The following is a 57,671-nucleotide window of genomic DNA, read 5'->3' on the forward strand; positions in this document are numbered from 1 at the left end:
GAGGATTGGGTAGAAAAAAGACAACAAATACTGTCCGATTTTTTTTGTCATCCAATCTCTCCTAAACACTTCACCGATGATCGTCTTGCCCGAATTTTAGACTACTTCTCCAATTCAGAGAGATGGAATGAGTTTGAGTGTCAATTGAATGCTACAATTATTCGTGTCTATGGTGTCTTTTCAGATCTCGTCCGAATTGACATGACCACAGCCAATTCTGATGGAATTGTCACAGAATCAGGGTTACTACAATTTGGTCACTCAAAAGATGATCCAACCACTCCACAAATAAAAATCGCCCTATCCGTCCTTGATCCCCTTGGACTGCCCCTCACTGTCAGCATTCTTCCAGGGAATACTGCTGATGACCCTCTCTATATCCCTGTGATGGACTCAGTTATTAAAAACACGAATAATCAGCGACTTCTCTTTGTAGGGGACTGCAAAATGTGTGCACTTGGAACCAGACTTCATGCATTCCTGCACCAAATGGATTATTTATGCCCGTTGTCTGAAGTTGCTCACCCTACAAGTGAAATAATAGAGGCAGTTCACTCATTTGAGTCTTCAAATGGAATTATGACTCCAATTAAAAGAGAATATTATACCGGAGATGAAGCAATAATTGCTGAAGCTTTTGAAAAAAAGGTGATGCGTTCAGCACATAAAGATGGGATGCACCATTCCTGGGAAGAACGGATCATTTATGCAAAATCTTTTGCTCATGCAGAAAAACAGAAAGCAAAATTAGATTCAAATTTGGAAAAATCGTTGGATGAGATTTTTTCTATGAATGAACGAGGAAGAGGGAAACCAGTATACCGAAGTCGTTCTGAAGCTGAAGATAAAATTCAATCCGTTCTTAAGAGTAACTCCATTTTAGGGGTGATTTCATATGAAATCCGGGAGGAATTAACGAAGAAAACGATCCGTGCCTATGGTAACAGACCTAAAAGAACTGAGAAGAAAATATCCGTCAAAGTCTCTGCAAATGTAAATCAAGAAGCGTATGATGCTGCAATCGAGATTTTGGGATGGAGAGCATACATCACAAACAGGTCAGAAGATCTTCTTTCAATTGAGGCGGTTGTTCTCGCATACCGTGATCAGTATGTTGTTGAGCATGCATTCCATCGGTTGAAGGGAAAATGCCTATCGTTAACTCCTATTCACATTCAAAAAGATGAACGAATCGATGGATTGGTCAAATTATTGACTATCCCGTTAAGGATATTGGTAGTTATCGATAAAACTCTGCAAGATTCGATTGCACAGAGAGGAGAAAACCTGAGTGGTTTATTCCGGTATAATCCAAAAAAAGAACTCGTTAAACCAAAGGCGGAAAGAATTATTGAATACTTTAAAGGGGTTTTTGTCTCCAAAGTTGCAATGGGAAATCAATATTTTACGAGCATTATAGGATTGGAGGAAAAACATATGGAAATTTTAGGTCTTTTGAATCTTTCAGTAGATATTTTTACTGCTTTTGGAGTAATTCAAGATACTTAGGTCAAATATGTGCGAACGGGGAGTGAGTTTTCATAGACAAATCATTACAACCCATATTCTTACAGTAAATTATTAGAAGAGAAACCATCCTGACTCCAATAAAAAATGTCTGGAGAGGGACAAAAACAGTAATCACCAAACTGGCTTTCAGTTGGCCCTGACACTTATCGACCCATACCTTAAACATCAAATAATACAGAATCTGGAAATATATGACCCGGATACAGCATTGGAGATAACTCACTTTCGTCCGGTTCTTTTAATCCGGAAGAGCCAGACAGATCTCATAATCTCCCGGCATTTTATTTTGAAACTCCATAGGTGAGAAAATAGCATGAATTTCACCTTTTTTCCCTCTCTTAAAATCCTCACCATCTGTGACCCATAGATCAATTGTACCAAAGATTGTCATGCCCGGATCATATACTAGGCCATAACTTCTAGAGGGGGATGAATATTCATTAAAATAGACCCACAACAAAAAGATAATTCCTTACAATTTGCCAAATAATCGCCAATATATCCCTTATTCGAAGATAAGGATCTCTCAAAAATTAAACCTCGATTTTGGGATTATTTTCAGAAAATAAAGGAAGTAACATAAAGAGAGCAACCCGGACTATACCGGGAAAAGGTTCTATCATTCATCAGGATAAATAACACTGTATAATGAGGTTCTTCAACACTGCCGGACCGGTGAACTGCCAGGACCATTACTGCCTCCCACCACTCTCCCGGTTTAATCTGCCGGAAATTCTCACTCTTATCAGTCAGAAAAAATATTTTGTCCTTCACGCTCCCCGGCAGAGCGGTAAGACCTCATGCCTCCTGGCACTACGTGACTATCTTAATTCACAAAACCAGCATTATGGACTATACATCAACGTTGAAATGGGACAGGCTGCACGTGAAGATGTCTCTTCAGCTATACGGGCCATCATTTCCGGAATGCAAAGAAGAACAGAGATTACTTTTCCAGGGATTGTGTCTGTTGACGATATAAAGCAGATCACTCTGCAAAATACTCCTTTTGACGCGATAGGAGTATTTTTCTCATTATTATCCGAACGACTGGATAAACCATTTGTTCTGATGATCGATGAGATAGATTCCCTTGTCGGGGATACCTTGATTTCTGTTCTCAGGCAGATCCGGGCAGGATATGATACCCGTCCTGATCACTTTCCTTCATCTGTCATCCTCTGCGGTGTCCGGGATATCCGTGACTACCGGATTCATTCGGAAAAAAATAAATCGATAATCACCGGGGGGAGTGCTTTCAATATCAAAGCTGAATCTCTCCGGCTGGGTAATTTTACAGAAGAAGAAACCAGAAAACTCTGCCTTGAACATACAAAAGAAACTGCACAGATATTTCAGGAGGATGCACTGAAATCCATCTGGTCCCTGACAATGGGACAACCCTGGCTGGTCAATGCCCTTGCATATGAGATTTGTTTTAAAATAGAAGAAGGGAAGAATCGTGAAAACCCGGTCACCGAAGATCTTGTCATGGAGGCAAAAGAACGACTTGTCCAGAGGAGAGAGACACACCTTGACCAACTGGTGGATAAATTAAAAGAAGAACGTGTCCGGAGAGTCATCGAACCGATGCTAATCGGTGAAGGCAGCCCTGAAACGATACCGGAGGATGACATCTGGTACGTTGAAGACCTTGGCCTCATCACCACAAGGGGACAACTTCGAATTGCAAATCCCATCTACCAAGAGATAATCCCGAGAATTCTTACTTACTCAACTCAGTTGACGATAACAAAAAAACCTGCATGGTATATTAACCGTGCAGGAAAACTTGAAATGAACCTGCTTCTCACGTCTTTTCAGCAGTTTTTCAGGGAACATAGTGAGATCTGGCTGGACAGGTTTGCGTACAGGGAAGCAGGCCCCCAGCTTCTCCTTCAGGCATTCCTCCAGCGAATCATTAATGGAGGCGGACAGATAACCAGGGAATATGGACTCGGTATGGGCCGAACTGATCTTTTTATCCTATGGTGTCTTCCGGATGGTATGGTTCAGCGGTTTGTCATCGAATGTAAGGTCATGTGGGGATCTAGGGAGACTACAATCAACAAAGGACTTGCCCAGGTTACCCGGTATGCTGACCGATGCGGAGCTGACGATGTATACCTGCTTATATTTGACCGGGAAAAAAAGAGAACATGGGATGAGAAGATCTTTACCGAGACAGTAGAACATGAGGGGATGCAGGTAACTGTGTTTGGCATGTGAACCTGCGGGATTTTTGGGAAATTTGATGCCTTTAATATCTATTTTGTATTTCAGTTTAGGATGCCGTTTCAAAAAAAAGTTCAATCATATTACCCGATATTCGGATGAATACGACGAGATCCTGGAGATCCCGTTATACCTCACCTGGAATCTGAAGACTTACCTTTGAGAATTGTTACACCAACTGTTTTAACTTAAAACAAAAAAAGTTATTTTGCTTCAATAAAGACTTGTATTGCACTACCAGATATTGAGGCATAATGAAGTTAATTTTTATCGGCTCTGGAACCGGAGAAAATCCCTGGTTGGAAGAAACAGGAAAACTCTGTCATCGTCCGGACTTTTCCGTGGAAATATTTCAGGCAACATCAGAAGATCTGGACTTACAGGAAGGATTATTTCAGTCTCTCTTATTCCATTGTGATGATTGTTCATTACTCATCCTGAACAGTCATGCCGGAACTACCTACTTCAAAAAATTTGATCGCCTGCTAAAAATAATCCGGGAAAAATCCATCAATACCTTTATTGAATGTACCATTCCGGAAGAGATGCAGGATTTCAGACCATTATTTAAGGGATCTAATGAGGATTACCAGTATATCCATTCATCTCTGGTATATGGGGGAAGAGAAAATACCCAGGCTCTCATTCTTCAGGTTATGAAAATGACAGGAGGGCATGATATTCAAATACCTCCCCTGGTTCGTCCGCCCACAGAAGGATGTTATCACCCAGAACTCCCGGAAGATACCACCTTTAAAACACATATTAACCGGTTGAACCCGGATAAACCAACCATAGGGATTATTTTTCATCAGTCAACATTTATCCGGAATAACCTTCTTGTCATTGATGCCCTCATTCATGCTATCGAATCAAAGGGAATGAACAGTCTTGCAATTTTTCTTAACACCGCTCCTGACCCCTTTTCCGGTTCACTGGGAATAAAAAAAATCGTTGAATCATACCTCATAAAAGAGCGAAAACCCATAATTGACTGTCTTATCATAAATATGGGTTTTTCACAGATATCTCTCTCTGATCCAAATGACGGGAGCAGGAAAGAATTCCCCCGGAATTTTTTCCAGGATCTCCATGTTCCCCTGATCCAGGCTCATACCATGTTTCGTTCATTCGATGCATGGAATAAAGATATTCAAGGCCTTTCTACCATGGAAATCTCCTCAAATATCGTCTGGCCTGAATTTGACGGACAAATAATTTCTATACCTCTTGGATCATCTGAAAAAGACGAGAAAGGAACGACGATAGCAATTCCAATACCGGGAAGACCTGAACGTGTCGCAGATATGGCACAACAAATCTCGCGGCTTCGGAGGACTCCGGTTTCAGAACGGAGAGTTGCAATCCTCATTTACCAGTATACCGGAGAAACCGACACCCTTGGCCATGCAACAGGTCTTGATGTTCCGGCAAGTGTAATTGAGATGCTCCGGTATCTCCAAACTGCCGGTTATCATGTGGATCATATCCCGGAAGATGGTAATGCACTCATCAAAAAGATGATTGACGGTCTTACCAATGACATCCGGTACCTTTCCAAACAACAGGTAAAGGAGCGATCTGCAGGCCTGATAACGAAAGAAGAGTATAACCAATGGTTTTCCCAAATACCTCAAAAGAATCAGGGAAAAATATCAGTCGACTGGGGAGCTCCACCCGGAGAACTTTTTGAGAATGATGGCAATTTATGCATACCCGGAATTATCAATGGGAACATCTTCATCGGAATACAACCGCCACGGGGTTATTTTGAGCAGGCAGAATCCCTGATTCATTCACACGATCTTGTCATGCCGCATCATTACCTGGCATATTACCGGTGGATCAAACATTCTTTCGGGGCACATGCTGTTGTTCATGTCGGAACTCACGGGACTTTGGAATGGCTTCCGGGAAAAGGAACTGCGATGTCAGAAGAATGTTATCCGGACCTCATCTTCGAAGACATGCCCCATTTGTACCCGTACATTATCAATGATCCCGGAGAGGCAGTTCAGGCAAAACGAAGGAGCTGGTCAGTAATCCTCGATCATCTCATCCCGGTTATGATGCGGGCAGAAGGATATGGGGAACTATCTGATCTCGACAGTATTCTCCAGGAATATTTCAGGGCTAAAACAGTAGGAGAAAATTCAAAGACCATAGCATTGCTGAAAGAAATCCACACCATCATCATTGGTAAGAATTTCACGAGTGATCTCGGCCTCCCGGATACGCTGACACCGGAAGATATTGCACCTCATGCAGAGCGGATTTATGATTATATCTGTGAATTGCGGGATACCATAATCCGTGACGGTTTACATGTATTTGGAGCTCCTCCACCGGAAAAACGATTTGAAGAGATGATATATGCCCTAACAAGACTTTCCAACGGGAATGTACCATCCCTTCGGGCAGCAATTGCACAGGAATATTCACTGGTTCTCCAGGAATTATTAGACAAACCTTCGGAATATGATCCGGCAAATAACATGACAAATGGTATGCTATTGGATATGGTTGACAGTACATGCCAGAACCTTATCCGCAGGATGGCAGAAACAGGTTATTCTTATGATCAGACACAAGAGATCATTTCAAAAGAATTTCCTGACCTCTCTTCTGAAATATTACCGTCTCTGGAATTTATCTGTAAATCCGTGGCCCCCGGATTATTAGGAACTACTGATGAACTTCATTATTTTGGTCTTGGACTTGATGGTGATTATGTCCTTCCCGGTCCTTCCGGAGACCCTACCAGGGGAAATGCACATCTTCTCCCAACCGGGAAAAACCTTTATTCCATAGATCCGGCAACAATTCCTACCCCTTCAGCCTGGAAAACCGGAAAAGACCTTGCAAACCAGATGATTGAAAGATATATTTCAGAGAAGGGAAAATACCCTGAACGGGTGGGAATTGTCGTCTGGGCAACTGATACCATGAGAACCGGCGGAGATGATATCGCGTACATCCTCCATCTTATCGGTCTTCGTCCGATCTGGTCTGACCGGGGAGGAGCAGTTACCGGCCTTGAGGTGATTCCTCTTTCTGAACTTGGACGGCCCAGGATTGATGTAACTCTTCGAATAACCGGACTATTCAGGGATGCATTCCCAAACCTCGTGGATATGCTAGATAGAGGAATTGAACTTGTCGCAACCCTTGATGAGGCTGAAGATAACAATTATCTTGCGTCTCACCTGAAACAGGATCTGCTCCAGAGAATTATCGAGGGAATACCAGAAGAAACTGCCCGCGAGATATCTCTAATCCGTATTTTTGGTGATCCACCGGGAAATTATGGGGCTGGTGTCAGTGATGTTGTTCATGCATCTGCCTGGAAAGAACAAAAAGACCTGGCAGATACCTATACCACTTGGGGAGCACATGCATATGGCAGGAAATTTAAAGGAGAGACTTTTTCCGGTCTTTTCAAAGAACAGTTTTCAAAACTTGATGCTACGGTAAAAAACCTCCCTTCCCGTGAATACGATGTCCTTGATACAGACGATGAATATATGTTCCTTGGTGGCATGAACGCCTGTGTAAAGTCGTATGGAAACAAGAATCCTGTATCTGTTACCGGTGATGCATCTGATCCAGATAATGTAAAAACACGTAGATTAGAAGAGGAAATCAGATTTACTGTCCGGAGCAGGGTTCTCAATCCTGCCTGGTTTGAAGGGTTGAAACCTCATGGATTCAGAGGAGCACAGGAGATAGTGACCTCGGTTGAGTACATGTTTGGATGGGATGCAACTTCAGATGTGGTAGATGACTGGGAATACCAGTCGGTTGCAGAGCATTTTCTGTTTAACGAAGAAAACCGAAAATGGATAGAAGATAATAATCCTTATGCAATTCATAGCATTTCCGGACGGTTACTCGAGGCTAATCAACGAGGGATGTGGGAGACAGACACTAAGACAATACAAAAATTGCAACAGTTGTTCCTGAAAGCTGAAGAATATTATGAAGGAACCGGGTAAAAAGCCATGAAATTTCCTATTGTTTTTACAATCAATTTGAAATGTTCTTGTGAATAATCCATATCTATACACGAAAAAGAATCAAAGGATGTTTTTTATGAGGAGAACTACAAATTACTGATTCATCATTGACATCACTGAATGATTTACTAAAAACCAGAATTATTGACCAGGTATTCTATCATAAATTGGAAGATTATTATTTTCATTAAAACCTAAAAAAATAATGAGAAACCATCGATAAACAGGTTTTCTGCACTACTTAAGAACATGCCCATCACCGATGGGAGATAGGTATAACTATATTATTACCCACATGTATGAATTATAACATGGCAATTATTAAAGCAAAAATTATCGATTCTCGGCATCTTGAACTTTCAGAGGATATCCTATCTTCATCCGATGAAGTTTACCTGAAAATAGTTGAAAAAAAGACTATTAATTCAATTAGAGGGGGATGGGGTTTAGATGTTGATAGTGCAGAATTTGTTGAGAATTTAAGAAAATCAACGCCAATTGAACCATTATGAATTTTTTTCTCGATACAAGTATTTGTATTGATGTTTTACGTACTTGCGGACCTGATAGTTCATTTGACCTGTTTAAAACATTTGAAGATGTGAATAATGGCTTTATCTCCACAATTACTGTTGCAGAACTTTTTGCGGGTGCTTTTCTATCAAATAGAAGAAATGCAATTGAGAAGACTGAAGATCTCCTTTCCTTTTTAGAGATTATCGATCTAAATTCCAATATAGCCCGGGAGGGAGGGAGAATTTATGCAAATTTATCAGAAATAGGATTAAAAATAGAATTTAACGATTGTCTAATCGCTGCAACAGCCATCCGGACAGGATTTCATGCAATTGTTACCCGAAATTGTAATCATTTTAAGCGAATCAAGGGTTTATCTGTCACTGTTCCTGAAGATGTAGTTACTCACTAAAAGAAATTACCAGTTTAGAAATCCTGCAAAAAAGATTATTTAAGGAAATTATGTGATACCGCTGTTCTCTTCAACCGGTTCATGAAAAGATCAGTGATCACCTCATATTCTCCTAATCCTTTTGTTTCAACTGTGACAGAGCATCCGATGGACTCTAATTGTTTCTGCCACGACTGATTGTTAGCATCCCCCGAGAGTTCTATCCATGCATGAATTCCCGGAACAATGGTCAGAGGTACTAGTTTAACTTTCTTCGCTCCAATATGTGATAAACGCTTTTTAACCTTTTCAAAATCCGGATATCCGTTTACCGTTCCGATGATCATCTGGCCGCCCGGACAGATATCATCAAGAATCATCTGCAATTGACAAAGAGCAGGTTCTGCTCCACCTTCTGCGGTAGGGGACACCAGGACAACCGCTTCATCTTTCGCTTTTGGAGCGAAGATTGACTCGATTGCTTTTGCAGTATCAACATAATCCTCCGGGTTCATGAGCAATGATGAACTGATGAGGATACCGTCAAAACCGACTGCACCATGTGCTCCGGCCAGGTCATTCAGGGTTGTGATAATGGGATATAACTCATGGTATCGTGCTCCGGAGGTGATGAAAAGCGGCTGCACTACAACTTGTGAGTGACCTTTATCCAGAAGTGAGGTTATTGCTGCCAGCGGTCCCTGAATAAATTCATTCTGTTCCCGGAGGACAAGTCTGACAGGTTCGGATGTGAATGAATACGCAACTTCTGCCTTTGGATATAAATTCTGGATCTTCTTTACACAGGAGTCAATTACTGCTCTGCCTTCCGCTTGCGTTGTACCGATGGAGACAAGTAATACTGCTCCATGACTTTCAATTTTTTTCCCATGACCTTTCATTTTGATCATCCATAATAATTATAAGCATATATTTGTACAAATTTTTGTACTTATAAAGCTTATTATTTTATGCATTTACCCTATAATAAAAAATTACGGAGAATATAACCATTAATTGTTTAAAATGTCATAATTTAGACCATAAAAAATAATATTACATTATCAAGGTCGTAATTATTTTTTAGATAACAAAAAAATACCATATAATACTATCATTGATACCTCCAAAAGATTCAAAAATCCTTAACAAAGGTACTCCATACCAACCATAAAGAAACCCGTCATCCCGTTTTCCCGGATTGTTACCATAGGGAGCTCCGATCTCCTAATCACCACTTTTTTAGAGAAAATATCAACTCGATTTAGCCCTCGGACAATGCCTACATTGTGTTTGTACCAGGGGTCACTATTCCCAGATCATACCTTAATCCATACCATTCAATGATCTCATTTGATTTGTAATACAGGCCCTTTGACAAATCGCAAATTTTTAAGATTTTCCAATTAATTGCCTAAATTAAACCCTAATTTGAGGAACTACATTTCTGAATGATCCACCTTATAATTTGGACCTTATTTCTAAAAATAGGCCTTAATTCCAGATTATTTTTTTAAAAATTATCCCGGCATATAAGGTACATTATCAAACGAGATCTCCAGTAGTATCATTAAACTACCTATTCAAAAAATGAATGAAAATAACCGCTCAACAGTTATGGAGAACCAGAATATCAATTTCACACAAATGTTTCCACCATCCAGAAAAAAAAAGAATTATCTTTCCCCAGGTGAATCAATCCATCTTCGTTTTTAGATTTTTCGAACATCCATACGTCGTGCCCATGGTGTAGAAATCCGAAACCATGGATGTTCAGTAGCCCTCTGCACTACAGTGCCAAAACACTCAAAACTCATGAAAGTATGAATATTTTCTATATAACAACAATCCAGAATATGGTCTAGTAGGTGTGAAAATGAATAACACACGATGGTTTAACCCTGATCTTTTTTACCGACCTCCCATTTCTCAATATTCCGTGACTCCGGATTGAAAACAATCCCAATCTCATAAATTTTTTTGGAATCACCGGCATATTTCTCTGCATATTTCCGGTCACGGATCTGTGCAAGCGGGCTTTTATCTCCGGATGAATCAATTCCCACAACCTTGAACTCAAAGATCCAGATACCGCTCCTTGTTTTTAAGGTCAGGTCTATTCTTCCTTTATTCGTAGTATCTTCCGGAATAACCTCGTACCCAAGACTTGCAAAATATGTGTAAACCACACTTGCATAATACCCTTCAAATCCGGATATCTGGTTTTTCCGATAATTATCTGAGGGAATGGATGCGAAAAAAGAATGAAATAGATCGCGTAATCTATCTGTATCGCCTGATTCCAGAATATTTCTGATTGTTGGAGCCGGAACCTGTTCATTATTATCCTGGATAAGAGTAAGGATCTGTCGGTTAAATGATTCTCGTACTTCCCGGTTTGGAAATCCAAGAGTATACCATGTCCCTTCATATGGATTACTGACAAAGGATCTGATAGTCAGGTATCCTGCCTGGAAAAGGAGTGTTTCAGTCCGGATTTGTTCCGGATCAAATGATCCCAGGAGATCATCACCGGCGATAAGCCCGTCATATTCTGCCGGAAGCCGGGGTTTTGACTGCCAGAGTTTAATAAGGAACGTGGGCGGCCCGGTTTCAAACCAATAGGGTCTGTATGTTTTTTTAGAGAAGAGCAGCAGAATATCAAAAGGATTGTAAACCGATTCGCCAGTCCAGGAATACCCATTGTACCATTCCCTTACTTCATTCGGGTGAAAATCTTTCAGATATCCGGCAAAAACTGTTTCAAGATCTGTCTGGGTGTAGCCGCATAAATCTGAATATCGTGCATCAATGGTGATGTCCATCAAGGTTATTCAGACCGGAGAAGATACCGGTCTTTGCAAACTTGGAGACTCCGGTGAGGAGAACAAATTTCAGATATTCATCAAGAGGTTTTATAGCTCCATAAAAATCTTTCAGATGATCTCGTAATTCTGATACCAGAATTGGATCTTCCAGATTGTCAAGGATAGGTTTGTCATATTCATCCACAAGAATGACAACCTGACTGGAAGTTTTATTAAATATTTGTGGAACCAGCGATAATAACCGGTCCCCAATTGAACCAGAAGACTTTTCCAGACCATATGTTTTCTCCCATGAATCCAACAATTTTCCAATTCTCTCTGTAATATCTGATACTGATCGAAGAGAACCACCGGCAAAATCTATTCGTAAAACCGGATATTGTTTCGCAAAATCCCACCCGGATTCCGGTGAATCCAGGTACAGTCCGGAAAAAAGTTCTATTCTGCCGGAAAATGCACAGTCTATTGTATCTATCAGAAGGCTTTTACCAAACCGTCTTGGCCGGGATAAAAAATAGTATTTGCCATCATTAACAAGTTCAGCAATGAAAGGTGTTTTATCAACGTATGCATATCCTCCAGTAATTATCTCGGAAAACGACTGGATTCCAATGGGAAGTTTTTTTAGATGCATCATTGTCATGATAATAAATGATCAGGAAAGTATATTCTGTAATATTTTTTTTGAGAAGCAAAGGGATGTTGGTTATATAATAAGATACCTGTTTTGATAATGTTATCTTTAATATTTTTCTTCCAGGCCTTCTCAATCATGAAACAACAGACTTTTCATATCATTATTCCAGAACATTGATTCAGATATTCAGACTGAAAATCAGGTTTTTCAGTTGTGTGTACGCAGAATGATAAACAATAGGTAAATCAGGAATAACTATGAAAGAAATTATCAACATATCTGGATATTCCGTTGATCTCTCACGGTACAACGATTCCTGGGAAGATGTCAGAACATTTGTTCAGAATATGGGTTGTTCAGGTGTTGAACTCCTTATGGGTGGGGAACATGACGATACGATTCCCCGTTTTCTCATATCTTCAGTCCATCTCCCCGGATGGCTTGGCTGGGTCCGGCTCTGGCGGGAACCAGAAACAGTTCCAGTCGGTTGCGATCCATTAAAAAAGTCATATTACTTTGGTGCTGCTACTCCGGGCGACCTGGTCCGGACTTTTTGTGACAATCTTACAAAGGCTGCAAGACTTGGCGCAGCATATGCGGTGTTTCACATCACCCATATTGAACTGGATGAATTTTTTACCCGGAATCACCGGTATACCCGATGGGAAGTTCTCTCATCAGCTGCTTCATTTCTCAATACCGCCTGTAAAAGTTTCCACGGAGGTGAACCTCCGGTACCAATCGGATTTGAGAATCTCTGGTGGCCGGGTCTGACCTTTTTATCACAGGAAGAAGTGGATTATTTTGTTGACAGACTTGAATTTGATAACTGGATCTTTGTCCTTGATACCGGACATCTCATGAATGCCCTGGATGTAAACAATGAGGTAGAAGGAATTCAGAAGGTTCTGTCAGCCCTTAACCGATTGTCGGATAAAACCCTGGAACGAATCCAATCAGTTCATCTCCAGTGCAGCATATCAGGCCAGTATCAAAAAGAGCACTTTTTCTGCAGGCCGCCACAGGGGTTTACCGATCTTGATTACGGTGACCAGATATCTCTCCTGATGCCAATGATATCAGAACTTGATCAACACCTGCCTTTTAAAAATCCGGAATGTATACAGATTCTTGAAAAAATCAGGCCTGATTATGTAGTGCATGAATTTACCAGCAGGTCACGCGAAGAATTAGAAAAAAAAATCATGACACAAAGAAAAGCCTTGAAAAAAATTTAATGAAGATTACATCTCTCTGATTTTCGGAGCAATCTCTTCAAGCAGATCCCAGAGACGAGGACCGGCCCGGTCAGCTTTATCACTGTCAACCCGGATTATCTTGTCTGATGCAATTGCAGAAAGAGCAGATAATCGCGGTTCAGTCTTGAAGTATTCCAGAATATCGGCATCATCGCTCCCCATTCCACTCCCGGAATTTATCATAAGGATGTCCGGATTTATGTGAACAAATTCCTCGATGTTCACGATAGCATGCCCTTCCTTATCAGCAAATGCATTTTCGCCACCGGCAATCCGGATGAGTTCATCCTGAAACGTTCCTTTCCCACTAACATAAATGGGATCATTCCAGATAACGTGAGCTACAACCGGTTTTTTCGTCAGTGCTTCTCCTTCTTTTTGAACGGTTTCTTCTCTGGCTTTCAGATCAGAAATGATTTCGGTTGCTTTATCCTCGGTTCCGGTGAGATATCCGAGTTTTTCAAACGTAGTATAAATCTGATCCAGATCTTCTGCTTCTACATAGTAGACCGGAATCCCAAGGGTCGATAACCGGTCAACGACTTCCAGATTATTTCCCGGAGATGCAACGATAAAATCAGGTTTTAGTGCGATGACTTTTTCAATGCTTACTGTTGAAAAACCCCCGACCTTACTTTTTTCAAGTGCTTCCTCCGGGTACGTGCAATAATCAGTCACGCCTACTATCCGGTCAGAAAGACCAAGTGCAAACAGAACTTCTGTGTTTGAAGGGGAAAGTGAGACAATTCGTTCCGGGTTTGCATCAAGAGTAACCTGATTTTGCAGATCATCATCTATTGTCCGCGGCCATGATGCATCACTCACTCCCTCACCAGCACAGGTTGCCGGCATTAAAGAGAGAGAAAGAGCAATAATCAGACAAAATGCAATGAGGAATCCTTTTCCGGATTTCATTTTATCATTCCATTTACGAGATTTCTGGTTCTTCATAATACTATCACTTATCTTGTTTTAGATAAAAAATACTTAAGGAATATCAGTTCTGGTATTATGAATACTATTCGGAATTCACTCATTCTCTTAAGTCTTGGATGTGCTGTTGTTATCGCAGTTCTTCTCTCCGTAGTAACCGGACCAGTGGAAATTTCGGTTATTGATATAATTACGGGAGCAATAAGTAATGGAACTGAGGCACAGATCATCTTTGATATCCGGCTTCCCCGGGCAATCGCAGCCGCACTTGTCGGTGCCGGACTTGCCTGTGCCGGTGCTGCCATGCAAACGCTCTTTCGGAATGATCTGGCTGATCCCTATACTCTCGGGACATCTGCCGGGGGTGCTGTCGGAGTATCTCTGGCAATTATTTCCGGTGCTCTCCTGCTCGTCCCGTTCGGAGCATTCTTCGGGGCTATAGGTTCTGCATTCCTGGTGTATATTCTTGCAGCAGATAGAAAACGACTTAGCACTGGAAATCTTCTGCTCACCGGAATTGCCGTCTCCATGTTTTTCTCTTCTGTTGTCTCGGTATGTCTGGTCTTTTCCGGAAATAATATGCACCAGATCATGTTTTGGCTTATGGGTGGTCTTTGGAATGCTTCATGGGCTGACATTCCCCTTCTTCTCATAACTCTTATCCCGGCAGGAATCCTGATCTTGTTCTCCAGGGATCTAAATATCATGTCATGTGGTGAAGCAGAGACCAGGACTCTTGGAATTGACCCGGAAAAGACAAAACTTCTGCTTCTCGCGGTATCAGCAGGCATCACCGGCCTTGTGGTTTCAGTATCAGGATCTATTGGTTTTATCGGCCTTGTTTCTCCCCATATTATGCGAATAATCACCGGCCCTGATCACCGGATACTCATTCCTGCATCCCTCGGTTGTGGTGCCATTCTCCTTGTTTGTGCAGATACGGTCTCCCGCACCTGGCTTGGCGATCTTCCGGTAGGCATTGTAACCGCATTTTTCGGTGCACCCTTCTTCCTCATGCTGATTCGAAGGAGGTCAGACCTGTGAATTCTGAAATCCTTACTGTCAATAATCTTCACGCTGGTTATGATGAACATGACGTCCTTAAAGCCATCTCTCTTGCTATCCATGAAAGAAGTTTTGTAGGAATCATCGGACCAAATGGTTCAGGAAAAAGCACGTTTATGCAGGTCATTGCCCGCTCCCTCCCTCAACGGGACGGAGAGATTCTTCTTTTAGGTGAATCTCTTACCTCGTATTCATTTCGTGAATTCGGGCAACAGGTCGGATATGTACCACAGGAATGTGAAATAAAGTTCAAGTATCCGGTATATGAAGTGGTCATGATGGGGAGGAATCCACATATTGACCGGTTTTGCTCCCCTTCTGCAGAAGATCATGAAATCGTCAGAAAAGCACTCGAGCAGACCGGGACAATGGATTTTGCTGACCGGCCGATTACTGCTCTTTCAGGTGGTGAACGCCAAAGGGTCATGATTGCACGGGTGCTTGCCCAGGATCCTGCTCTGCTTCTGCTGGATGAACCGTTTGCCCACATAGACATCCATCATCAGTACGAATTAATCCGGATTATCCGGGAGACTTCCCGGGGAAAAAGAGCAGTTATTGGTGTGTTTCATGACATTAACCTTGCTGCAGCATATTGTGATGAACTTGTCATTATGAGTGATGGGAAGATACGTGCATGCGGAAAGCCGGATAAAGTGCTGACAACCGGACTAATTCAGGAGATATTCAGGATAAAACCGGTGATTGATGTCAATCCTACAACAGGAACACCCTTCGTCTATGTTGAAGACGAATGGAACCTGCCGGCTGCAAAAAATGTCAATGTTCATCTGATATCCGGAGGGGGAGCAGGATCGCACCTGATCTCTCTTCTGGTCCATGCTGGTTACTCACTCAAATGCGGAGTATTGTCTGAAAATGATTCTGATTGCCGGATGGCCAGGAAGTACGATGTTCCAACTCTCATTGAACCTCCCTTTTCACTTCTGTCTCCGGAGAAAGAAGAAAAACTTAAAGAACAGGTACTGGATGCTGATTTTGTCATAGTCACAGCAATGCCGATAGGATGGGGAAATTACCCGAATATCCGGGTACTTGAGAATATTAATCCGGAAAAAATAATTTTTATTATCCCTCCTGGAGAGGTTTTGGCTGATTTCACAAGCGGAGTTGCAACGGGTACCATAAAGAGGCTTATTACCGCAGGGGCACACCAGGTTTACGGACCTGCTGAACTATTAGAGATATTACAATCAGGAACCAACCAGAATAGTTCTGATTTTATAAAGTAACAGAGTTTTTCTTTATGAATACGACACATGAAATGACTATTCAAAAAGCAGCAGAACTCCTTGGGTTTTCTGATAAAGCGAGTATGCTCGAGATAAGGAAGAGATATCATGAATTAATAAGGGTTTGGCACCCTGATGTATCCCAACATAGTCCGGATGAGTCACATGAGATGATGATTCGCATTAAAGAAGCATATGAAATCCTTATCGAGTACTGTATGAATTATCCGGTTACATTCAAGGACGAAATGAGTAAAAGCGGGCAGAAATCAAAGTCGATGGAGTACTGGCAGGAACATTTTGGTGATGACCCGATATGGGGATAACCATCCATCCAGAACCGACTTTTTCGGATCACTCATCTTTGTGAAATACCAGGATACAAAACCCCATTCTGCAATCTGCTGATTTCAGAACAAATCCATTCCGCTTTATCATGGATACCACTTCTTCCTGCGTATAAAACCGGGCATGAGAGAGAAATGTGCCCTTGTCCGGACGGGTAAGATAGGTCTGTGCTATAGTCCCTCCTTTTTCTATAAAGGCGACAACCAGTGTCCCATCATGCATCAAAACCCGGTGCACTTCCCGGAATGTTTCATCCGGACCTTCAAGAAAACAGAGAACGGTAATCATTACAACCGTCCGGAATGTCCTGGATTTTACCGGAATTGATTCACCGATCCCCTGAATAATCTCAATTCCTCTCTTTTTTGCCATCAGGCCTAAAGGTAAGGATGGTTCAACGCCATGCTTAATAGAAAGCGGCCCTGCAAACCTTCCGCTTCCGACCCCGATTTCAAGGACAGGAGTTGGAACCGTCCCAATGGCTATTTTTACCCGTTTTAATTCCCCCAGGTAAACATCAGGGTGATCAACAAACCACTGATCATATCTCTCTGCATACTGTTCAAAAACTTTGATAGGCATATAATCAGGAAGAATTGCCATATAATCTGGTTTTTACACGCTCCATTAGTGCTTCTTCACGCCGGCTTAATGTTTTATAGTCTGGTTTTCCATTCTGATAGTAATAGAGGAGTGAATACAGAAAATCAGAGGTAAAATCCATAACTTCTTTTTTAAACCGGACTTCAAAACCCGATTCATTGACAAATCCTTTGATAGAGAAGCAATCCTTTTTTTCAAATTTATAAAAGCCCTCTCCCAGTCCGGGAAGCATCTCAAGGGTCCCAAAATACTTTAAAAAATCCAAGAATTCTGGGGTCACCTCTGAATCAAGGACAAACTCCTTCATAAACGAACCATCAGCACAATATTTATGGCGATTAGATCTTATGATTCGCATGACGTGCTATCTCCTTAATTGCATCTGTAGCGATCCGGCATTCTTCATCGGTGGTAAACCATGAAAGGCTTATTCGTACACATCCCGCTCCATTATCAATTGCCTGATGCACGAACGGAGCACAGTGAAGACCGGTCCGAACCAGGATATTATCTTTTCTGGCAAGAATAAACCCGACATCATCATTATCAAGTCCGGAGACATTTAATGCAATGATAGGAAGAGCCGGCTTTTGATTATAGATGGTTATCGCAGGTTCGGCAGATAATTCATCTATCATAGAACGGGTCTGCCGGTCTGCTTTCTCTTCCATTTTCTTCATGCCGATTGAGCGAATAAAGTTTACACCAGCGATAAGCGAAACAATCCCAGGGTAATTATGTGTCCCGATCTCATACCGCTCCGGAAGGTCTTCTGGCTGATCCAGATTTCCGGAGTCTGATCCAGTCCCTCCCATTCTGACCGGAATGACCTGCTCAGGATCTCTGATATAAAAACCGCCGATTCCAGGCATGCCCAGGAGTGCTTTGTGTCCGGTAAAAACAAAGGCATCCGGATTGATGGATGATAGATCTACCGGGATATGCCCGGCGGTCTGGGAACCATCGATGATAGAAAAGATCCCTTTATCATGGAGATATTCACAGACAGCCCGGACATCCTGGACAGACCCGAGAACATTACTCCCATGATTCATCACAACAAGCCGGGTCTTTGACGTTACAGCCTCCTTTATTTTTTCCGGATTGATAATACTGTCATGAAATGGGATGTAATCCACTGAAATTTTATCCTGCTTTGTCAGATAATGAAATGGCCGGAGAACCGAATTATGTTCAAGAGTCGTTGACAGGACATGAACTTTTTCATCTTGTGATGCAACAAACCCATGTATGAGGGTGTTTAATGCATCGGTTGCATTTGCGGAGAAGATAAGATGTTCAGGAGAGTCTTCTCCGAGAAAATTACACATAACTTCCCGCCCTTCTGAAAGGTAATCCCTCTGTTCATTCCCAAACCCCCGGCCTCCTCCGGAAAAAGGAAAGGATAACGATTCCTGGACTGCCTGGATGACTTCCGGTGGTTTTGGCCAGCTTGTCGCAGCATTATTCAGATATATCAGTGGTTTTTCCAGTTTCACAGTACTATCATCTTTATGAAGTGATAGCAAAAATGTTTTTCAGATAACAGATCTGTTCGATAATAACGAATAGATAATGATAAAAATAGATAATATGATTGTACTCAAGACCGAATTAGTTTTTTAATAAAGAAAACAGAGATTTCTTATTCTGATTATTCCATCAGATTATTCCCTTATGGAAATGGCTGATAAAATTTGATGGTTACGAAAATCATTCAAATTAGTTTTTTTTCTTCATCGAGATTTTTTTTTGACATATAAGAGATCTGATCTTATTTATTACGGTTAACCGTAATTATTATATCATTACGGATAGCCTTAGTATATGGAACATGGATCCGACTTCACGAATAAGGCTCTCGCTGGGTTTTGTCTCGACTGCTATCAGTATGATCTTCGGGATGGACCGGGGGAGAAAAACACCGCTCAGCCCTGGATCTATTGAGGTACTCTATTCATCATATTTTTCAAAGGTCCGGATGGGAGACATTGCAGGAATGCTGAAAATCACTCCAAGTTCAGCTACAGATCTTGTAAATTATCTTGAACGTGAAGGATTCATGAGAAGAATTCAGGATGAGAATAACCGGAGAAGTATCCTGGTCGTTCCAACCGAAAAGGGAGAGGAATGGATCCTGGATACTGAAGAAAAAATGTACGGATTTATTGAATCCGGATTATCCAGGCTGAAACCAGATGAACAACTGCTTTTTGCTGATCTGTGTGCACGGTTTTCCGGAGTGCATGATAATTTCAGTTTTCTTGCTAGTGTCAAATCATTCAAAGAAGACCGGGGATCTGTCCGTGTTCCATTGATCACCCGGAAAAATGGCAGACTCCTCCGGCTTGAAGAAGTAGTAGATGCACGGTATAGTGAAAAACACGTAGTGGAGAAAAAGGAAGATAACATGATATTTGAAACACGGGTTCCCGAGACATGTGATGGGATTCAGGATGAAGTAACTGTCGAGCAGTATGATGAAATGCAGCGGGGTCTTCGAGACGAAGGACACATGCCAATTGAAGAACTGGTAAAATTCTCACAGTCTGGTGATAATGCTCTGGAGGTCGGCCCCGGACCAGGATATCTTGGACTTGAATGGCTGAAACATACCAAGGATACAAATCTGACCGGGCTTGAAATCAGTCCGGCAATGATCAGAATGGCAGAAAAAAATGCGAAAGATTATCATCTGTCTGACCGGGCGACATACAGGGAAGGGAATGCTCTGGCAATGCCGTTTTCTGATGGAACCTTTGATCTTGCATTCTCCAACGGTTCACTCCATGAATGGGAGGATCCAAAAAAGGTGTTTTCAGAGATTCTCCGGGTATTAAAACCAGGTGGAAGAGTCAGTGTCAGTGACCTTAAACGGGATCTTTCTACGGAAATTTACCGGTTCATGCTTGAAACCTGTGAAGGGTCTGAAATAAGGAAAGGGTTTGAGACGTCAGTTCATGCAGCATATGTTCAGGAAGAATTGGAAAAAATGCTCGGAGATGTCGGATTTAGCTGGTTACAGGTGATAACTCATCCGTATGGGCTTGTGGTTATTGGAAAGAAATAATTTTTTATCCCTGAATAAGAACTTCAGGTTTGGCTATAAGATTCCGGTCATAATATAATTCCAGGTAAAATGTATTACCCTGGTATTTTTCTTTCATCAGATCAAATTCAGGGTTTATTTTAGAGATGTTTGCATCCCCAAAAATTCCATGAGTTTCTCCAACTTTCATTGAAGTAATACCATGAGCCCACGTTTTTTGATATGTCCCGTTATTGGTGATATTGGCCTTATTTATTTCCGAAAATGAATTTTCTGCATTAGAACCAAAAGTCCGGGAAGGTTTTAATATTACAGATAAATCTGAAACAGGTAGTGGATCACCCGATACATGAGTTATTAGAAGACTGGCATTCGTGGGATCATCATGATGTTGATGAAGAGTTGCCTGCAAAGTTACTGATGGAGGTTTTACTTCTGTATCCACCAAGCCTCCGGCAAAGCTATTCACAATTGCTGCAATAATTAATGTCAAAGTCAACATGAGGAGAACACCAATAACCGGCGATACTCCGGAATCCTTATTCATGAATTATCTCCCAGAATCAGTTCCTGGCTGTATATTGTTGCTTGTGAAGGAACATGAACAATTTTTATCGTCAGGATAGTATCTTTATCTATATTATCAGGACTAGTCCCAAAAAAAACCTGATCGCCAGCTGAAGTATTGATAAACATGTTTGTACCCCCAAAAAGAGTGTAATTTCCAAAATCTTCAATTTCAGGTAGCCCATTTTTACTTGGAATTCGTCCTTGAGGATAGAGAGATCCAGGTATTGTAATATTCCCTCCCGAATTTGAAACTGATTTCCAGGACGTAATAATCTTTAGATCCCGGGTAGGAATACCATCTCCAGCAGAGATTACAGACATAGATACATTTATTAATTCGCTCGATGATTTCCATGCTTCAGTCTGGAGAACTAACTGTGGCGGTTTACTTTTTGTCTCTGACATTCCTCCTACATACCCGGATATAATTGCTGCTAGAATCACAGTGATAATAAGCATAAGCATGATTCCGATCACCGGAGACACTGCCTGTTCTTTTAGTGGACTCCCTACCTTTAAAATAGGAGAATCCAGCCTAAAACGAAAATTTATCCTAATTTTTCTAACCATTGGTAAAAAACTTCCAATTGTCCCACTCACGATTAACCAGTAATATTTTTTGTTTTAAAACAATAAAACTTTATTTATATGAACAGTACTTTTTTCATCTACTTACAATCTAAAATTTTTGAGAAAAAACCGTAATGAAACAGTTCCAGACTTAAAAAAGAGAATCAGATAATTTTTATTTATTTTCTGCTAAAAGGGAACATGGTATGCAGACACGTTTTCCATTCAGTTCACGGGTTTTTGCATCCGCTACCATCTCACCACAGGATGCACACTGAATTGACTTAAAAATACGAGCCTTCTTTGGTGGTTCCATGTCAACAAAAGAAATTTTCAGGATTTTTTCTTCCGGAGCATGAAGAATAATTTCAGGTACCTTATCAGATAATTCCCGGAACCGTTTCATCTCTGCTTCAGTAGCCTGTCCGGAAAAAACCTTTGGTCGTAATGCATCCATCTCCTCTCTTGGTAATACTTCATCAAGGTTCGTAACAACACGTACCGCCTTATTACTTCTTCGGCAAAAAAACGTGAATGCATGTTTACCATAATCATTAATTATGAGATTTCCCTTTCCGGCAGTACAGCCGGTGATCATCTGGATAGCATCCACAGAGCAGGCATCTGTTTCTGCTATTGCGACTAATTCTTCATCTTTTGGCCGTTCTACCCCAAGTGCTTTCATCGCTGCGATGGCAACCCGGTATCCGGATGAAAGCCCCCCACATGAATGCCCATGAAATTTAACCGCTTCTTCGTATGTAATAAATTCTCCGGATTTTGGATCCGGTATAGATTGTGGTGAACACATGGTATACCAGAGTTGTCCGGAAGGATTCATATATTCATCGAATTCATTGTGGATTGTGGATTAACAAACAACAAATATTAAGAATATTAAGATAATTATTGAAAAAACAGAAAAATATCATTACAATTGTAATGAATCTTCAGATCTTTTTCACAAGTTATAAATTTCATTATAATCGTATAACTATTTACGATGTTGATTACTGGAGTATTGTAGCATCACACTCACTATCAGTAAATGCCGCTATCTTGTAATGAACGTCAGATTTGTTATTGAATGGTAATCATTGTGGATGAACGAGGAATCGCATGAAACAATTATTTACTCTCCTGCTGGCATTAAGTTGCCTGATTCTCCCCATTTCAGCATTGGCTGAAGACGATCTTATGTACGACCTCGGGTCGCGGGCAGCAGAAGTAGGAATGGATCTGCTCAAATTTCAAGCAGGTGATGACAACATTCTTGTACTTACCAATGCCGGACATGCACTGGTAAAAGGCAAAACCACGGAACGTGCACTATCAGGCATCTCTGATATATCAGGACTGCAAAATGGTGACAACAATCTCTTCCAGGTTAACCGGCCAAACTGGAAACCACTCTGGTTTTATTTCTTTAATAAGGAAACAGGCATGGCTACATACATGGAACCTGATTCCTCATTCTTATTACTCAATGCAGAAAATCGTGCTTCGCTTCCAGCCGACAAAGCATTCTCCCAGGTATCATTAATCCAGGTAAATCTGGACAAGATGCTTGAGAATCCGGATGAGAGTAACACTACCTTTAACAAGAAAAAATTCAGTGGTAATGAATTTTCTCTCATCGGGCTATCAAATGTCTGGGCTGCCGGAGCATCATATGAGTTCATGAATGCAGCAATGTTCCATGATCACCTGTGTCCCGGAGTTACCAGCGGATACATGATCATCAAGTATGTTGAAGACGCCATGCCGATAAAAAACGCTTCTGAAACATACGTAGATATTGGGTGCCCAAACTGGTGCAAGGAAGATGCATACCAGATGATCTGGGACAGCACTCCGGGTAAGAGCAGCATGTATGTTATGGCACTTGACCCTGATGACGAAGCAGCATTACAGGAAAAGTATGGCATCCGTCCGGCTGGAATCATTGTGAAATGGAACAGTGTATCCAAGACAGGTAAGGGTCTTGCACTTGGATTTGATTTTGACACACTAAGCGAAGAACTCGGAGTTGCAAACTGGACCGGGCCATCATGGGCACCGAAACTTGTGCAGGACATTGGAATGATGGATTATGTCGACAAACCGGAAAGTGCCATTAAGACACTCAAGGAATTTGAGGTCGATGATGATCTGATGACACAACTCAAAACCGCTGGTAACAACCCCTATAAAGTTCTGGGAATGCTGTAATGGGACATTCCCTTAAAAATTTAAAAAACGTGAAAAATATGACAAACCTGAAAACAATTATGATTACACTCATGATGCTGGCATGCCTTATTTCAATACCAGTATCATTCGCAGAAGAGACTGCAGCAGCAGAAAAAACTATCACAGACGGATATGGAAGATCTGTCACCGTTCCAGTCCCGGCTTCAGAAGTGCTTTGTTCAGGCTCCGGATGCTTACGATATCTGACCTACCTTGGTGGTGAAGACCTCATTGTAGGTGTTGACAGTATTGAAAAAGAACCACAAGTCATGGATGCACGGGGATATGCTCTCTTAAACCCGGAGTTTAAGGACTATCCATTGTTCGGTGAATTCAGAGGCAAGGATGACCCTGAAAAGATTATCGCTATTGGACCCCAGTTGGTCTTTAAAACCGGATCAACCGGCACTCCATTTGCAACAAATGCCGAAGAAGGAAATAAATTAACAGAAAAAACGGGAATTCCAGTAATTATGTTCCCATATGGTTCACTCCGGACCCAGACTGAACAGGATGAGATGTTTGGGGCACTCCGGGTGATGGGAGAAGTAATCAACAAGGAAGACCGTGCTGAAGAACTGATCTCTTATATTGAGGATACAATTGCAGATCTTGAAAAGAGAACCGGAGATATTCCGGAAGCCGAACAGAAGACTGCATATGTCGGCGGTGTCAGTTATGCCGGAGCACATGGCATCATTTCAACCGAGCCTTCATACCCGCCATTCATCTGGACCAATGTAAAGAATGCAGCCGGAAAAATGGGCACTCAGCATGCTGATGTCGCAAAGGAAGCAATCGTTGACTGGGATCCAGAATATATATTCATGGATGTCGGAACCCTTCAGGCAGACAGTGAAGGTGGAATCGGCGAATTAAAAGATGATCCGGCATTACAGGGCCTCTCTGCAATAAGTGAAGGTAAAGTATACGGAGTGCTTCCGTACAACTTCTATAACACCAACTACGAGAATGTCCTTGCAGACGCCTACTTTATTGGAAAGACTATTTATCCGGACCGGTTCGCGGATATCGATCCAAAAGAGAAAGCAGATGAGATTATGACCATGTTCCTTGGAGAATCTCCATTGGACAAGATTAATTCCCAGTATAAGAACCTGGGATTTTCACAGATAACACTCTGATTGAGATATGAAATCTGACAAAATCCCAATTTTTCCCGGAGGTGGATGTAATTCACTTCTCTGATGGAAAAATTCCTGCTGATTATCTCGGGTATGTGCGGATAAAACTACTCTGGATTATCGGCGGCATTATTCTGTTATTTGTCCTGTTTATCTTATCAATTTCTGTTGGAGCAGTCTCTATTCCACCATATGATGTTCTGATGACGCTACTTGGTCAGAACATCAATCACAAGTGGGATGCAATTATCTGGAACATTCGTCTTCCGCAGGCATTAACTGCAATCGTTGCAGGAGTAGGCCTTTCAGTTGCTGGAGTTGCGATGCAGTCAATACTCCGAAATCCCCTGGGTTCCCCATTTACCCTTGGAATATCAAACGCCGGAGCGTTTGGTGCTGCAGTATCAGTCATTATCTTTGGTACTGGAACCATCCAATCCACCATAGCAGATCCCATTTCAATTAATAATCCGTATCTTACTACAATAACCGCCTTTGTTTTCTGCATGATTGCAACCGCCATCATTCTTCTGATTTCCCGGATACGGGGAGCATCACCGGAAGTAATGGTCCTTACCGGGGTTGCACTTTCATCGCTGTTTACTGCTGGAACCATGTTTCTGCAGTATTTTGCTTCTGATACTCAACTTGCTGCAGTTGTTTTCTGGACATTTGGTGATGTAAGCAGGGCTGGCTGGAATGAACTAGGACTTATGACAATTCTTGTAGGACTATCCAGTATCTATTTCCTGGTAAACCGATGGAACTATAACGCTATTGATGCCGGAAATGAAACTGCAAAAGGTCTCGGAGTAAATGTAGAACGTATCCGCCTTTTTGGTATGACAATATCTGCAATGATTACCGCAGTAATTGTTGCATTTCTTGGCGTCATCGGATTTGTAGGTCTCGTCTGTCCTCACATGGTAAGAAGGATCATCGGAGATGACCAGCGGTATCTCATTCCCGGGTCATGTATCATGGGAGGAGTACTTCTTCTTGCATCAGATACGGTTGCACGACTGATTGTCGCTCCCTATGTGCTTCCTGTAGCAGTTCTTACCGCATTTATGGGAGCCCCGGTTTTCATCTATCTTATTGTCAGGGGGTATAAACGATGATTTTGAATGTACAGGAACTGAACTTTTTATACCGGAACCATGATGTTCTTCAAAACGTTGCTTTTGAAGTAAACCATGGAGAAATTGTTGCAATTCTCGGACCTAATGGTGTAGGAAAAACAACAATGCTCAAGTGTCTGAACAGGATTCTAAAAGCGAATAAAGGACACATCTACCTTGATGGATCAGAAATTAAAACCCTTGATACTCTTGAAATTGCCAGAAGAGCAGGATATGTCCCCCAGCGGGTTGAAACCGGAAGATTTACTGCATTTGATGCGGTCCTTCTTGGGCGAAGGCCACACATTACCTGGGATGTTTCTGAACGGGATCTTCGAATAGTGGATGCAATTTTTTCCCGTCTTTCTATGGAACATCTCCGGCTTTCGTATATTGATGAAATGAGCGGTGGAGAACTCCAAAAGATTGCAATCGCACGGGCACTGGTGCAGGAGCCAAGAATTTTACTCCTTGATGAGCCGACCAGCAGTCTTGATCTGAAAAACCAGGTGGAGATATTATCCACAATTGTTGATATTGTCCGGGAACATGGGATTGCAGCGATTATGACGATGCATGACTTAAACCAGGCATTCCGGTATGCTGACCGGTTTATCTTCCTAAAAGATGGGAATATTCATTTCCATGGCAATTTCAATGATGTTACTCCGGAAATCATTGAAGATGTCTATGGTCTTCCGGTTATGATGGGATCAGTTGGCGGAGTCAGGTGCATTGTTCCGGGTACAGCTCCTGCATAATATCATCAAACAACCAGATTTTTCAAATTATTATCTCAATTGACATATTTTTCAGGGCAATCTATGACGAACTGGGCAGAAGTATGGAAACAACTCTATGAAGCAAGTAGCCGGACTAAAACAGTCGGAGAATGTGCTTCATTATGGGATTCAAAGGAACGTGCACTTGAATTTCTTAACATGTCCCTTGAAAATCCGGAGCGTATTGAACTGGTTTTATCAAAACTTCCCATCACGAAAAACAGCCGGATTCTGGACATCGGTGCAGGCCCCGGAACTCTTGCAATACCCTTTGCAGAGCGGGCTTTAGCAGTTACAGCCGTCGAACCTTCCACCGGAATGATTGAAGTAATGAAAGACCAGGCACAGGAAAAAAATATTACTAACCTTACTATCGTTCAGAAACGATGGGAAGATATTAATCCGGAATCGGACCTTGCAGGGCCTTTTGATATCATCATAGCATCATATTCGCTTGGAATGCCGGACATTGATGCTGCAATTGATAAGATGCAGGCCGTCTCATGTGGTCAGATCTGGCTCTTCTGGTTTGCAGGAACTACTCCCGGGGAAAGGCATATGACTCATTTATGGCCGAAAATTCACAACTGTGCCTATCAGATCGGGCCGAAATCTGATGTGCTCTATAATGTGTTGTATCAGAAAGGAATCTATCCTCACATGACGGTTCATGAGATGAAGTATCAAAAGAAATATCCAACTCTTGATCATGCAGTTTCAGAAATGAGAAGGCAGATTGGATGTTCTGAGGAATTTAACCCACTTATTAAGGAATATTTCAAAGACAAAGTTTCAAAAGATGCCAATCAACTGATTGAGAATGGAGATACCGTTCGTGTCTGCATGTGGTGGGATACAAATCAGTTTCCAAAGAATTAGATTTGGAAATTTTTTAAAAAAACTGAAAAATTTGTGATATCAATGAAGATGCTTATTTGTGGAAAAGGCGGCAGCGGAAAGAGTACTCTTACCGCTCTTCTTGCACAGCAGTATGAACAAAAAGGCAAAGATGTAGTAGTTGTGGATACTGACGAGTCTAACCTCGGATTACACCGATTCCTGGGTGTGAATCCACCAACAGACCTGATGGATCACATGGGCGGAAAACAGGAACTCATGGGTAAGATGATGTCAGCCATGAAAAGTTCCGAGGGCATGATGAACATGCAGTTATTTGAAAAGGTTTGGAAGATCCAGGACATCCCTTCGGCCTGCATTTCAGAGAACGGAAGAGTAAAACTCGTTTCAATCGGAAAAATTCACCAAGCCGGAGAAGGGTGTGCCTGCCCGATGGGATTTATCGCAAAACAATTCCTGAAAAACCTGAAACTCGCTTCCGATGAGATGGTTATTGTTGATACCGAAGCAGGGCTCGAACACTTTGGCCGGGGTGTTGAGGAAGGAACCGATGCCGTCCTGATGGTCCTTGATCCCTCGTATGAATCGGTTTTGCTCGCCAAAAAAGCAGCGGATATGACCGCATCAATGAAACTTCCGATGTATTTTGTTCTCAACAAAGTGACACCTGAAATAGCCAGTCAAATGAAAAAAGAACTTCCGGTTGAAAAAATAATCGGAGAGATCCCTCTGGACCAGGATATTCTTGCAGCAGGACTTTCCGGAAAAACCCTTTCAGGGTTCTCTTCTGCAATAGAGCCGGTGGTTCAGAATATTGTTTCGGTAACGATGAATTCCTAAATCCCTTTTTTATATTCGTAGTGGCATGGTTTTTTTATGAAGGACTATGCTTGCAACGCTCAGTATTATTGTAAATAACAAAAGCATCCAGACATCAAAATAAATCGGGAAATATCCGGTTCCGGTTAATGAAAAACGTGCGATGTCGGTAAAGTAGGTGAGCGGTGAGAGGTATGCAATAACCTGCCCGGCCCCAGGCATCTGCTCAACCGGCATAAAAATTCCGGACACAAAGATGAGAGGGAATTTTACCAGGGTTGAGAGTAACATGATGTTCTGTGAGACAGCAGTCGGGGGAACAGAGAGTAACATTCCAATCGCAGAAAAACAGATAGAACCAATTATTATTGCACATATCAACAAAATCCAATGAATCACTATAACTCCTATTAAGTGCCCGATAAATAGTGCAACCAGGGTAATCGCAATTCCAAATATGGTTGATGCAATCATATCACCCATAATAATCGATTCCGGAGCAACCGGACAGGAGATAAGACGTTCCAGGGTCCGGGTCTGTCCTTCCCAGGGGAAAATAACCGGAGAAATAGCAGTTGCAGTAAAAAACAGCGTCATGCTCAGAAGACCGGCAATAAGAAAGGGGAGTGATACAGATTTGTTTCCCATCAAAAATGCCATACAGAGAAATATTGGCATCAGGATACCGGATATGAGTACCGGAGGCTTATAATAATAGATTCTTAGATCCTTCTTCGCGATAGAGAAAGCACGTCTTGTTTGTTCCCGGACCATTCGGATATTCATTTTTCACCTCCGGTTAGCCGGAGAAACACATCATCAAGTGTCGGGGCAAGAGTGTTTAAAGAAATAATTGACATTCCTTCATGTTCACTCAGGGCAACAAGAGACCGGATGGCTAGATCCTTGTCCTGTGCGGATAATTTCCATTTGTCACCAAAACGGGAGAACGTTGTGATTCCAGGCAGATTCCGAAGCATCTCTTCGGGAATATCGCGATTAAAACTGACTTCTATCTGATGAATTTTATCCAGAGTATCTTTGAGTTTTTCAGGAGAATCGATCGCGATGAGGTTTCCTGACCGGATAATACCAACCCGGTGACAAAGAGTATTTGCTTCATCCATGTTATGAGTCGTTAGAAAGATGGTAACTCCCCGACTATTCATTTCCCGAAGCATTGAGAGAATCATCCGGGCACTTGAGACATCAAGTCCGCTTGTCGGCTCGTCCAGAAAGATAAGTTCAGGCTCATGAATCAGAGCCATGGCAAGAATCAGCCGTTGTTTCATGCCTTTCGAGAACGATTGGACTTTTTTTTGGGCATGCTCATAAAGATCAAAAATCTGAAGAAGATATAATGTCCGCTCTTTTGCATGTTCAGAACCAAGGCCGTAAAGTTCTCCCATGAACATCAGATTCTGCCATGCAGTCAGGTCAGGATAGGCATTCGAAGTCTCCGGGACCACTCCGAATTTTTGTTTTGCTAAAAGAGGTGCAGAAACCATACTGTGACCCAGGATCTGCACATCACCAAAATCAGGTTTGAGAACACCAGTGAGCATCCTGGTTGTGGTAGTTTTTCCAGCGCCGTTCGGACCTAAAAATCCAAATATTTCTCCTTTTTTCACCGAGAAAGAGATAGAATTAACAGCGGTGAGCGAACCAAAACGTTTGGTTACATTAATTACGCTGATAGCATCAGGCATGAATAATAAAAATAATGACCTGATTACTCAAGTTTCTTTTCAAGAGCACTCAGTCTTTCTTCAAAACTCTTTTTCATATCATTGCAGTCACACATTGTTTCTGCTTCGCTTGCCCCGCTACAACAACATGCACAGACTTTGTCTCCTTTCTTTTCTGGAAAACACATACTTCTCACCTCTTATACCTAGCATACTATGATAATCATACTATTTAAACTATGACAATCATAGTAATGACCAGTCATGTGTGTCGATAAAGAACATAAATATCTGTGTGCTGCCGGAGGGATTCTCTCCATAATCTCAAAAAAATGGGCACTCCTAATAATTTATAAACTTGGAACCCGGGGAAGACTCAGGTTTACTGATTTTTCAACCGAACTTGATACGATAAATCCCCAGGCATTATCTGAAACACTCAAGGATCTGGTAAGCGAAGGGCTTATAGAACGTGAATCCTTTCCGGAAGTTCCCCCCCGTGTTGAGTACTTTTTAACCCCGGAAGGTCAGACACTCTGGGAATTAGTAAAACCTCTGATACAATGGGCTGCTGAACGCGATTACCGGGATAAGGACAGGTGTGATAAGATCTGCCGGAAAAAAATGTGTCATTCTAAAAATTCACCCTGTAAACGGGAGTTACAGAATGAAAGAAAGAATAATAATCTCTAAATTATTTCAGAATTAAAACCGATAATCAGAAATAACTCAATTTTTATCTGTTTTTTAAAATAAAAAAAGTCAGAAGGAACTGATTCAGCCCTTAATTATGTCTCCAGACCTAATGTCTTCTTGGTCTCTTCCATCTCAATTCCACTCTTCAGTCTGCCACCGTACAGTAATTTTATTGCTTCCTTATCAAGATCAGAGAGTTCATTGTTCCGGGTTTCACCAACCTGGTAGAAGAAACTGTCCTTTTCAGAGTAGGTAGTTCCATGCATTCCCATGCTGTAAAGAATACCATAGAGCATATAGTAATGTCTGTCTTCGGTGCTCAAAGAATCTAGGAGGTAGAGATGATCATCTCCTACCATTCCAATAAATTCTCCTTCTGGATTTTTAATTAATCTTTCATCGGTTTTTCTATCATCTTTATAGTCTTCCAGCATTTTCTGCGGAATAATCTTGATATTATAGAAATTGTATGGAACATCTTCGTAATTAGTCTTTAAAAACCCGAGTGCAAGTTCCTCATCTTCAAATTGTGTAGTGTCAGATAAAGAATTAAGAACCGGAGCAAGATCTAACAGGAATTTCGTATCATCTGTGGTGTAGAATGCATCCATCCAGAACTGGTAATCTTTATTTGATTTAAACAGGTTTAATTTTGGATTATCATTACCAAAGATAATATCTACAAGATGTTCAGCAACATCGGTTTTATCAAACGTCTTTCCACTTTTCCCCTCTCCTTTCTGTAGTTCTACGAGATCACCCCGGATATAGAGTTTTCGTGGAGATACAATACCGATAAGATCACCCTGATCATTGGATATTGGATATTCATCAGAAGTTATCTCATTTTTCATGTTTTCAAGGTCAGTAGGTGAAATTATTTTGATGTTATAATAGTACCGGTCATCATCCCGGGTTGTTTCACTATCTGAACTGGTTTTTTCTTTAACCGGTACTGACTCTTTTTCATCTTCCTGAACGGTTTTATCAGCAGGTGTTACTTCCTCTGATACCTGACTTTTAGATTCAGAGGGCCCGGAAGTACAACCGGCAGTCAAAAAAACTAATAATAGAAGTGTAATGCTAAAAATAACGTGCCATTTCATAAATAATCATGTCCTCATTTTTTTGTTCTGGTAATATTACAAAATAATCATATTAAAAAGTAATTTTTTATTACGTTATACATAATCTCAATTCATCTCTATAGTATCAGGATATACGAAAAAAATATCCCTGGATTTCAATGAAAAAAGAGTTAATCATCGATATCAATACCCAATGATTTTTTTACATCATCGGCGGTCAATCCGGATGACAATCTTCCTCCATACATGAGTTTTATGGCTCCCTGGTCTAGCTCAGATAACTTTGTACCGGTTACATTATCAGGGTTAAAAATACTATCCGGAAGCGTACTTTCTCCATGGAAACCCATACTAAACAATAATCCCCTGATAAGGAAATGATTCCTTTCATCACCCGTTAGGTCGTTCAGGAGATACAGGTGATTTTTGCGGACAATTCCTACAGAATTATCATTTTTGTCCTTTAACAACTGTTCAGTTGAACTATCCCGGTCGTCCAGCAGTTCCTTAAAAAGATCCTTGTCCACGATACTAATCTTGTAATAGAGGTACTGAGTCGGAACATAATTCGGTTGATAAGAGGGAAGCGCAATCTCTTCATCTTCAAAGGTAATGGTGCTGGAAAGATCATTGAGAACTGAAATGTACTCACGGACAGCTTCAACATCAGACTGTTCATACATCGCATCAATCCAGATCATGTAATCATAGGTGTTTTCAAAGAGATCAGTTTGCGCATTATCCCTGCCATAAACGATATCTATCAGGTGTTTCCCAATTTGTTCTTTAACATTTACTCTTTCAGTATCCAGAACAGGAAAATCATCTTCGTTCAAGTCTCCCCGCAGGTATACAATTCCCGGAGTAATTACTCCAATACAAAGGCCCCGGGAAACTTTGAGGGGTACTGCTGATGAACCTGCATTGAATAACACTGATTCAAGCATCTCCGGAGATACTATTCGAATTTCAAAAAGTCCCGGATACCCATTCATTATAGCATTACTGCCTGCAGAATCCTCATGAGAGAGATCTTCATCGGCAGTTGAGCCAGGTATCATGAGTAAAAGAATAGACGTAAAAATTAATAAAAAAATTATGAATTTTTTTATCATTAGTGTTAGGTACATTTTTCAGGATGTAAAAGTTATTCCCTAAGAATCCTATATCTCTCCGGAGATATCAGAGAAATTTTGTTTTCTTATCTTCAGAGAATTTTCCTCGCATGAATGATAATTATCAGGATCGATGATACAAAAAATTAGTGTTTTGATAGAGGAGAAACCCTTCGTCCCCACAATTAACTATTTATGCAAGTTTTTTCTTTGACGGTCGGATTTTTAACAGATCTTCAATGAAAACCAGACAATGTTTTAAAAACCGATGATCTACCGGATTATGTATACATCCTCCGGTGAGTCGCTGCCGGACTCGCTCTTCACTTTCATCAGGCATCTCCCTAAACCAGTGATCTTTATCGAGCATTACAATCCGGCTTACTGATGTAATTTTTTGTCTCAGTTTTGTCTCCAGAAAAAACGCATTACTCACCGGCACATCAAGATCTCCCGAACCATGCAGAATAAGACATGGATCAACAAGCGCTGAATAGAGAGAAGGGAGAGATTTTTCCTCGGAAAACAATTCTCTGGGGAGATGAAGATCAACAAGATAGCCACTTTCTTTGAGCCTGATTTTACCTTTCCCTTTTCTAGATGCCCGGAATATTTTCCCCAGGTTATTCATGATGATATTTGTATCAGGGTCAAGATAAGGAGAAATATTCTCATCCGTTAATCTAAAACCATAATTTTTTATTGGCAGATATTTTTGTGTCAAAATTGCATCAATATCAGAATAAACCCCTCCGGCGATGATGTATCCGGCTGGTTTCAAACCATACATTGCCAGTTCACAGAGCATTCTGCTCCCAAATCCATGACCAAATAGTATTGAACGCCGAATCAGAGAGCCTGATTCCTTGCATATCTGTTTTATTGAGATATAGACATCTGGAATATATGATGCCAGGATCATTTCTTCATCTGTTGGAATAGCATCCGGAGGAACTGGTTCCAGAGATAATGTCTCAATTCCACGCGAATGAAAAAAACTGCAGACTTCTTTTTGAAATGAAAGTTCCCGCATCCAGGTATCCTTACGAAGGCCTGGCCCGCAAAAAGGGAGTAATCCATATACCCAGTCAGGAAGGATAATAACCAGTGCTGAAGACGCGTCATTTCCCGGATGTGATAATTTCCATTGAAGAGAACAACGATTCGATGTTAAACGAGAATTCATGTAGATGATTAAGTAATCTCATATCTATTAATACCTATTCTTTTTTGGGTAACATCATTAATACCCTAAATCGCTTTCTCAATCGTGAAAAGAAATCCCGCAAATAATATTTAGTTTTTTGAAAGATCTAAAATTTTTAAAAATATGCAATAATATTAAGAAATACCAATTTCGTAATATTTTTCTGACATCAGATCAATTAAGTACTGTGATGGCAGAATAAGGAAGGTTTTTTTCTTTATCAATCAGATATCAGGAAAAATTACCGCGTGCAAAGCTTGGACACAAATGACATTACACCTGATTTCTGCCATCTCAAATAATTCATTGTCTTTCCAAATCTTTTTTTGATGCTCATAATCCGGATGACGATGAGAAGAACAAATACACAACTTAATTATAGTTAGTAAAACATAAATTGTATTGTACTACGGCAATGAGACTACAAAATGAGGTGCCAGTACATCACAGAGAAGAAAAATCCGATCATGCTTTTAGAAATCTGGTCCGGGCAAAAATTAGTCTCTTGCTGTCACACCTCAGGCACACCGAAACACTCCGACTTTCTGCCCGGACTCATGATTTGAATTCAGCATACATTTTGTAGATATCTTTCATGCAAGAATTATTTGTAAAATATTTAAACTTGCATCATCTTATCCATTTTAAATGGAACTTTTAGGAACTCGGTAACGTTTTTTCGATTATCAGATTCAAAAAAAAGAATAAATCCGAGGAAATATGTTACGCATCCGGATATGCCGGTCTGATGAGCATTGGTTCAATCGGAGGATGATAATCTGCAAGACCTACAAAAAACTGATCATAGGGATTGTACTGAGGATCTCTACTGATATAATCCGAAAGCGAAGGCTCTGTTTTTATAAATTTTCCGACAAGGATCTGAAAAGAAAAATCATCAAAAAATTCTTCGCAATAATCAGCTACCTTATCAATTGCCTTATCATCAACAGCTTCAACTATCACATCACCCATCAGGACATGCATATTGACATCCTGTTCTGATATTTTAACCATCTTTGGAGAAGGGACCTGGTCAGTATAGTAATCAGAGGGTTTTTCAGGTGCTTTGCTTAAATATCCCGGCCCATGGACAAGCACCCGGCGAATTCCAGCGATATAAGATAGACCATCAAGAAATTTTTCCGCATTATCTGACTGAAGCATTCGGATCGGAACAATCCGACATTGAGGATATGAATGTGAATCCATTGTAATCTCCTTCTTTCTAAATTCTTAACTCCACCCCGAAAACCCGGACTTGAATTTTTGAGGGATGAAAATTCTGACCTCCAGGGTATCAGTTTTTGAGAAAATGCTGCTCTAACAAAAACAAGGATCAACCAGGAATAAGATACAGGTTTTCCCTTGTCTGAACCTACTATGACTTTCAGAAAGATATACTTTATTATTAATTTAAAATTAGTACAATTAAATATATAAAATTTTAATTTTATTATTAAATTAAGGAAAAGAGTCAGATACCCAAAATTACGGGAAAACCCAACAATCATCAGGAAATATCTGTGATATCGGGAACACATTTTTCTAAAAGAAGGATAATACAATATGTCGGTGTAAATTTAATTAATCAGGTGAATGGGCTGTACTATGAATAATTCTCATCTCCCCATAGTTCAATCTGATGACAAAAACTCGTCATCCCCCATTTTGGATTCTGAATCAATAAACCATACCAATACTTTTTTCCAGGCATTCATGGACAACCTGGATACACCAGCTTTTTGTCTTGATACAGAGTTTCGGTATACCTTTTTTAACCAGACTCACATCCAACAAATGAAAAACCTCTATAATGCCGATATCCGGATTGGAGAATGTCATCTGAACTATATTTACATAAAAGAAGACCGGGAAAGAGCAAAACAGAATCTTGAAAAAGCACTATCCGGAGAAGAAGTGATAGTTCGGGAGTATTCAGGAGATCATCTTCTATCCCGCCAGTATTGTGAGGTTCATCATAAACCAATGAAAAACTCTGACGGGGCAATTATCGGCATTTCCGTTCTGGTTAGAAATATCACAGATATGGCATTCATTCTTGAAAAATTATATTCCAGCGAAGAGAATGCACGTGCCCTGATAAATGCTCCAAATGAATCTGTTTTTATGATGGAACCGGAAGGGACCATTCTGTATGTAAATGAAACGATGGCATCAAGACTTGGATACACCGTTGAGGAGATGGTGGGAAAATCAACATATCATTTCGTAACCCCCGATGTTGCCATGCGACGAAAAACATATGTTGATGAACTCTTACGGACGAAAAAACCAATACATGTTCTGGATGAACGAAACGGGAGAGTAATTGAGAACAATCTCTATCCGGTCCTGAATAGTTCAGGAGAAGTAACCAGAATTGCCATCTATGGCAGGGATGTTACAAAACAGAAAGAGACAGAAAGAGAGCTCAGGGAAAGTGAAGAAAAATACCGGACAGTCGTGGAGAAAACTCATGAGGGTATTGTTATAGCCCTTGGCTCTAGCCTGGTTTTTGCAAATGAAGCATTTGCGAAAATGTCCGGATATTCTACTGATGAACTTATCGGAATGGATTACCTGGATTTTGTCCCTGAAGAAAAAAGAGAAGAGATGGTAAAAAAATTTGAAACCAGGTATGCTGATGATACCGCTCCTCATAAGTATGAATTCGAGCTCCTTAAAAAAGATAAATCACTATTCATTGTTGAGATAAGTGCCGGACTTATTGAATTTAAGGGAAAACCAGCAGATCTTGTGGTAATGCGGGATATTTCCCCCAGGAAAAGAGCTGAAGAAATTCAAACCCGGACTATATCACTGTTAAATCAGACCCAGGCGATAACGAAACTTGGAGGCTGGGATTATAACCTGATTACAAAAGAGATTCAGTGGACTGATGAAGTTTATAAGATTCTTGGTGCAAAACCAGATTTCCTTCCGATGGATATTGAACATGCATTTGATCTTTATTCTCCTGAAGATGCCCCGATTATCAAAGCAGCGTATAATAAAGCAGTAACAGAGGCAATCCCTTACGATATTGAATTAAAATTTTTCAGATTTGATGGAACTCCCATATGGGTTCGGACAATAGGTAATCCGGTTTTAGAAAACGGACAGGTTGTCAGAGTAACCGGGATTATCATGGATATTACCGAGCGAAAACAGATGGAGTCATCGCTCCGGGAAGTAATTCAAAAGCTCAGGTTACTAACAAGAATTACCCGGCATGATATTGTAAATGGCATAAACGTCATCAATCTATACCTTGAAATACTTCGGGAAACAGAAGATCCGGATGAAAGACAAAAATACATTCAAAAAACCCTTGATGCCTCTACTATTCTTGAGAAAACCATCGGTTTTACTCAGGAATATGAAAACTTAGGATCTGTTTCGAGCAGATGGTTGTCACTGTTCTCAATAACAAATTCAGCAATCTCCACGGTGTCGATGAAAGGAGTTCGTGTCCTTATTGATATCCCAGTGGAGATAGAGATATATTCTGATCCGATTATTAGCAGGGTTTTTTCTACTCTTCTTGATAATTCTCTCCGCCACGGAGAAAAAACTTCAGAAATTCGTATTTTTACCAAAGAAGACAATAACAATCTCATAATCTTTTACGAAGATAATGGAGTTGGTATTGAAAATGCGGAAAAGGAATCAATTTTCAAACATGGATATGGAAAAAATACCGGAATCGGACTTTTTCTGGCAAGAGAGATACTCTCAATTACCGGGATGCAGATCAAAGAGACCGGAGTGACAGGAGGAGGTGCCAGATTTCAAATACGTGTTCCCCAGGGAGTGTACCGGATAAATCCGGCTGAAATCAGAGTATAAAAACAGGATATTGAAATTTTAACATATCCCGTTCCTTTCTCTTATCTCCGATCATCTGATTGATTTGTGCAACTCTTTTATCAAAGCAATCCTCTCCGGAGACGGGGTCAGGTATCACCTGGGGCTCGAGTAATTCTTTTATCATCTCCATGGATCTAATCTCCCGATTCAGACGAACCCATTTTTGGCACACTTCTTTTGCAATGTCCTGAATTTTTGCTGCCCCGACATTTTTTAAAAGTGAAGCATACCACGAGAAAAAGTCAGAGATGGTTTCACATAATTCTTCATCAACAAAAGGCTTGATGATAAAACCATCCAGGAGGTCAGCATACCTGATAACTTCATCAGGATGAATTCTTTTCGCTGATGACATCATGATAGGAAGATCACTGCCGTTCTTTAATGACCGGATATGACCAAGAGTATCCCACCCATCAACGGGATCCATCATTATATCAAGAAGAACAAGATTTATCTCTTCTTTCTTGAGCCGCATGATTCCTTTGGATGGATCATCTTCAGCAATACAGGAATACCCGCATGAATTCAGAGCCCGGACTGTTGCTTCCCGGAAAACTGCCTCATCATCAATTACAAGAATTTTTTTCCGAATGGGATTCATATAGATATTCCCCGGACCCTGACATCAGCCCACTATCTCTATGATTATCTCTTTTCATATATTGGTCTTTGGACCATTTCCATCAGACCATCAAATTTTCAAAATACCCTGTATCCTGTAAAGTTATCATGTAAGTTCAAGGTCAGGAAATATCCGGAGTGATAAGGGTTTAATAAATCACAAGAGCATTCATGCTGCCCAATGCTCCCCATCAGTTCCGGAAACTGTGAATCGGTGCGGGAATCCGTCCTCCTCTGTTGATAAAATCACTACAACTGAATTTATTAACCGGCTGGACCGGAGCATATCCAAGAAGACCACCAAATTCTACCGTATCTCCCACATCCTTTCCAACCACCGGAATCAGCCGGACTGCGGTAGTTTTCTGGTTTATCATACCTATCGCTGCCTCATCTGCAATGATACCGGATATCGTGGAAGCCGGAGTATTACCCGGAATGGCAATCATGTCAAGACCGACTGAACAGACACAAGTCATTGCTTCAAGTTTTTCAATCGTCAGACTGCCCCGGTTTACCGCATCTATCATCCCCTGATCCTCACTCACCGGAATAAATGCTCCGGAAAGACCACCGACAAATGAACTTGCCATCACCCCTCCCTTTTTTACCTGGTCATTTAAGAGAGCAAGAGCAGCGGTAGTTCCCGGAGCACCGACAGATTCCAGTCCCATCTCCTCAAGGATTTCCGCAACACTGTCGCCGACCGAGGGAGTTGGTGCAAGAGAGAGATCGACAATTCCAAACGGAATTCCAAGCCGGACCGATGCTGCCTGTGCAACCAGCTGACCCACCCGGGTAACTTTAAAAGCCGTCTTTTTAACGGTCTCACAAAGAACCTCGAAATCCTCTCCCCTGACCCCTTCAAGTGCATGCTTGACAACACCCGGACCACTGACCCCTACATTAATAACCGCATCAGCCTCTGAAACACCATGAAACGCACCGGCCATGAATGGATTGTCATCCGGGGCATTGCAAAAGACGACAAGTTTTGCACAACCAAGAGAATTATTCTCCTTTGTTGCCTCAGCAGTCTCTTTTACAATCTGACCCATGAGTTTCACGGCATCCATGTTTATCCCGGTCTTTGTCGAGCCGATATTTACCGAACTGCAAACCCGCTCGGTTGTGGAGAGTGCCTTCGGAATGGACCGGATGAGGTTTTCATCAGTATGAGTCATCCCTTTTGATACAATCGCAGAGTAACCGCCGATAAAATTAACCCCCATATCTTGGGCTGCTCTGTCAAGAGTCCTGGCAATTGAGACAAAATCATCCGGAGAAGTGCATGCTTTTCCGGCGATAAGTGCAACAGGAGTGACCGATATTCTCTTATTAACTATTGGAATCCCGTATTCAAGTTCTATCTCTTTTCCGGTTGAAACAAGGTCTTTTGCGAGCCGGGTTATTTTATCATAAATATTGTGGTTTAGGCTATTGAGATCAGAATCACCGCAGTCAAGCAGACTGATGCCGAGCGTAATAGTCCGGACATCCAGTTTCTCCTGCTCAATCATCTTGTTTGTCTCATTAACCTCAAAAATATTAATCATGATAAACCTGTCAGATACGGTGCATTTTTTCGAAAATATCTTCCCGTTGGCACCTGATTCTAACACCTATCTCATCACCGATCCTTTCGAGATCGGTGACCATTTCAGAGTATGGTTTTGAAGATCGTCCGGTGTCAACGATCATCATCATGTTAAAATAATCCTGCACAATCGTCTGAGAAATATCTTCGACATTGACCTGATTATCGGCAAGATATGTGCAGACTTTTGCGATTATACCTACGGTGTCCTTTCCAACTACGGTAATGATGGATTTATTCATGGTATGTCAGTCCATACCTATAGGTTCTCATCAGAGATTAATCCAGGTTCAAAAAACAGGTGACTGAAAAGAGAGGACATTCAGGTGTATCATGAATATTTTTTTGGTCATGAAATACCTTTCATCCATCTTACAAAAGAAAAACAAGAAAGGATGCTCCGAAAAGTTATTTATTGCGAGATATTAGAGAAAAGGGGGTTTTTTTATGATATGGGTGATACCAAAATATCTTCGATTTCATTTGGATGAACAACAGGATCTCTGACATAATTTCTAATATCCAGCCACAATTTTTTTACATCTTCTTCGTCAGATGGCTGCTCCTTTTTCTCATCCATTTTACAGTAGAACTCCATGTTGTCAAAGGCTTCACGTGCATAAAATTTCGCCTCTTCAAATTCATAGGATGCAGTGGTCCGGACCCGGTATGCATATATTTCAAAAAACGGTCCGCAATCAAATCCCGGGTACATCTCATTTGAATATACTGTGGCAACTGGCGGGAGTGTAACAATATCCTTATCTGACATAATCGGGCCTGCATTTGCATCCAGTATCAGGGTTTCATCTGGGGTGAATGCTTTGATGTTCCGGTCAGAATCCTGTAGATACTCATCAGCCAGGTTGATATTGTCTATCACAAGTTCTTCCCCTGGATTCTGCCTGATAAATGCATTCATAGTCTCCGGATTAATCTTTATTTTTCCGACGGGATTTTCAGGCGTATTGTCTGAAATAGTTGCTGCTCCAAGCTCTTCCGGTTTTATGTCACATTTTTTAAACTCATCATATCCCCAGTAGAGGTTTACTGCTGTTGCTGCTCCACCAGTACCCGGAGATGCCCAGGATGTAGTCAACGGCTTTGTGGTCATTATCTTTTTGATCAACTTTTTAAATTCTCTATCCGTGAAAACTTCGTAATTAAATGAACTATCTGCAGTATATTGGCCACACATTCCTCCCCTTTTTAAATCATACTCCTGATCTGCAGAAAATAATGTTGGGATCTGCCCAAGTTCAACAGTAATCGTGACATCCTCGGTTAATGGTTTTGTTCCTAATTTATTGATTGCCACGATATGATGTTCCAGGTTATGGTCAACAGAATTGGGAACCGGGAGCTGTAATGTCTGTGCTCCGAGTTGTTGCTCAACCATAATTACTCCTTCATTGTCGATCCGGTATTTAAAGAAATCAATTGGATTTGTAGCCTCCACAGTAGCGGAGGGGATAACAAATCCGTCTATTGTGTACGTTACTGCAATCCAAGCTCCTGGCATGATACCGTATGTCCCTCCCTGAACAACGGTATGGAACTGACTTTCATCCGATAATGAGGTATCAGCAGTAGTGATCTCTCCATTTGGATTCTTTGCGGTAATATGGACTAATCCTCCCTTAGCATTTGGATATTCAACCGGAGGTAATATATCATCAGGAACTCCGGGTATTGTCAGAGGCTTTCCTTTGGGAACAAAACCGTCTACCTGGTCCTCGAAAAACTCACCGTAATTTATAATAACCTCTTTGAATGGGATTGAACTCTCAATTGGGGATGTTTTAGCTCCCTCGACATTCGGGATACTAACAATCACATAATCACCTTTTACGACATCAACATTCGGTTTTAAGGTGAAATCAAATACCCCTAAGTCATTTGTCGTTGTCTGTAATGTATCTTGAAGTTGTCCATCTCTGAAAAATTCAATATTTACATCTCCGTTTGCATATGCAGCCGGGCAATTTTTACCACAAATGAGAGGGTAATCAACACGCTCTGAACTATCACCATGTTCAATATCCTTTAAGATAAGACCGATAATCCGGTCTTCATAAGCACTGAGATCTGATACGTAGAAGTGATATCCTCCGGTATACACTTTCTCTCTTTCAAAGATATTTTCACGAACGTTCAGAATAGGAGCCGGATTCAGGTCAAATACATCGATATAAAATATCATGATGAAATTCAATCCATAATTTAACATACCGGAATGAACAGAGGCGTATCCTTCAAATCCTGTTGAAAACTGGAGTTCAAAGAGATCATACCCTAGGACTTCAAAATTAACCAACACCCCAATCTGTACGGTGCATGTAATATCCCCACCAAAGTCACAGTCTCCTTCTGAATATACTCCAGAATCATGATACGGATGAACTGATGACGGCCAGAAGAAGTCTACATCTCCCGCTAATCCGGCACTTGCATACGCACCTTCATCAATATCCACAATTACCTGGAACGTACCGTCAATATTGATTAAAAGCCCCAGTCCTCCTTTTAATTCTGCAATTCCAAAGTCTGCATTAATCCCGATAAATGGAATGAACAGGGGATCTTCCCCGGATCTCTGGCCCTCTATCCTGACATTAACATCAAGGTACTGAGCACCTGAAAGGCCCACCTTATACTCATCATTCCAATCATATTCTATATCCAGGGAAGAACCTATTCCAATGTCACCTTCTAAGTATACTTTCATACCTCCCTCATCGTATACAACGGTTTCATCTGGAAAGGAAAGGACAATACCGGACCCCTGGAATTGACTATTATCTACAATTGCCTTTGCTTTTTCTTTTTTTGCCTCTTTTCCATTAGAATTGAAAGCAACCAGTGTTTTATTAAATGCCGGTGTGTCTGGTTTAACCTGCCCTCTCACTGATTTGAAGGGTAAAACTTCCTGTGTATTTTTCCGTGTCATTTCCTTTGGAGCATCAGGGTGTTCAACAATAACATTCTCCAAAGGAATTTTTTGCTCTGCAATTTTGAGATTTTTAAATACTTCAGACAACTGAGCAGGCCTGATAACAAGGGCTCCGTTCGATTGGGTGAAAAGAACTTTCACCGCTTTATTATTTTCTTTATCCACCAGGACATCACCAGGAGCAAATGTCCCGCCAGATATGAGCACTCCACCCTCTGTATCTGTCATACTTCCAAGGTCCGTCTCTATGACATCTTTTGTGAAACTATAGGTAATGCCAGATTTTTCCGGAGAAATCCCGGGTATAATTCCATTCTGGTCACTTGCCTCCTCAGATGAATCACTTGAAATCCTTGAGAGATTTTTAGTAAAATTTGTATTTCCTGCAGCAAGTTGGGTAAAACCAGGATTTTTCCCAATAGAGTCACTGATTTTTAGTGATACAGCATCACTTGAAAAAATAACCGGAAAAAAGGGTTGTCCGACAAACATTACAATAAATGCACAAATAATGATGAAATGAGATGTTAATTTCATTATACACCCGGTAGAGTCATGTATTGAAATACACTACCCTCATGGGCGAATATGCATTGTTTATATATATTGATATGCAAGACATTCGAATTTTAGGACGTCTAAAAGATCAAAATTTTTCTATGTTATTGTCATAAAAACTAAAACGAAAAAAAATTCATTTCTATTGATTCATTCGATATTCTTTTCTCTTAACATAATACTTAAAAAGGATCATGATTCTTTTATTTTATTGCGCGAATATTTTTTTAAAGTTTAAAAAAATGGGATATGAACAGGAGAAAAAAATGGCGTTTTACATTGACGGGAGTTATGCAGACCTCTGTCTGATGGGAAAAATAATTTCTGACATATGAATAATCATATGGCATTCTTTCATAATCCTGCAATTGCCCAAATGAACTGAATAGTTACAAAAAATTGGGAATTATCCGGTATCATATTCCCGCAGACAATAATAGCATCCGTTGTATCCAGCGGCAAGTGCATCTTCAAGTCGGCAGTAATATTCCCGGTTTATCCTTTTTATTTTTCTGCCATATTCGCATACACGCCGGTGTACTTCACCGGTATCACGGTTTGCAATGAAAGCAGCGTAGGTCTCTACTCCTGATGTGATCAGGGAAGCTGTCACTGCTGCATCTTCATCGGTTACCTGGATAGAACTGAATCCTGCTGAAATGGTCATATCTGTTCCGGGTAGTTCTCCTTCAAACATAGCTGGTGCAATAACAAAGGGTGGCATGGATTCCACAGCATAGCCCACTACAAAATCAACAATTGCATCCAGTATCAGTTCAGGCATATCCCAATCCAGGGGGAGGTCGATATCGAGGGATCGTAAATCAACGGTCAGACGATTATCTTCATTCAGATAAAATTGTACAGATGCAGAATCAATTCTAACCACAAGATCCCGGACTCTTCCGGTAAATACCTGTAGATTTCTTGTTTCAGGTTCACCTTCAATTGCTCCAAATAACCAGAGATCTGTTGTCGTAACCTGCATACTAACTACTGCTTCAAGATCTAATGTGAATTCAGTAGACATACTAATTGTTCCATCAGAATTGAATGAAAAATCAAATTGTTCAAAGGCAATCGACATTTGAAAATCAATCCACAAAGCATCGATTGAAGATTCTTCTGTATAAATTCCGGCAGTTAATATTCCAATTATTGCAGTTTGAACCCAACCAAGTATCTCAAGTATCTGCTCTGCATTGTCAGGTATTTCGACATCATATCGATATGGAGGGTCCGGAGGGTTAGGTATTGTAATTACCTTATTCCATGTGGTGTTCTCCCACCAGAAATCGTAGATTGCATGCATTCCTGCTTCATTAACTGCTAATCCGAGATCTGCATCATTTAGGTAATCGGTGAGAGCATTAACATCACCAGATTCGTTATCAAACAGGTTTATCGCGACAACCAGTGTTTCCGGACTTGCTACTTTGAAATTTCCGAAAAGAATCGGCAGACGAAACCGTTCATCATCAGGCATTTCTGGTAATTTTGGAGAGATAATCACCGGACTTATGGGAATGCTGGTATAATCACCGAGAAGATTCTCCGAAATGATAATTTCCAGGATCTCGTTAAGACGTTCAATTATTACCGGGGAGAGGTGATATTCATCATTGATTTCAATGTCCTCCAGGGCGATTTCAATAAGTCCAATGGTTAACCTGCTTGTGTCCTGGTCATAACCCGGATTTATCTCTCCCCTTATTTGAACTTCAAAATCAAGTTCAATACCTCCAAGAAGAACGAATTTTCCCTCTATCCGTGCTCTCATAAAGAGATTTAGATCATACGTGCAATCGATTACCGGTGACTCGGCAAATGAGATCTGATAATCTATCTCAATAAATTCCTGAAGACTTTCAGGAACATCAGGAAATGGAAGAGTATAGGTTCCGGAAAAAACGAGAGAATTACTGCAAAAAGCCACGTGAAGAAAATTGTTGATAAGTCGCTCATGAACCTCTGCGGTGATATAATAGCCTGCAGTAGCGCTCATATTTCGTCCTCCCGGGGCTGAATTTTTCTAACCTTCCCATCGGTTGTGAGAAATACCCGGATAGAAATTGGTTTACCATTTCGAACCATCGAGTAATAAGGAATCTTATCTTTTGGTACCCCCTCCATCTTATTTCTCAGATCCTCCCGGACCCATTTCTGCCAGTCTCGCTTTAATTTATTTTTTTCTTTATCGCCGTATACTATCCCAAGATCTCGAATAGTTCCCTGGAAATCATCTTTGAATCTTTGAACAAGAGTAGGATCTTTTTTCAGTCTGTCTTTGATGTCGTCCAGAACAGGATGATGAAATTCCTTGATGGATCGACTATTTGAAATTCTTTTTTTCATGCTGATACCTCACACAAACAATAGGAGGTACGCAATCGAATTGACTATGAAACCATCAATTTACAAGAGACCTCATGCTCTCAAAAAACACACAATCCTGAAAAATTCGTTATTCCGCACTTCCTATAAATAGGTATAATGTCCATTCGAGTATATTAATATTGCTTTAACATCCGGATTTTTAACTGATAATAATATTCTTTGCTCACGTTATTCTTGAAATACCGTAAAATTCAGCTGATTAAAAAAGGATAAACAAAATTTAGAATGTAATAGGACAAAAATTATATGTTTCAAGCCCGAGAAAAAAATAATTATCTCTTTAGGAAAGAGAAAATACACAAAACAGCCATGAATCCGAAAACCACAGTGATTAGTGATATGGGGGACTGAGTTTTTGTTGGAATTGGTGTTGGTTTTTCGGGAACTGTTTCAGTATTGGATGTCACCGGAGTTGATTCATTACCACTCTCTTCAGGTTTTACATAGTCCGGATTTGCCTGAAGTTTGTCCTTATATAACTCAAGGATGTTCCTGACTTTTCCGGTTGCACCAACAGAAATTGCTGCCCGGAGTACAGAGGTATCCACACCATTTGACTCAAGGTTTTCAAGAACCGTGGATTGCAATTCAGTATCATTGATAATATCCATAGAATTGATATCCATGGTGTTTACCGTTTCAGATACATTCATTCCAGTGTCTTCTGCTAATGATACACCAGTCATAATACAGAGTATCAAAGCAGTAAGGATACATAAACCCGAGAATCTGACTTTTAATTGCATATGAATGCTCACAAATGTGATAATAGTAATTAATTCATTGAGATATATACTTTAATACGAACCGTTCTGGAATAATCCAGAAACAACCGTTTTACCGATGAAATGTATAAGTCGTGGTTTTTGGATAACCTTCATTTCAGGTCAACTTACCCCAACCCTTTACCAGGCACTATAGCTGTTGATAATAACCAATCATTTCAGATATGGAAATTCAATAAGATGACAGATTCCTAAACTACAGATCGGCACCAGCAGGAAAAAAATAAATTCCGGCCTGAAATACGCTGTGATGAGTATTAAAACAATACTTCCTATACACGACCGGATCAGAAGAATCGCTGTCTTCTGATGAGAAGATGCAAAATTACTTGTTATTCTTCCTGGTTCTTTGGAAGTTCTTTTAGTCGCAATACTATTCATGATTAAGAATCCATAATGTCTCTAATCTTCCTTTACTACTCGATTACAGGCATGTCTGAATACGTTTTCAAATACTTCAATCATTTTTTCCGGCTCATCTGTTCCTATCTGTACTCGCTTTCCCGAGTGTAACGTGAGTTCCAATGCATCAGGACCGGCAATATTATAGAGTGTTCCATGGGGAATCCACCGTACTCCGTATCCATAGTACCAGGGATTTTTTACCAGGCTGTATGCTTTTATCTTCTCAAATGGAAATGTTCGTTTAATAACAGAAACCGGACCAAATTGGACCTTAATAGCATCTGTAGTTATAATTACAGTCATTGTGGAGAAGAACGCCACACCGAATATTAGTGCGAGTATTGGAATCAGAAGTAGCAGGATGATATCCTGACAAAAATATGCGGTGAATAGAAGAATATTCAGACTGATAATTCCTGCCCATACCTGAACTATCCCTACCTGTTCATGAGAATACTCAAGGTTTTTTGTAAGTCCAGTCGGGTCTTCAGGATTTTTTCCCATAGTCAAAACATCCATAACTGAAAATTCCGCCTTTCTGTTCACCGGTTTGTCATGATTTGGGCACCAACCGGTAATTACTGAATCGGTATCTGTAATAATCGTAGTATTCATGTTTTCTTTCATATTGGACTTCCATTCCTGGTATCCATGATTTTTGACAATCGGTACGAATAAACTGCAACATAAAGCGATGCAAGAAGAACTACCAGCAGTAAGACAAATATTCCCCATATTCCGGCAAAGGGAGCTATCAAAATAACCAATAATCCGGCAGCCATGAATATTTTGCCCCCATGAACGTGGGTTTGTTTCCAGATGCGATCATCACGAAGGGTCCAGGGGAACCTGAATCCAACGGTCGTATTCCGTTTGATATAGGGCATGATATAGCCAAGAATTGCGAAAAAACATCCTATCAGAATCGGAATCATTACCTCCAGTGAGATCATTGTTCCGGATGAAACGAGGAGCACAAGGATCTCTATTCCATACAGGAGAGAGATAGTAGAACAGATAATCACCTGATAAAAATCACCTGAAGCCTCCAGGTTTTCTTTCATCTTTTCAAACCGGGGAAGAAGATTTAAGAATAGGGCCATTATCAGGATAATTGCCGGAAGACCAAATGCTCCGGATAGTTTATCAGAAAACCGGTCTGCATCCCCCTGGATATTCCAGTGAACCGGCACGATTTCTGGAAGATATGGCAAAAAAGCAAGAGCCGTGAGAAATGAAAGCCCTACCACTATCCAGGTAAGCTGGAAGAATAACAGCCCTCTTCCGGATATCGGACTTCCTTTTTCAACGATATTCAGATAAGAAGGGATTTCTATAGCGGTATGAATGGCACTGCTATTCGGACACCAACCCATCCAGGAATAGACTTTTTTTGATATTCCCATGTGACTCATAACGCCTCCAGTAATTTTTTAAATAACTCATCAGCCATTTTTGTCGGATCTTCTGTTTTTTCAATGATTATTCCAAGTTCTCCGGCATAATCCCAGAGTAACTCGATACACTCGGTATATAGGGGGCAACTATTACAATCCCCTTCGTGTTCATACCAGACCTGCATGCCATGTTTTTGTGAAATAAAGATAATTGCCCTGGTCTGAAACGGAATTGACCTCCCAATGAGAACGCCCCGTTCGGAATTTACCTTTTCAATGGAGATCTGGTTTGCACGTGCCATATCCTCAAGGGCAGACCCGATCTTCTTATCAACACTCAGAAGAGCCCGTGACACTGCCTGTCTTGAGATACCCAGCAGATTTGCGATGGTTATATTAGGAGTTCCGTCTCTCCGCATAATCCAGAACTGAAACTGCTTTTCATCCGTTGGTATATGCACATGTCAACATTGTAGTGTTGACAATATAAGTTTTCTGATGGTACCAGACGAGAAATTATTACAGAAAAAAGATTTCAAAAAAATTAGCGGAAATAATCCACAATATTCCGGAATAACCTCATATTTATGGACTCTGACGGAACCGGAAGTTGCTTTCGCTTGAGTATCTCTTTTTGTAGTGTCCAGTCATACTGGTTTACAAACTCCATTGCTCGTTCCGGATGGGGCATCATTGCCAGAACTTTCCCATCTGCAGAGGTAATTCCGGCAATATCAGCAGTCGAACCATTCGGATTAAAGGGATACTCTCCATCGGCAGGTCTTAAATCCTCCCGGCAGTACGTAAATGCAATCATCTTCTGACTCTTCAGACGTTTCAGAACCTCCGGAGAACATGAAAAATTTCCTTCCCCGTGAGATACCGGACAGACTATCCGTTCTATCCCTTTTGTCCAGAGATTCTCGAAGGCGGGTTTTATTGTTACATACCGGCACTCAAGCACTCCTTTCCGGTTAGGCATAAGAGCAATATCCCGGTTATACTGCTTATCAAATGCCGGAACAAGCCCAAGATTTGCGAGTATCTGAAACCCGTTACAGATACCGAGCACCAGATTGTCTTCTTCAAGAAATTCGGTCAGATCATTCCAGAGATTATTCCGGACCCGGTTTGCATAGGCATTCCCGGCACCAGTATCATCACCGTAAGAAAACCCTCCCGGAAACACAAGCAGTCGATAATCGGTCATCCGGAATTTGCGATCGATGAGATCATTGATATGGACGATATCTGCATCCATTCCGGCACGAAGAAGGGCCTCTTTCGTCTCCATCTCGGAGTTTATCCCGTACCCGCTCATAATGAGGGCCTTGTCCGGAATCAGTTCCTCTCCGGACACCTTTGTTGAGGATGAAAAAACTGCCTGAGTCATGTTAGTACCCTCCGAATGGTTTCTTATACGCAGTTTCAAGGTCGCTGACCGGCACTGCTACCCGGAATCCTTTACCGGTGATCTGCAGACTCTTCCCGGTTACCCGGCCAATAAGAAATGCATCATAGCCCATTGCAAGTTCAAACGAGCGTTTCTTATCCGGTGCAATCGTGACGATAAACCTTCCGAGCGTTTCAGAAAAGAGAGAATAATCAGGCCTCATGTCTCCGGAGATGGTGACATCCATACCAATTCGTCCGGCAATTGCAACTTTCGCAAGGGCTATTGCAAGACCTCCATGAGTTACCGGAAAAGCGGATGCGACAAGATCATGAAGGATGGCATTTGATAACCGCTTATATCGTGCTTTCATTGCCGCAATATCAATATCCGGCACCGTTCCGCCGGAACAGCCAAGGTGGGCAAAATACTCTGATCCACCGCATTCCTCCCGGGTCTCTCCAATCAGATACACAAGATCTCCTTCTACCTTTGCATCAAGCGAGACCGCCTTTGTCACGTCCGGATGAATACCGATAGAAGATACGAGAAGTGTCGGTGGCACCGAGACCTTTACCCGGTTGTTCTGCTCATCATACCCGGAGAAATCATTAAACATGCTGTCTTTTCCGGAGATAAACGGGGTCTCAAAACCGGTTGCTCCATCATAACACCCGATTGCAGCATGCCTTAACTGGGAAAGCCTTCCGGGATCATCAGACGAACACCAACAGAAATTATCAAGAATGGCTATCGCTTCAAGGGGGATTCCAAGAGCGATAAGTCCACGGATAGCAGTATCAATACAGGCAACAGCCATCCGATAGGAATCAATTTCAGAATAGGACGGGAAGATACCCTGTGAGAGTCCCACTCCTTTCTTTGATCCGGGAACAACCTTTGTCAGGGTTGCCATTCCCTGAACCCTGCCGGTTCCCTGGACCGGACCGAGCACATGCCCTCCCTGCACGGTATGGTCATACTGAAGAGAGATGAACTCCTTTGAGCAGATATTTTTCCGGGAAAGCATCTCCTTTACCATCTCATCCAGATTATCCGGACATGGAGGGACAGGAGTTGTTGACACCGGAGCAGGAGGCGTTGTCCGGAGGTGTTTTACCGGAAGACCGTCATGCAGGAAGGATAGTTCAATATCCATCACCACCGCTCCGTTGAACTCAACCACACACCGACCAGAATTGGTAAACTCTCCGATAACCGTTCCCTCAACCTCCCGACGACGAAGTAAACTCATGAACTCATCAAGTTTTTCCGGGGGAACGGCGAGAGTCATCCGTTCCTGTGATTCAGAGATCCAGATCTCCCACGGTGCCATTCCCGGATATTTCAGGGGAACTTTGTCCAGAAAAACATGACAACCGTTACATTCCTTCGCCATCTCTGCAACCGAACAAGAGATACCGCCAGCCCCGTTATCGGTAATACTATGGTAAAGACCGAGATCCCGGGCTTCCTTCACGATAACATCTGATACCTTCTTCTGGGTTATTGGATCCCCAATCTGCACGGCAGTAACCGGACTTCCCGGATCAAGTGCTTCGGATGAGAACGTTGCTCCATGAATCCCGTCTTTTCCAACCCGGCCCCCGACCATAACAATATGATCGCCCGGCTGTGCCTGTTTCTCATGAAGGTTCCGGGAACCATCAGTTCTTGGCATAATACCGACTGTTCCGGCAAAAACCAGAGGTTTACCCACATACCGGTCATCAAACCAGACAAATCCCTGGGGAGTCGGGATACCGGAACAATTTCCTCCAACGCCCACTCCGGATACAACACCGTCCAGAATCCGCCGAGGTGAAAGGATTGGATTTGACTTGTCTTTTCCTCTGAACAGGGCCGGACTTTTCTCCGGATCTCCAACACAGAATCCGTATATATTAATACAGGGCTTTGCCCCAAGACCAAAACCGATAGTATCCCGATTTACCCCCACGATTCCGGTAAGAGCACCGCCAAAGGGATCAAGTGCTGACGGGGAATTATGCGTCTCAACCTTGTGGGTGACCAGGTACTGATCATCAAAAATTATCCCGCCGGAGTTATCGGAAAAGACACTCAAACAGATATCCTTGTCTCCTCTCTCCTGCCGGATTCTATTGGTAGCCGCCTGGATACAGGTTTTATACAGGCCTTTTGGCATATCATCATCCAGGGGTGAAGCAAAGATAGTGTGTTTACAATGCTCACTCCATGTCTGGGCAAGTGACTCTATCTCGATATCAGTAGGTTTTCTCCCTTTCGTTGCAAAATAATCCCGGATAGCATGAAGCTGGGCCAGGTCAAGAGCAAGTGGTCCTCTCCGCTGACCTGTCTCCGAATCGACAATTCCCTCTTTTCCAATCCGGATTAGATCTGGGTCATCAAGATCCAGGGAAACCAATTCAGCAGCAGGGAGTTCATGGAGATCTACAAGAGGGATTACGACATCCATGCCCTTTGTTCCATACTCTGCCCTGCTTTTAATATGCACCCGGTGTATCAGCGGGTTTGCAAGCGTGGTTGCAAGGTTCTGCAGGGCATCCGGAGATAGTTTTCCGGTGACAAAGAAGAGCTGCGAAGAATAGACCGCTTCTCCTGGCTCAAATTTTCTCTTTATATAGTCTTCGATGGTCTGCCTTGCAGTAGTACCAACGTTATCGGTGACACCAGGAAGGAAACCAACCTCGATGGCTGAATCAAAGAATGCAACCGTAGCCTTATCCACGGTAAAGGTCTGCACAACCGGGTTTGCAAGCTGGATTCCAATCTCCCGGAGTTCTTCAGGACTAAAATCGCAGGAGGTTGTGTAGACAGTATAGATATCTATTACATGGAGTTCTTCAATGGGGAACCCAAGTGAGCGTATTCGATTGGTTCTCACGGTAAGGCGGGGATCATTTTTATAACGGACTTCTATCCGGTGGACATATGCCATGGGTACCTGGGTACTTAATGGTTTTTTTAAGCAAAATAAGTATCAAACAAAAGGTATCCTGAGTAGTGCCGGATACCCTCATTCCATCCCGGTTTACTCTCCCCCTCTGACCGGACAGTAATGAAGAGATCATCTCCGGAAACGGGGAATATAGGCAGGAATACGGTTACTGTGGTCGGTTGGATCATCAGACAGGAATCGGTTGACGGGCTGGTCCGGCGCATGACCAGGGAGATCTCCAGACTCCCGGTAAGCATAATCTTTACCGATGACCGTAATTACCATCACCGGTTGTCCGGACAATTTTTAGAAGCATTTCAAAATCCTTTCTTTGCCAACGGTATGATGAATAACTTTTTTTAGATAATATGGTGCTTACCCATACTCTTATCCGGCTAAATTTTCAAGATGATATGTGACTCTCCGTCAATTATCAGTACCAATACATTTTTCTCCCCTGCAGGAATCAGAACTTGAAAGAATAAATGAACTTTCAAATATGCCGGAGATATCTGAACATTTTGAAACAATACCACCCATCTCCATGGAAACTACCCGGACACTCTGGAATTACATACAGGCCGGTCTGGTCTTTTTATGGGGAATTCATGAAGATGATGAAAAAGGCAGGATTATCGGAGGAGCAGGATTTTATGCTCAACCTCCCGGAACCCGGCTTTCTTATATTGCTACATTTTTCCTCTACGTAGATCCGGCATACTGGGGAAAGGGGATTGGGAAATCTGCAATTTCATTCCTGGAACGTGAAGTAACAGACCGGGGGTACCATAAAATGGAGTGTATGGTCGCCGATACAAATCCCCGGGCAGCCAGGTTGTATGAGCAGATGGGCTATTTACAGGAAGGGAGAAAAAAAGAGGCGTTTTTCATTGATGGGAGGTATGAAGATCTCATTCTTATGGGAAAAATACTCTGAACCTAGGTATCCATACCAAATTATTATCTCTTCTGGTAGATAGGGTTTAATTAAACAGAATATTACCGAAAAACCAACTAAATTGATGACAGAGATATTTCAAATTAAAGAGTAATTACCGGGTTATTTGGGAAAAACTCATCGATTTTTTCTGAATCTTTAATAAACTTCATTTAAAAAAAGTGGTTTACTTTGAACAATCAGTACCTTTTTCAGTACCACATCATTGGATTCAATAGTGATTACAAATTTCCTTCAATGGTACTTTTCATTTTCAAATAATTTGGGTCATCGGGAATCAATTTAAGCGCTTCATCGATTGCGATTAAAGCTTCATCATAGCGGTTAAGATTCATCAATATGGAGGCTTTCGTGCCCCATGCATAATTATTTTTAGGATTCTGTTCAATTGCCTGATCAACGACTAAAAGGGCCTCATCAAATTTTCCGGATTCCTGCAATGAATAAGCTTCGTTGTTCAACTCATTACTTTTCGATTCGTTTGACACCTCAGCTGATTCATCACTCCCCCCAACTTTTTGTTCAATCGTTTTTTTCATATTGATAAGAGTGGAGTCATTTGGGCTCAGTTCAAGTGCCTTATCAATTGCGATAAGAGCTTCATCATAGCGGTTAAGATGCATCAATATGGAGGCTTTCGTGCCCCATGGATAATGAGAATTTGGATCCTGTTCAATTGCCTGATCAACTACTAAAAGGGCTTCATCATATTTTCCGGATTCCTGCAATGCATAAGCTTCGTTGTTCAACTCTTTACTCAACGATTCGTTTGTTACTTCAGTTGATTCATCACTGGTTCCAACATTTTGTTCAATAGATTTTTTCATCTCTACATATGTCGGGTCATCTGGGATCAACGTAAGAGCTTCATCAATTGCGATAAGAGCTTCATCATAGCGGTTAAGATTCATCAAAATTGATGCTTTTGTACCCCATGCATAATTATTTTCAGGATTCAGTTCAATTGACTGATTAACTACTAAAAGAGCTTCCTCAAAATTTCCGGATTCCTGCAATGAATACGCTTCGTTGTTCAACTCATTACTTTTCGATTCGTTCGTTGCCTCAGTCGAATCAGCAATAACACCTACCATACATGTTGCCATTACCAGACAACAAATAATAACAAATAAACTTTTTGCCATCATCAAAAGTTTAGGTTTTTTGTATTTAAACCTGTTTAAATATTTTTATCTATTGAACATTAATAATATATGCTCTTATTTTTCATTTTTTATGAATTCGAGCCGACATTTATGAAACAATTTATCGTATTCATAATTCCCAGAACATATCTTTAAAAGAACGAATTCAGCGTTAATGCCCGATAAGTTCAGTTTCGATTAAAAATCAGCAAGAATTCTGACAAAGTTGCCTAAATATTTACCAATCGTCTCATATTTAAACGATAAAAAGGTTGGTTCAGCGACAAAAAAATTCAGAGTTGCGGTAAAAATCTCATTCCACAGGATTTACTACTGATGGTCAGGAATTCTCCGGATCAGATCTTCCGGAATAGTAATCTCAAATCTCGCTCCACATCCTTTTTTTCCTGTTTCGGTGATTCCCATCTCTCCAACAGACAAGATCTCCCTGATAAAGTATAATCCCATCCCGGTATTCTCACCATAACCTCTCCGGAATATAGACTGTTTTTCAGTGTCTTTGATACCTTTTCCATCATCTTCACAGATAAGTATCTCACCGGACTCTGATTTCTCCATGGAAAACCGGATAACATGCATAATTCCCCCATGTCGGATGGCATTATCAATCAGGTTCCGGATGACTGTTCTGATAAGAGAGTCACTATATATCATGGTTTTTCGGGGAATCAGATTTTCAAATCTGATATCTCCGGTGACCATGACCCCTTCATTATCGACTGCTTCCCATAAATCAATCCACTCAGGTTTTTTAAGCCCCATCTCTTCGTATTCTCTTGTAAACCGGACAAGTTTTAGAATATTCTGAGCTGCTTCCTTTGAACCGCTCCAGAGATCCTTCTCGATAGGATCATGAGGGGGATCAATAAGATTGAACGCTGAGAGAATGATTGTCAGTTCATTTACAATATCATGCCTGATAACACCACTCATCAGAGAGAGTTTCACATTTGTCCTTTGGATATCTGCAGAACTCTTTTCAAGGTCACGCATCAGGTTTTTTCGGATAGTGATATCCTGAATAATAATAAGACGACCATCTTTTCCGGAATGTCCGGAAGGCATACTATTACTTCTGATATGAAACCACTGAAAATCCGCCTCTATCTCTATATCCTGCTGTGATCCGGTGAGAAGCAATCCGATATCCGGCCATGAATGGAGGGCCGATATCGCATCTTCTCCGATGACCGATTCAGAGAGTTTTGTAAACTTACAAGCAGCCGGATTCAATGAAATAATCCTGTTTTTATGATCAAGGACAATCACCCCTTCCTGAAGGTTCCGGAAGATCTGTTCATACGCAGCAGGGAAGATCTCGAGTAGATTGTGACGAGAAATTGCATATCCACAAAAAATTCCGGTAAATGAGAACAGGACCGGGGTCGTATCTATACCAGACAACGCCGGACCAAAATTCGTATACAGAATATTTCCGATGATTGGTATCAGCGAGGCAATCAGAATTATCACCATCTGCCGGTTAAATATCCCCGGACCTGAGAGGATTACCCGGATAATACAGATGAGTGAAACTGCAAGAATCAGATAAATGTACACAACCTCAACCGGAAACCAGGGCCCGTGTTCAATAACAAGCGATTGTCCGGCAATGGTTGTCTCAACTATCCGGGCACTGGTCCACAATAAATGATGTAATTCATTTGTTCCGGCCAGAAAAATAGTAATAGCCGGAATGAAAAAGAGGACCGGGATACATTTTTGCGGAAACCAGGTTCCGCTTCTGGTCAGAAGTAAGATGAATATCAGGAAAAGGACAGGAGAAGTCTGGTTACCGGTATAGATGATGATTGTCCAGAACAACTTCATCCCAATACCTGAAAAAAAAAACTCTCCGGCAGTGCCTATCGCCCATACGGCAATAAAGGTCATCAGGTAGCCGAATGCTGCCATTTCAGGTTCAGAGTATCGCCTGAATCCATATATCGCCAGGGATAGAGAGATGCATATGGTAATGAGAAGGATTAGAATGTAAAGGGATACTTGCATAAAATAAGACTGTTCTATACAGATGAGATGAGATCATTGATAATACTAAGCATTCTCTCC

Annotated in this window: 49 protein-coding genes and 1 pseudogene; 19 read left to right on the forward strand and 31 right to left on the reverse strand. The window is 41.3% G+C overall.

All coding sequences use genetic code 11. The features are described 5' to 3' along the window. From DLD82_RS01810 to DLD82_RS01840, 5 genes are all read left to right on the forward strand, one after another. Positions 1 to 1,509, forward strand: a 1,509-nt coding sequence (locus DLD82_RS01810; protein WP_109939405.1) for an IS1634 family transposase, incomplete at its 5' end; no start/stop codon positions are given. Between the two features lie 669 nt (positions 1,510 to 2,178). Next, positions 2,179 to 3,759, forward strand: a complete 1,581-nt coding sequence (locus DLD82_RS01820; RefSeq protein WP_109939407.1) for an AAA-like domain-containing protein — start codon at positions 2,179 to 2,181, stop codon at positions 3,757 to 3,759. Positions 3,760 to 4,019: 260 nt separating this feature from the next. Then, the gene (gene cobN / locus DLD82_RS01830; RefSeq protein WP_109939409.1) at positions 4,020 to 7,760 is read left to right on the forward strand and encodes a cobaltochelatase subunit CobN; all 3,741 of its coding nucleotides are present in this window, start codon (positions 4,020 to 4,022) and stop codon (positions 7,758 to 7,760) included. A gap of 332 nt (positions 7,761 to 8,092) precedes the next feature. After that, the gene (locus tag DLD82_RS01835) at positions 8,093 to 8,293 is read left to right on the forward strand and encodes a hypothetical protein (protein WP_109939410.1); all 201 of its coding nucleotides are present in this window, start codon (positions 8,093 to 8,095) and stop codon (positions 8,291 to 8,293) included. After that, positions 8,290 to 8,709: a type II toxin-antitoxin system VapC family toxin gene (locus tag DLD82_RS01840; RefSeq protein ID WP_109939411.1), complete on the forward strand. Its 420-nt coding sequence runs from the start codon at positions 8,290 to 8,292 to the stop codon at positions 8,707 to 8,709. The genes DLD82_RS01835 and DLD82_RS01840 overlap by 4 nt, the downstream gene beginning before the upstream one ends. 35 nt (positions 8,710 to 8,744) lie before the next feature. Here the strand turns inward: DLD82_RS01840 and DLD82_RS01845 are convergent, their stop codons facing one another. Together DLD82_RS01845 and DLD82_RS19650 are read right to left on the reverse strand one after the other, a co-directional pair. Next, a complete protein-coding gene (locus DLD82_RS01845; protein ID WP_245920335.1) occupies positions 8,745 to 9,599 on the reverse strand; it encodes a sirohydrochlorin cobaltochelatase in 855 nt (284 codons plus the stop codon). 984 nt (positions 9,600 to 10,583) lie between these two features. Further along, positions 10,584 to 12,150, reverse strand: a pseudogene (locus DLD82_RS19650) (ATP-binding protein). A 260-nt stretch (positions 12,151 to 12,410) separates the two neighbouring features. Between DLD82_RS19650 and DLD82_RS01855 the strand changes: the two are divergent. After that, positions 12,411 to 13,391, forward strand: coding sequence for a TIM barrel protein (locus DLD82_RS01855; RefSeq protein ID WP_109939413.1), 981 nt, complete (start codon positions 12,411 to 12,413; stop codon positions 13,389 to 13,391). A gap of 6 nt (positions 13,392 to 13,397) precedes the next feature. Here the strand turns inward: DLD82_RS01855 and DLD82_RS01860 are convergent, their stop codons facing one another. After that, positions 13,398 to 14,327: an ABC transporter substrate-binding protein gene (locus tag DLD82_RS01860; protein WP_181391198.1), complete on the reverse strand. Its 930-nt coding sequence runs from the start codon at positions 14,325 to 14,327 to the stop codon at positions 13,398 to 13,400. Between the two features lie 96 nt (positions 14,328 to 14,423). Between DLD82_RS01860 and DLD82_RS01865 the strand changes: the two genes are divergently transcribed. Genes DLD82_RS01865 through DLD82_RS01875 form a run of 3 tightly spaced genes read left to right on the forward strand, consistent with a single transcriptional unit; the run spans position 14,424 to position 16,989 of the window. After that, on the forward strand, positions 14,424 to 15,389 hold the full coding sequence (locus tag DLD82_RS01865; protein ID WP_109939415.1) for a FecCD family ABC transporter permease: 966 nt from the start codon (positions 14,424 to 14,426) through the stop codon (positions 15,387 to 15,389). Next, positions 15,386 to 16,663: an ABC transporter ATP-binding protein gene (locus DLD82_RS01870; protein WP_181391199.1), complete on the forward strand. Its 1,278-nt coding sequence runs from the start codon at positions 15,386 to 15,388 to the stop codon at positions 16,661 to 16,663. Before DLD82_RS01865 ends, DLD82_RS01870 begins: the two co-directional genes overlap by 4 nt. A 14-nt stretch (positions 16,664 to 16,677) precedes the next feature. Beyond that, the gene (locus DLD82_RS01875; RefSeq protein WP_109939417.1) at positions 16,678 to 16,989 is read left to right on the forward strand and encodes a J domain-containing protein; all 312 of its coding nucleotides are present in this window, start codon (positions 16,678 to 16,680) and stop codon (positions 16,987 to 16,989) included. Positions 16,990 to 17,017: 28 nt separating this feature from the next. Here the strand turns inward: DLD82_RS01875 and DLD82_RS01880 are convergent, their stop codons facing one another. Genes DLD82_RS01880 through DLD82_RS01890 form a run of 3 tightly spaced genes read right to left on the reverse strand, consistent with a single transcriptional unit; the run spans position 17,018 to position 19,113 of the window. Continuing rightward, a complete protein-coding gene (locus DLD82_RS01880) occupies positions 17,018 to 17,593 on the reverse strand; it encodes a class I SAM-dependent DNA methyltransferase (protein ID WP_109939565.1) in 576 nt (191 codons plus the stop codon). A 4-nt stretch (positions 17,594 to 17,597) separates the two neighbouring features. Next, on the reverse strand, positions 17,598 to 17,972 hold the full coding sequence (locus DLD82_RS01885) for a hypothetical protein (RefSeq protein WP_109939418.1): 375 nt from the start codon (positions 17,970 to 17,972) through the stop codon (positions 17,598 to 17,600). Next, the gene (locus tag DLD82_RS01890; protein ID WP_109939566.1) at positions 17,953 to 19,113 is read right to left on the reverse strand and encodes an aminotransferase class V-fold PLP-dependent enzyme; all 1,161 of its coding nucleotides are present in this window, start codon (positions 19,111 to 19,113) and stop codon (positions 17,953 to 17,955) included. The genes DLD82_RS01885 and DLD82_RS01890 overlap by 20 nt, the downstream gene beginning before the upstream one ends. Before the next feature lie 335 nt (positions 19,114 to 19,448). On the opposite strand from DLD82_RS01890, the gene DLD82_RS01895 reads away from it, so the two are divergent. Further along, positions 19,449 to 20,684, forward strand: coding sequence for a methyltransferase domain-containing protein (locus tag DLD82_RS01895; RefSeq protein WP_109939419.1), 1,236 nt, complete (start codon positions 19,449 to 19,451; stop codon positions 20,682 to 20,684). A gap of 4 nt (positions 20,685 to 20,688) precedes the next feature. On the opposite strand, the gene DLD82_RS01900 is transcribed toward DLD82_RS01895, so the two are convergent. From DLD82_RS01900 to DLD82_RS01910, 3 genes are all read right to left on the reverse strand, one after another. Then, entirely contained in the window at positions 20,689 to 21,210 is a 522-nt protein-coding gene (locus DLD82_RS01900) for a type IV pilin N-terminal domain-containing protein (protein WP_109939420.1), read from the reverse strand. Continuing rightward, complete coding sequence (locus DLD82_RS01905; protein WP_109939421.1) at positions 21,207 to 21,803, reverse strand: type IV pilin; 597 nt, start codon at positions 21,801 to 21,803, stop codon at positions 21,207 to 21,209. The genes DLD82_RS01900 and DLD82_RS01905 overlap by 4 nt, the downstream gene beginning before the upstream one ends. A 175-nt stretch (positions 21,804 to 21,978) precedes the next feature. Next, positions 21,979 to 22,614, reverse strand: a complete 636-nt coding sequence (locus DLD82_RS01910) for an FmdE family protein (protein WP_109939567.1) — start codon at positions 22,612 to 22,614, stop codon at positions 21,979 to 21,981. A 308-nt stretch (positions 22,615 to 22,922) separates the two neighbouring features. Here DLD82_RS01910 and DLD82_RS01915 point away from each other — a divergent pair, with 308 nt between their 5' ends. From DLD82_RS01915 to DLD82_RS01940, 6 genes are all read left to right on the forward strand, one after another. Beyond that, complete coding sequence (locus tag DLD82_RS01915) at positions 22,923 to 24,014, forward strand: FmdE family protein (protein WP_109939422.1); 1,092 nt, start codon at positions 22,923 to 22,925, stop codon at positions 24,012 to 24,014. 59 nt (positions 24,015 to 24,073) lie between these two features. After that, positions 24,074 to 25,180: an iron ABC transporter substrate-binding protein gene (locus DLD82_RS01920; RefSeq protein ID WP_245920336.1), complete on the forward strand. Its 1,107-nt coding sequence runs from the start codon at positions 24,074 to 24,076 to the stop codon at positions 25,178 to 25,180. 50 nt (positions 25,181 to 25,230) lie between these two features. Then, positions 25,231 to 26,301 carry a FecCD family ABC transporter permease gene (locus tag DLD82_RS01925; protein WP_109939569.1) on the forward strand — a complete coding sequence of 357 codons (1,071 nt, stop codon included), beginning with the start codon at positions 25,231 to 25,233 and terminating at the stop codon, positions 26,299 to 26,301. Continuing rightward, positions 26,298 to 27,062, forward strand: coding sequence for an ABC transporter ATP-binding protein (locus DLD82_RS01930; protein ID WP_109939423.1), 765 nt, complete (start codon positions 26,298 to 26,300; stop codon positions 27,060 to 27,062). Before DLD82_RS01925 ends, DLD82_RS01930 begins: the two co-directional genes overlap by 4 nt. 63 nt (positions 27,063 to 27,125) lie before the next feature. Further along, entirely contained in the window at positions 27,126 to 27,962 is an 837-nt protein-coding gene (locus tag DLD82_RS01935) for a class I SAM-dependent methyltransferase (protein WP_109939424.1), read from the forward strand. A gap of 33 nt (positions 27,963 to 27,995) precedes the next feature. After that, positions 27,996 to 28,781, forward strand: a complete 786-nt coding sequence (locus DLD82_RS01940) for an ATP-binding protein (RefSeq protein ID WP_281267966.1) — start codon at positions 27,996 to 27,998, stop codon at positions 28,779 to 28,781. 9 nt (positions 28,782 to 28,790) lie between these two features. Here DLD82_RS01940 and DLD82_RS01945 read toward each other — a convergent pair whose 3' ends face one another. Genes DLD82_RS01945 through DLD82_RS18360 form a run of 3 tightly spaced genes read right to left on the reverse strand, consistent with a single transcriptional unit; the run spans position 28,791 to position 30,636 of the window. Then, entirely contained in the window at positions 28,791 to 29,546 is a 756-nt protein-coding gene (locus tag DLD82_RS01945) for an ABC transporter permease (RefSeq protein ID WP_109939426.1), read from the reverse strand. Beyond that, the gene (locus tag DLD82_RS01950; protein ID WP_109939427.1) at positions 29,543 to 30,469 is read right to left on the reverse strand and encodes an ABC transporter ATP-binding protein; all 927 of its coding nucleotides are present in this window, start codon (positions 30,467 to 30,469) and stop codon (positions 29,543 to 29,545) included. Before DLD82_RS01950 ends, DLD82_RS01945 begins: the two co-directional genes overlap by 4 nt. Positions 30,470 to 30,492: 23 nt before the next feature. Continuing rightward, positions 30,493 to 30,636, reverse strand: coding sequence for a hypothetical protein (locus DLD82_RS18360; RefSeq protein WP_181391201.1), 144 nt, complete (start codon positions 30,634 to 30,636; stop codon positions 30,493 to 30,495). A 76-nt stretch (positions 30,637 to 30,712) separates the two neighbouring features. On the opposite strand from DLD82_RS18360, the gene DLD82_RS01955 reads away from it, so the two are divergent. Next, complete coding sequence (locus DLD82_RS01955) at positions 30,713 to 31,141, forward strand: winged helix-turn-helix transcriptional regulator (RefSeq protein WP_109939428.1); 429 nt, start codon at positions 30,713 to 30,715, stop codon at positions 31,139 to 31,141. Positions 31,142 to 31,236: 95 nt separating this feature from the next. On the opposite strand, the gene DLD82_RS01960 is transcribed toward DLD82_RS01955, so the two are convergent. The 4 genes from DLD82_RS01960 to DLD82_RS01975 form a co-directional block, all read right to left on the reverse strand. Beyond that, complete coding sequence (locus DLD82_RS01960; protein ID WP_109939429.1) at positions 31,237 to 32,250, reverse strand: hypothetical protein; 1,014 nt, start codon at positions 32,248 to 32,250, stop codon at positions 31,237 to 31,239. 152 nt (positions 32,251 to 32,402) lie between these two features. Next, the gene (locus tag DLD82_RS01965; protein ID WP_146199658.1) at positions 32,403 to 33,293 is read right to left on the reverse strand and encodes a hypothetical protein; all 891 of its coding nucleotides are present in this window, start codon (positions 33,291 to 33,293) and stop codon (positions 32,403 to 32,405) included. 247 nt (positions 33,294 to 33,540) lie between these two features. After that, positions 33,541 to 34,533, reverse strand: coding sequence for a hypothetical protein (locus DLD82_RS01970; RefSeq protein ID WP_109939431.1), 993 nt, complete (start codon positions 34,531 to 34,533; stop codon positions 33,541 to 33,543). Positions 34,534 to 35,277: 744 nt separating this feature from the next. Beyond that, a complete protein-coding gene (locus DLD82_RS01975) occupies positions 35,278 to 35,766 on the reverse strand; it encodes a methyl-coenzyme M reductase operon protein D (protein WP_109939432.1) in 489 nt (162 codons plus the stop codon). Positions 35,767 to 36,165: 399 nt separating this feature from the next. Here DLD82_RS01975 and DLD82_RS01980 point away from each other — a divergent pair, with 399 nt between their 5' ends. Beyond that, entirely contained in the window at positions 36,166 to 38,406 is a 2,241-nt protein-coding gene (locus DLD82_RS01980; protein WP_181391202.1) for a PAS domain S-box protein, read from the forward strand. Here the strand turns inward: DLD82_RS01980 and DLD82_RS01985 are convergent. From DLD82_RS01985 to DLD82_RS18835, 13 genes are all read right to left on the reverse strand, one after another. Beyond that, positions 38,396 to 39,031 (reverse strand): response regulator, encoded by a 636-nt coding sequence (locus DLD82_RS01985; RefSeq protein WP_109939434.1) that lies wholly within the window; start codon positions 39,029 to 39,031, stop codon positions 38,396 to 38,398. The two genes, DLD82_RS01980 and DLD82_RS01985, sit on opposite strands and share 11 nt — an antisense overlap. 211 nt (positions 39,032 to 39,242) lie before the next feature. Beyond that, positions 39,243 to 40,607 (reverse strand): PFL family protein, encoded by a 1,365-nt coding sequence (locus DLD82_RS01990; RefSeq protein WP_109939435.1) that lies wholly within the window; start codon positions 40,605 to 40,607, stop codon positions 39,243 to 39,245. 10 nt (positions 40,608 to 40,617) lie between these two features. After that, positions 40,618 to 40,890: an ACT domain-containing protein gene (locus tag DLD82_RS01995; protein WP_109939436.1), complete on the reverse strand. Its 273-nt coding sequence runs from the start codon at positions 40,888 to 40,890 to the stop codon at positions 40,618 to 40,620. A gap of 203 nt (positions 40,891 to 41,093) precedes the next feature. Continuing rightward, the gene (locus DLD82_RS02000; RefSeq protein ID WP_109939437.1) at positions 41,094 to 44,138 is read right to left on the reverse strand and encodes a hypothetical protein; all 3,045 of its coding nucleotides are present in this window, start codon (positions 44,136 to 44,138) and stop codon (positions 41,094 to 41,096) included. A 427-nt stretch (positions 44,139 to 44,565) separates the two neighbouring features. Beyond that, positions 44,566 to 46,164 (reverse strand): hypothetical protein, encoded by a 1,599-nt coding sequence (locus tag DLD82_RS02005; RefSeq protein WP_109939438.1) that lies wholly within the window; start codon positions 46,162 to 46,164, stop codon positions 44,566 to 44,568. Beyond that, positions 46,161 to 46,514, reverse strand: coding sequence for a hypothetical protein (locus tag DLD82_RS02010; protein WP_109939439.1), 354 nt, complete (start codon positions 46,512 to 46,514; stop codon positions 46,161 to 46,163). The genes DLD82_RS02005 and DLD82_RS02010 overlap by 4 nt, the downstream gene beginning before the upstream one ends. Positions 46,515 to 46,828: 314 nt before the next feature. Then, positions 46,829 to 47,242, reverse strand: coding sequence for a hypothetical protein (locus DLD82_RS02015; RefSeq protein WP_109939440.1), 414 nt, complete (start codon positions 47,240 to 47,242; stop codon positions 46,829 to 46,831). A gap of 501 nt (positions 47,243 to 47,743) precedes the next feature. Continuing rightward, entirely contained in the window at positions 47,744 to 48,373 is a 630-nt protein-coding gene (locus DLD82_RS02025; protein ID WP_109939442.1) for a hypothetical protein, read from the reverse strand. Beyond that, a complete protein-coding gene (locus DLD82_RS02030; protein ID WP_181391203.1) occupies positions 48,370 to 49,152 on the reverse strand; it encodes an SdpI family protein in 783 nt (260 codons plus the stop codon). Before DLD82_RS02030 ends, DLD82_RS02025 begins: the two co-directional genes overlap by 4 nt. Before the next feature lie 5 nt (positions 49,153 to 49,157). Then, a complete protein-coding gene (locus DLD82_RS02035; RefSeq protein ID WP_109939444.1) occupies positions 49,158 to 49,604 on the reverse strand; it encodes a hypothetical protein in 447 nt (148 codons plus the stop codon). Between the two features lie 83 nt (positions 49,605 to 49,687). Further along, on the reverse strand, positions 49,688 to 50,536 hold the full coding sequence (locus DLD82_RS02040; protein ID WP_109939445.1) for a phosphoribosylformylglycinamidine synthase subunit PurQ: 849 nt from the start codon (positions 50,534 to 50,536) through the stop codon (positions 49,688 to 49,690). Between the two features lies 1 nt (position 50,537). Then, a complete protein-coding gene (locus tag DLD82_RS02045; RefSeq protein WP_109939446.1) occupies positions 50,538 to 53,477 on the reverse strand; it encodes an AIR synthase-related protein in 2,940 nt (979 codons plus the stop codon). 26 nt (positions 53,478 to 53,503) lie between these two features. Further along, on the reverse strand, positions 53,504 to 53,734 hold the full coding sequence (locus tag DLD82_RS18835) for a hypothetical protein (protein WP_219968288.1): 231 nt from the start codon (positions 53,732 to 53,734) through the stop codon (positions 53,504 to 53,506). Between the two features lie 158 nt (positions 53,735 to 53,892). Between DLD82_RS18835 and DLD82_RS02055 the strand changes: the two genes are divergently transcribed. Then, positions 53,893 to 54,414 carry a GNAT family N-acetyltransferase gene (locus DLD82_RS02055; protein ID WP_109939448.1) on the forward strand — a complete coding sequence of 174 codons (522 nt, stop codon included), beginning with the start codon at positions 53,893 to 53,895 and terminating at the stop codon, positions 54,412 to 54,414. Positions 54,415 to 54,656: 242 nt separating this feature from the next. On the opposite strand, the gene DLD82_RS02060 is transcribed toward DLD82_RS02055, so the two are convergent. Together DLD82_RS02060 and DLD82_RS02065 are read right to left on the reverse strand one after the other, a co-directional pair. After that, positions 54,657 to 55,541 carry a tetratricopeptide repeat protein gene (locus DLD82_RS02060; RefSeq protein ID WP_181391204.1) on the reverse strand — a complete coding sequence of 295 codons (885 nt, stop codon included), beginning with the start codon at positions 55,539 to 55,541 and terminating at the stop codon, positions 54,657 to 54,659. Positions 55,542 to 55,910: 369 nt separating this feature from the next. Continuing rightward, positions 55,911 to 57,611, reverse strand: a complete 1,701-nt coding sequence (locus DLD82_RS02065; protein ID WP_109939450.1) for a histidine kinase N-terminal 7TM domain-containing protein — start codon at positions 57,609 to 57,611, stop codon at positions 55,911 to 55,913. Positions 57,612 to 57,671 lie beyond the last annotated feature (60 nt).

The sequence above is a fragment of the Methanospirillum stamsii genome (assembly GCF_003173335.1).
Classification (GTDB): domain Archaea; phylum Halobacteriota; class Methanomicrobia; order Methanomicrobiales; family Methanospirillaceae; genus Methanospirillum; species Methanospirillum stamsii.

Coding starts and splice junctions, on each gene's coding strand:
- DLD82_RS01835 (WP_109939410.1), top strand. CDS start 8,093: ATGGCAATTATTAAAGCAAAAATTATCGATTCTCGGCATCTTGAACTT.
- DLD82_RS01845 (WP_245920335.1), bottom strand. CDS start 9,599: ATGATCAAAATGAAAGGTCATGGGAAAAAAATTGAAAGTCATGGAGCA.
- DLD82_RS02065 (WP_109939450.1), bottom strand. CDS start 57,611: ATGCAAGTATCCCTTTACATTCTAATCCTTCTCATTACCATATGCATC.
- DLD82_RS01970 (WP_109939431.1), bottom strand. CDS start 34,533: ATGAATTCTCGTTTAACATCGAATCGTTGTTCTCTTCAATGGAAATTA.
- DLD82_RS02025 (WP_109939442.1), bottom strand. CDS start 48,373: ATGAAAGAAAACATGAATACTACGATTATTACAGATACCGATTCAGTA.
- DLD82_RS01935 (WP_109939424.1), top strand. CDS start 27,126: ATGACGAACTGGGCAGAAGTATGGAAACAACTCTATGAAGCAAGTAGC.
- DLD82_RS02005 (WP_109939438.1), bottom strand. CDS start 46,164: ATGAGCGCTACTGCAGGCTATTATATCACCGCAGAGGTTCATGAGCGA.
- DLD82_RS01930 (WP_109939423.1), top strand. CDS start 26,298: ATGATTTTGAATGTACAGGAACTGAACTTTTTATACCGGAACCATGAT.
- DLD82_RS18835 (WP_219968288.1), bottom strand. CDS start 53,734: ATGCTTACCGGGAGTCTGGAGATCTCCCTGGTCATGCGCCGGACCAGC.
- cobN (WP_109939409.1), top strand. CDS start 4,020: ATGAAGTTAATTTTTATCGGCTCTGGAACCGGAGAAAATCCCTGGTTG.
- DLD82_RS02010 (WP_109939439.1), bottom strand. CDS start 46,514: ATGAAAAAAAGAATTTCAAATAGTCGATCCATCAAGGAATTTCATCAT.
- DLD82_RS01945 (WP_109939426.1), bottom strand. CDS start 29,546: ATGAATATCCGAATGGTCCGGGAACAAACAAGACGTGCTTTCTCTATC.
- DLD82_RS01920 (WP_245920336.1), top strand. CDS start 24,074: ATGATTACACTCATGATGCTGGCATGCCTTATTTCAATACCAGTATCA.
- DLD82_RS01985 (WP_109939434.1), bottom strand. CDS start 39,031: ATGAATCCCATTCGGAAAAAAATTCTTGTAATTGATGATGAGGCAGTT.
- DLD82_RS02000 (WP_109939437.1), bottom strand. CDS start 44,138: ATGAAATTAACATCTCATTTCATCATTATTTGTGCATTTATTGTAATG.
- DLD82_RS01955 (WP_109939428.1), top strand. CDS start 30,713: ATGTGTGTCGATAAAGAACATAAATATCTGTGTGCTGCCGGAGGGATT.
- DLD82_RS01885 (WP_109939418.1), bottom strand. CDS start 17,972: ATGCGAATCATAAGATCTAATCGCCATAAATATTGTGCTGATGGTTCG.
- DLD82_RS01950 (WP_109939427.1), bottom strand. CDS start 30,469: ATGCCTGATGCTATCAGCGTAATTAATGTAACCAAACGTTTTGGTTCG.
- DLD82_RS02060 (WP_181391204.1), bottom strand. CDS start 55,541: ATGGCAACATGTATGGTAGGTGTTATTGCTGATTCGACTGAGGCAACG.
- DLD82_RS01910 (WP_109939567.1), bottom strand. CDS start 22,614: ATGTGTTCACCACAATCTATACCGGATCCAAAATCCGGAGAATTTATT.
- DLD82_RS01960 (WP_109939429.1), bottom strand. CDS start 32,250: ATGAAATGGCACGTTATTTTTAGCATTACACTTCTATTATTAGTTTTT.
- DLD82_RS01855 (WP_109939413.1), top strand. CDS start 12,411: ATGAAAGAAATTATCAACATATCTGGATATTCCGTTGATCTCTCACGG.
- DLD82_RS02040 (WP_109939445.1), bottom strand. CDS start 50,536: ATGACTCAGGCAGTTTTTTCATCCTCAACAAAGGTGTCCGGAGAGGAA.
- DLD82_RS01995 (WP_109939436.1), bottom strand. CDS start 40,890: ATGAATAAATCCATCATTACCGTAGTTGGAAAGGACACCGTAGGTATA.
- DLD82_RS01900 (WP_109939420.1), bottom strand. CDS start 21,210: ATGAATAAGGATTCCGGAGTATCGCCGGTTATTGGTGTTCTCCTCATG.
- DLD82_RS01915 (WP_109939422.1), top strand. CDS start 22,923: ATGAAACAATTATTTACTCTCCTGCTGGCATTAAGTTGCCTGATTCTC.
- DLD82_RS02045 (WP_109939446.1), bottom strand. CDS start 53,477: ATGGCATATGTCCACCGGATAGAAGTCCGTTATAAAAATGATCCCCGC.
- DLD82_RS01990 (WP_109939435.1), bottom strand. CDS start 40,607: ATGATTAATATTTTTGAGGTTAATGAGACAAACAAGATGATTGAGCAG.
- DLD82_RS01860 (WP_181391198.1), bottom strand. CDS start 14,327: ATGAAATCCGGAAAAGGATTCCTCATTGCATTTTGTCTGATTATTGCT.
- DLD82_RS18360 (WP_181391201.1), bottom strand. CDS start 30,636: ATGTGTTTTCCAGAAAAGAAAGGAGACAAAGTCTGTGCATGTTGTTGT.
- DLD82_RS02030 (WP_181391203.1), bottom strand. CDS start 49,152: ATGGGAATATCAAAAAAAGTCTATTCCTGGATGGGTTGGTGTCCGAAT.
- DLD82_RS01880 (WP_109939565.1), bottom strand. CDS start 17,593: ATGCCTATCAAAGTTTTTGAACAGTATGCAGAGAGATATGATCAGTGG.
- DLD82_RS01865 (WP_109939415.1), top strand. CDS start 14,424: ATGAATACTATTCGGAATTCACTCATTCTCTTAAGTCTTGGATGTGCT.
- DLD82_RS01895 (WP_109939419.1), top strand. CDS start 19,449: ATGGATCCGACTTCACGAATAAGGCTCTCGCTGGGTTTTGTCTCGACT.
- DLD82_RS01965 (WP_146199658.1), bottom strand. CDS start 33,293: ATGATACCTGGCTCAACTGCCGATGAAGATCTCTCTCATGAGGATTCT.
- DLD82_RS01875 (WP_109939417.1), top strand. CDS start 16,678: ATGAATACGACACATGAAATGACTATTCAAAAAGCAGCAGAACTCCTT.
- DLD82_RS01820 (WP_109939407.1), top strand. CDS start 2,179: ATGAGGTTCTTCAACACTGCCGGACCGGTGAACTGCCAGGACCATTAC.
- DLD82_RS01840 (WP_109939411.1), top strand. CDS start 8,290: ATGAATTTTTTTCTCGATACAAGTATTTGTATTGATGTTTTACGTACT.
- DLD82_RS01905 (WP_109939421.1), bottom strand. CDS start 21,803: ATGGTTAGAAAAATTAGGATAAATTTTCGTTTTAGGCTGGATTCTCCT.
- DLD82_RS02015 (WP_109939440.1), bottom strand. CDS start 47,242: ATGACTGGTGTATCATTAGCAGAAGACACTGGAATGAATGTATCTGAA.
- DLD82_RS01975 (WP_109939432.1), bottom strand. CDS start 35,766: ATGGATTCACATTCATATCCTCAATGTCGGATTGTTCCGATCCGAATG.
- DLD82_RS01980 (WP_181391202.1), top strand. CDS start 36,166: ATGAATAATTCTCATCTCCCCATAGTTCAATCTGATGACAAAAACTCG.